The sequence below is a fragment of the Aequorivita iocasae genome, from assembly GCF_016757735.1.
In the GTDB taxonomy this organism is placed as follows: domain Bacteria; phylum Bacteroidota; class Bacteroidia; order Flavobacteriales; family Flavobacteriaceae; genus Aequorivita; species Aequorivita iocasae.
In genome coordinates, this window is record NZ_CP068439.1 from 980,119 (window position 1) to 1,037,428 (window position 57,310).

At 37.9% G+C, this 57,310-nt stretch carries 58 protein-coding genes (2 of these 58 running past the window's edge); 13 read left to right on the forward strand and 45 right to left on the reverse strand.

Annotation, left to right across the window (positions count from 1 at the left end; translation table 11 throughout):
- Window positions 1–199, reverse strand: partial view of a methionine--tRNA ligase gene (metG, locus tag JK629_RS04600; RefSeq protein WP_202337446.1) — the 5' portion only. Its footprint begins 1,877 nt before the window's first position; only the first 199 of its 2,076 coding nucleotides appear in the window; it begins with the start codon at window positions 197–199; its stop codon lies beyond the left edge, outside the window.
- Between the two features lie 85 nt (window positions 200–284).
- On the opposite strand from metG, the gene JK629_RS04605 reads away from it, so the two are divergent.
- Together JK629_RS04605 and JK629_RS04610 are read left to right on the forward strand one after the other, a co-directional pair.
- A complete protein-coding gene (locus JK629_RS04605; RefSeq protein ID WP_202337447.1) occupies window positions 285–1,187 on the forward strand; it encodes a S66 peptidase family protein in 903 nt (300 codons plus the stop codon).
- A gap of 16 nt (window positions 1,188–1,203) precedes the next feature.
- A complete protein-coding gene (locus JK629_RS04610) occupies window positions 1,204–1,566 on the forward strand; it encodes a YraN family protein (protein ID WP_202337448.1) in 363 nt (120 codons plus the stop codon).
- On the opposite strand, the gene JK629_RS04615 is transcribed toward JK629_RS04610, so the two are convergent.
- Together JK629_RS04615 and mfd are read right to left on the reverse strand one after the other, a co-directional pair.
- Window positions 1,567–2,382 carry a helix-turn-helix domain-containing protein gene (locus JK629_RS04615; protein ID WP_202337449.1) on the reverse strand — a complete coding sequence of 272 codons (816 nt, stop codon included), beginning with the start codon at window positions 2,380–2,382 and terminating at the stop codon, window positions 1,567–1,569.
- A 105-nt stretch (window positions 2,383–2,487) separates the two neighbouring features.
- Window positions 2,488–5,829 (reverse strand): transcription-repair coupling factor, encoded by a 3,342-nt coding sequence (mfd, locus tag JK629_RS04620; RefSeq protein ID WP_202337450.1) that lies wholly within the window; start codon window positions 5,827–5,829, stop codon window positions 2,488–2,490.
- Between the two features lie 102 nt (window positions 5,830–5,931).
- On the opposite strand from mfd, the gene JK629_RS04625 reads away from it, so the two are divergent.
- Window positions 5,932–7,284, forward strand: coding sequence for a dihydrolipoyl dehydrogenase family protein (locus tag JK629_RS04625; RefSeq protein WP_202337451.1), 1,353 nt, complete (start codon window positions 5,932–5,934; stop codon window positions 7,282–7,284).
- 87 nt (window positions 7,285–7,371) lie between these two features.
- Here JK629_RS04625 and JK629_RS04630 read toward each other — a convergent pair whose 3' ends face one another.
- The 5 genes from JK629_RS04630 to JK629_RS04650 are packed head-to-tail and all read right to left on the reverse strand — an operon-like array spanning window position 7,372 to window position 13,935.
- Window positions 7,372–8,172, reverse strand: coding sequence for a tryptophan-rich sensory protein (locus JK629_RS04630; protein WP_202337452.1), 801 nt, complete (start codon window positions 8,170–8,172; stop codon window positions 7,372–7,374).
- A 2-nt stretch (window positions 8,173–8,174) separates the two neighbouring features.
- Window positions 8,175–8,816, reverse strand: coding sequence for a ligase-associated DNA damage response endonuclease PdeM (gene pdeM, locus JK629_RS04635; RefSeq protein WP_202337453.1), 642 nt, complete (start codon window positions 8,814–8,816; stop codon window positions 8,175–8,177).
- Window positions 8,817–8,857: 41 nt separating this feature from the next.
- The gene (locus tag JK629_RS04640; protein WP_202337454.1) at window positions 8,858–11,320 is read right to left on the reverse strand and encodes a ligase-associated DNA damage response DEXH box helicase; all 2,463 of its coding nucleotides are present in this window, start codon (window positions 11,318–11,320) and stop codon (window positions 8,858–8,860) included.
- The gene (locus JK629_RS04645) at window positions 11,317–12,909 is read right to left on the reverse strand and encodes an ATP-dependent DNA ligase (protein WP_202337455.1); all 1,593 of its coding nucleotides are present in this window, start codon (window positions 12,907–12,909) and stop codon (window positions 11,317–11,319) included. The genes JK629_RS04640 and JK629_RS04645 overlap by 4 nt, the downstream gene beginning before the upstream one ends.
- A gap of 3 nt (window positions 12,910–12,912) precedes the next feature.
- Window positions 12,913–13,935, reverse strand: coding sequence for a ligase-associated DNA damage response exonuclease (locus JK629_RS04650; protein ID WP_202337456.1), 1,023 nt, complete (start codon window positions 13,933–13,935; stop codon window positions 12,913–12,915).
- Between the two features lie 161 nt (window positions 13,936–14,096).
- Between JK629_RS04650 and JK629_RS04655 the strand changes: the two genes are divergently transcribed.
- On the forward strand, window positions 14,097–14,525 hold the full coding sequence (locus tag JK629_RS04655; RefSeq protein ID WP_202337457.1) for a tellurite resistance TerB family protein: 429 nt from the start codon (window positions 14,097–14,099) through the stop codon (window positions 14,523–14,525).
- A gap of 46 nt (window positions 14,526–14,571) precedes the next feature.
- On the opposite strand, the gene fbp is transcribed toward JK629_RS04655, so the two are convergent.
- A complete protein-coding gene (gene fbp, locus JK629_RS04660) occupies window positions 14,572–15,579 on the reverse strand; it encodes a class 1 fructose-bisphosphatase (protein ID WP_202337991.1) in 1,008 nt (335 codons plus the stop codon).
- A gap of 89 nt (window positions 15,580–15,668) precedes the next feature.
- On the opposite strand from fbp, the gene JK629_RS04665 reads away from it, so the two are divergent.
- The 4 genes from JK629_RS04665 to JK629_RS04680 are packed head-to-tail and all read left to right on the forward strand — an operon-like array spanning window position 15,669 to window position 20,081.
- Window positions 15,669–16,139, forward strand: coding sequence for a GNAT family N-acetyltransferase (locus JK629_RS04665; protein ID WP_202337992.1), 471 nt, complete (start codon window positions 15,669–15,671; stop codon window positions 16,137–16,139).
- A 12-nt stretch (window positions 16,140–16,151) separates the two neighbouring features.
- Window positions 16,152–17,408 carry an aspartate kinase gene (locus JK629_RS04670; protein ID WP_202337458.1) on the forward strand — a complete coding sequence of 419 codons (1,257 nt, stop codon included), beginning with the start codon at window positions 16,152–16,154 and terminating at the stop codon, window positions 17,406–17,408.
- Between the two features lie 50 nt (window positions 17,409–17,458).
- A complete protein-coding gene (locus JK629_RS04675; protein WP_202337459.1) occupies window positions 17,459–19,309 on the forward strand; it encodes a GNAT family N-acyltransferase in 1,851 nt (616 codons plus the stop codon).
- A 22-nt stretch (window positions 19,310–19,331) separates the two neighbouring features.
- The gene (locus JK629_RS04680; RefSeq protein ID WP_202337460.1) at window positions 19,332–20,081 is read left to right on the forward strand and encodes a DUF5995 family protein; all 750 of its coding nucleotides are present in this window, start codon (window positions 19,332–19,334) and stop codon (window positions 20,079–20,081) included.
- A 28-nt stretch (window positions 20,082–20,109) separates the two neighbouring features.
- Here the strand turns inward: JK629_RS04680 and JK629_RS04685 are convergent, their stop codons facing one another.
- From JK629_RS04685 to porW, 17 genes are all read right to left on the reverse strand, one after another.
- On the reverse strand, window positions 20,110–20,541 hold the full coding sequence (locus JK629_RS04685; protein ID WP_202337461.1) for a hypothetical protein: 432 nt from the start codon (window positions 20,539–20,541) through the stop codon (window positions 20,110–20,112).
- A 19-nt stretch (window positions 20,542–20,560) separates the two neighbouring features.
- Window positions 20,561–20,977, reverse strand: a complete 417-nt coding sequence (locus JK629_RS04690) for a VOC family protein (RefSeq protein ID WP_202337462.1) — start codon at window positions 20,975–20,977, stop codon at window positions 20,561–20,563.
- 63 nt (window positions 20,978–21,040) lie between these two features.
- Window positions 21,041–21,367 (reverse strand): TM2 domain-containing protein, encoded by a 327-nt coding sequence (locus JK629_RS04695; RefSeq protein ID WP_202337463.1) that lies wholly within the window; start codon window positions 21,365–21,367, stop codon window positions 21,041–21,043.
- Between the two features lie 45 nt (window positions 21,368–21,412).
- On the reverse strand, window positions 21,413–21,799 hold the full coding sequence (locus JK629_RS04700; RefSeq protein ID WP_202337464.1) for a VOC family protein: 387 nt from the start codon (window positions 21,797–21,799) through the stop codon (window positions 21,413–21,415).
- 5 nt (window positions 21,800–21,804) lie between these two features.
- Window positions 21,805–22,746, reverse strand: coding sequence for a 2-hydroxyacid dehydrogenase (locus JK629_RS04705; protein WP_202337465.1), 942 nt, complete (start codon window positions 22,744–22,746; stop codon window positions 21,805–21,807).
- 3 nt (window positions 22,747–22,749) lie between these two features.
- Window positions 22,750–23,115 (reverse strand): cupin domain-containing protein, encoded by a 366-nt coding sequence (locus tag JK629_RS04710; RefSeq protein ID WP_202337466.1) that lies wholly within the window; start codon window positions 23,113–23,115, stop codon window positions 22,750–22,752.
- 2 nt (window positions 23,116–23,117) lie between these two features.
- Entirely contained in the window at window positions 23,118–23,639 is a 522-nt protein-coding gene (locus JK629_RS04715) for a hypothetical protein (RefSeq protein ID WP_202337467.1), read from the reverse strand.
- An 81-nt stretch (window positions 23,640–23,720) separates the two neighbouring features.
- The gene (gene atpG, locus JK629_RS04720; protein ID WP_202337468.1) at window positions 23,721–24,596 is read right to left on the reverse strand and encodes an ATP synthase F1 subunit gamma; all 876 of its coding nucleotides are present in this window, start codon (window positions 24,594–24,596) and stop codon (window positions 23,721–23,723) included.
- 72 nt (window positions 24,597–24,668) lie between these two features.
- Window positions 24,669–26,249: a F0F1 ATP synthase subunit alpha gene (gene atpA, locus JK629_RS04725; protein ID WP_202337469.1), complete on the reverse strand. Its 1,581-nt coding sequence runs from the start codon at window positions 26,247–26,249 to the stop codon at window positions 24,669–24,671.
- Between the two features lie 53 nt (window positions 26,250–26,302).
- Window positions 26,303–26,839, reverse strand: coding sequence for an ATP synthase F1 subunit delta (gene atpH / locus JK629_RS04730; protein ID WP_202337470.1), 537 nt, complete (start codon window positions 26,837–26,839; stop codon window positions 26,303–26,305).
- 4 nt (window positions 26,840–26,843) lie between these two features.
- Window positions 26,844–27,344 (reverse strand): F0F1 ATP synthase subunit B, encoded by a 501-nt coding sequence (locus tag JK629_RS04735; protein ID WP_202337471.1) that lies wholly within the window; start codon window positions 27,342–27,344, stop codon window positions 26,844–26,846.
- A 109-nt stretch (window positions 27,345–27,453) separates the two neighbouring features.
- Window positions 27,454–27,645, reverse strand: coding sequence for an ATP synthase F0 subunit C (atpE, locus tag JK629_RS04740; RefSeq protein ID WP_034260124.1), 192 nt, complete (start codon window positions 27,643–27,645; stop codon window positions 27,454–27,456).
- 32 nt (window positions 27,646–27,677) lie between these two features.
- On the reverse strand, window positions 27,678–28,871 hold the full coding sequence (gene atpB / locus JK629_RS04745) for a F0F1 ATP synthase subunit A (RefSeq protein ID WP_225626131.1): 1,194 nt from the start codon (window positions 28,869–28,871) through the stop codon (window positions 27,678–27,680).
- A 56-nt stretch (window positions 28,872–28,927) separates the two neighbouring features.
- A complete protein-coding gene (locus JK629_RS04750; protein ID WP_202337472.1) occupies window positions 28,928–29,317 on the reverse strand; it encodes a hypothetical protein in 390 nt (129 codons plus the stop codon).
- An 8-nt stretch (window positions 29,318–29,325) separates the two neighbouring features.
- Entirely contained in the window at window positions 29,326–29,544 is a 219-nt protein-coding gene (locus JK629_RS04755; RefSeq protein ID WP_202337473.1) for an AtpZ/AtpI family protein, read from the reverse strand.
- An 11-nt stretch (window positions 29,545–29,555) separates the two neighbouring features.
- Window positions 29,556–30,032 carry a bactofilin family protein gene (locus JK629_RS04760; protein ID WP_202337474.1) on the reverse strand — a complete coding sequence of 159 codons (477 nt, stop codon included), beginning with the start codon at window positions 30,030–30,032 and terminating at the stop codon, window positions 29,556–29,558.
- A 52-nt stretch (window positions 30,033–30,084) separates the two neighbouring features.
- Complete coding sequence (gene porW / locus JK629_RS04765; protein WP_202337475.1) at window positions 30,085–32,640, reverse strand: type IX secretion system periplasmic lipoprotein PorW/SprE; 2,556 nt, start codon at window positions 32,638–32,640, stop codon at window positions 30,085–30,087.
- A gap of 194 nt (window positions 32,641–32,834) precedes the next feature.
- Between porW and JK629_RS04770 the strand changes: the two genes are divergently transcribed.
- Window positions 32,835–33,875, forward strand: coding sequence for a ferredoxin--NADP reductase (locus JK629_RS04770; protein ID WP_202337476.1), 1,041 nt, complete (start codon window positions 32,835–32,837; stop codon window positions 33,873–33,875).
- Between the two features lie 339 nt (window positions 33,876–34,214).
- Here the strand turns inward: JK629_RS04770 and JK629_RS04775 are convergent, their stop codons facing one another.
- The 5 genes from JK629_RS04775 to JK629_RS04795 all read right to left on the reverse strand — a co-directional run bounded on the left by JK629_RS04775 (window position 34,215) and on the right by JK629_RS04795 (window position 38,546).
- Window positions 34,215–35,249: a glycosyltransferase family 9 protein gene (locus JK629_RS04775; protein ID WP_225626133.1), complete on the reverse strand. Its 1,035-nt coding sequence runs from the start codon at window positions 35,247–35,249 to the stop codon at window positions 34,215–34,217.
- 98 nt (window positions 35,250–35,347) lie between these two features.
- Complete coding sequence (locus tag JK629_RS04780; RefSeq protein WP_202337477.1) at window positions 35,348–35,956, reverse strand: DUF4254 domain-containing protein; 609 nt, start codon at window positions 35,954–35,956, stop codon at window positions 35,348–35,350.
- Window positions 35,957–35,959: 3 nt separating this feature from the next.
- Window positions 35,960–36,958 carry a DNA adenine methylase gene (locus JK629_RS04785; RefSeq protein WP_202337478.1) on the reverse strand — a complete coding sequence of 333 codons (999 nt, stop codon included), beginning with the start codon at window positions 36,956–36,958 and terminating at the stop codon, window positions 35,960–35,962.
- Window positions 36,955–37,596: a hypothetical protein gene (locus JK629_RS04790; RefSeq protein ID WP_202337479.1), complete on the reverse strand. Its 642-nt coding sequence runs from the start codon at window positions 37,594–37,596 to the stop codon at window positions 36,955–36,957. The genes JK629_RS04785 and JK629_RS04790 overlap by 4 nt, the downstream gene beginning before the upstream one ends.
- Window positions 37,593–38,546: a DUF6427 family protein gene (locus tag JK629_RS04795; RefSeq protein ID WP_202337480.1), complete on the reverse strand. Its 954-nt coding sequence runs from the start codon at window positions 38,544–38,546 to the stop codon at window positions 37,593–37,595. The genes JK629_RS04790 and JK629_RS04795 overlap by 4 nt, the downstream gene beginning before the upstream one ends.
- A 41-nt stretch (window positions 38,547–38,587) precedes the next feature.
- Between JK629_RS04795 and JK629_RS04800 the strand changes: the two genes are divergently transcribed.
- On the forward strand, window positions 38,588–38,815 hold the full coding sequence (locus JK629_RS04800) for a DUF6341 family protein (protein WP_202337481.1): 228 nt from the start codon (window positions 38,588–38,590) through the stop codon (window positions 38,813–38,815).
- Window positions 38,816–38,819: 4 nt separating this feature from the next.
- Here the strand turns inward: JK629_RS04800 and purD are convergent, their stop codons facing one another.
- Window positions 38,820–40,091: a phosphoribosylamine--glycine ligase gene (purD, locus tag JK629_RS04805; RefSeq protein WP_202337482.1), complete on the reverse strand. Its 1,272-nt coding sequence runs from the start codon at window positions 40,089–40,091 to the stop codon at window positions 38,820–38,822.
- 119 nt (window positions 40,092–40,210) lie between these two features.
- Between purD and JK629_RS04810 the strand changes: the two genes are divergently transcribed.
- From JK629_RS04810 to JK629_RS04820, 3 genes are read left to right on the forward strand one after another with little or no spacing between them, the layout of a single operon-like run.
- Window positions 40,211–41,521, forward strand: coding sequence for a phenylacetate--CoA ligase family protein (locus tag JK629_RS04810; protein ID WP_202337483.1), 1,311 nt, complete (start codon window positions 40,211–40,213; stop codon window positions 41,519–41,521).
- Window positions 41,522–41,531: 10 nt separating this feature from the next.
- The gene (gene wecB / locus JK629_RS04815; protein WP_202337484.1) at window positions 41,532–42,626 is read left to right on the forward strand and encodes a non-hydrolyzing UDP-N-acetylglucosamine 2-epimerase; all 1,095 of its coding nucleotides are present in this window, start codon (window positions 41,532–41,534) and stop codon (window positions 42,624–42,626) included.
- Complete coding sequence (locus JK629_RS04820; protein ID WP_202337485.1) at window positions 42,619–43,782, forward strand: glycosyltransferase family 4 protein; 1,164 nt, start codon at window positions 42,619–42,621, stop codon at window positions 43,780–43,782. The genes wecB and JK629_RS04820 overlap by 8 nt, the downstream gene beginning before the upstream one ends.
- Here JK629_RS04820 and JK629_RS04825 read toward each other — a convergent pair.
- The 13 genes from JK629_RS04825 to JK629_RS04885 all read right to left on the reverse strand — a co-directional run.
- A complete protein-coding gene (locus tag JK629_RS04825; protein ID WP_202337486.1) occupies window positions 43,779–45,131 on the reverse strand; it encodes an exopolysaccharide biosynthesis polyprenyl glycosylphosphotransferase in 1,353 nt (450 codons plus the stop codon). The two genes, JK629_RS04820 and JK629_RS04825, sit on opposite strands and share 4 nt — an antisense overlap.
- Window positions 45,132–45,138: 7 nt before the next feature.
- The gene (locus JK629_RS04830; protein ID WP_202337487.1) at window positions 45,139–46,128 is read right to left on the reverse strand and encodes a UDP-glucuronic acid decarboxylase family protein; all 990 of its coding nucleotides are present in this window, start codon (window positions 46,126–46,128) and stop codon (window positions 45,139–45,141) included.
- Between the two features lie 82 nt (window positions 46,129–46,210).
- Complete coding sequence (locus JK629_RS04835; RefSeq protein ID WP_202337488.1) at window positions 46,211–47,524, reverse strand: UDP-glucose dehydrogenase family protein; 1,314 nt, start codon at window positions 47,522–47,524, stop codon at window positions 46,211–46,213.
- A gap of 79 nt (window positions 47,525–47,603) precedes the next feature.
- Entirely contained in the window at window positions 47,604–48,827 is a 1,224-nt protein-coding gene (locus tag JK629_RS04840) for an O-antigen ligase family protein (protein ID WP_202337489.1), read from the reverse strand.
- A 97-nt stretch (window positions 48,828–48,924) separates the two neighbouring features.
- On the reverse strand, window positions 48,925–50,085 hold the full coding sequence (locus tag JK629_RS04845) for a glycosyltransferase (RefSeq protein WP_225626135.1): 1,161 nt from the start codon (window positions 50,083–50,085) through the stop codon (window positions 48,925–48,927).
- Between the two features lie 9 nt (window positions 50,086–50,094).
- Window positions 50,095–51,312, reverse strand: coding sequence for an O-antigen ligase family protein (locus JK629_RS04850; RefSeq protein ID WP_202337490.1), 1,218 nt, complete (start codon window positions 51,310–51,312; stop codon window positions 50,095–50,097).
- Window positions 51,305–52,039: a DUF6418 domain-containing protein gene (locus JK629_RS04855; protein ID WP_225626137.1), complete on the reverse strand. Its 735-nt coding sequence runs from the start codon at window positions 52,037–52,039 to the stop codon at window positions 51,305–51,307. Before JK629_RS04855 ends, JK629_RS04850 begins: the two co-directional genes overlap by 8 nt.
- 539 nt (window positions 52,040–52,578) lie before the next feature.
- Window positions 52,579–53,604 (reverse strand): hypothetical protein, encoded by a 1,026-nt coding sequence (locus JK629_RS04860; RefSeq protein WP_202337492.1) that lies wholly within the window; start codon window positions 53,602–53,604, stop codon window positions 52,579–52,581.
- 3 nt (window positions 53,605–53,607) lie between these two features.
- Window positions 53,608–54,840, reverse strand: a complete 1,233-nt coding sequence (locus JK629_RS04865) for an MATE family efflux transporter (RefSeq protein WP_202337493.1) — start codon at window positions 54,838–54,840, stop codon at window positions 53,608–53,610.
- Between the two features lie 68 nt (window positions 54,841–54,908).
- Entirely contained in the window at window positions 54,909–55,445 is a 537-nt protein-coding gene (locus JK629_RS04870) for a KdsC family phosphatase (RefSeq protein ID WP_225626139.1), read from the reverse strand.
- Complete coding sequence (locus tag JK629_RS04875; RefSeq protein ID WP_202337494.1) at window positions 55,429–56,478, reverse strand: N-acetylneuraminate synthase family protein; 1,050 nt, start codon at window positions 56,476–56,478, stop codon at window positions 55,429–55,431. Before JK629_RS04875 ends, JK629_RS04870 begins: the two co-directional genes overlap by 17 nt.
- On the reverse strand, window positions 56,475–57,230 hold the full coding sequence (locus tag JK629_RS04880) for a glycosyltransferase family protein (RefSeq protein ID WP_202337495.1): 756 nt from the start codon (window positions 57,228–57,230) through the stop codon (window positions 56,475–56,477). The genes JK629_RS04875 and JK629_RS04880 overlap by 4 nt, the downstream gene beginning before the upstream one ends.
- 10 nt (window positions 57,231–57,240) lie before the next feature.
- Window positions 57,241–57,310, reverse strand: partial view of a hypothetical protein gene (locus tag JK629_RS04885; RefSeq protein ID WP_202337496.1) — the end only. The gene runs 896 nt beyond the window's last position; the window shows 70 of its 966 coding nt (coding positions 897–966); the start codon falls outside the window, past its right edge; the stop codon is at window positions 57,241–57,243.

Here is a 57,310-nt window from a genome sequence, read left to right on the forward strand (position 1 = left end):
CCTTTTTCGCTTTCAACGTAATGGCAACGCCGTGTTCATCGCTTCCGCAGATAAAGGCCACATCCTTCTTTTGAAGTCGCTGAAAACGCGCATAAATATCTGCGGGCACATAAACACCCGCCAAATGGCCAATGTGAACAGGTCCATTCGTATAAGGCAATGCGGCGGTAATAGTATATCTATTCTTGTTCAGATCCATAATTTTTTTTGAAAGCCTGCCAAAATGAGGCAGGCAGGCACAAAAGTACATATAAATGTAGTAATTTGTGGTTTTAATTAGATTCATGATTACACCAAGTAAACTTCAAATTGGCGATTGCATTGGCATCGTTTCCACTGCACGGAAAATTTCAAAAGAAGAATTAAAACCTGCACTTCAATTATTGGAAAAATGGGGATTGCAATATGTTATGGGAAAAACAATTGGTGCCGAAGAAAACCAATTTGCCGGACACGACGATTTGCGTGCGGAAGATTTTCAAAAGATGATGGACGATCCCAAAATAAAAGCTATCTGGTGTGCCAAAGGAGGGTACGGCACAGTTCGGATTTTGGATAAATTGGATTTTTCAACATTAAAAAAATCCCCGAAATGGGTAATTGGCTACAGCGATGTTACCGCTCTGCATTCACACATACACAATCTCGGTATTGAGACGCTGCACGCCCAAATACTTCAAAATCTTGAAAACAAATCAGAAGAAACATCGGCTTCCATTAAAAATATTCTTTTTGGAAATCCATACAAAATAGATATTGAATCCACGGCGAAATTAAATAGGCCAGGAAAAGCCGAAGGAATATTGGTCGGCGGAAATCTTTCACTTTTGTATTCGCTCTGCGGAAGTAATTCAGCATTAAAAACGGAGGGCAAAATTCTTTTTATTGAAGATTTGGATGAATATCTGTACCACGTTGATAGAATGATGATGAATCTGAAACGAAACGGAATGCTACAAAATCTCGCAGGTTTGATTGTAGGCGGAATGACCGATATGCACGATAGCAAAATTCCCTTTGGTAAAAATGCGGAAGAGATTGTTTATGACGCGGTTTCCGAATATAATTACCCCGTGTGTTTTAATTTTCCCGCGGGCCATATTGATGATAATAGAGCATTAATTTTGGGAAGGAAAATTGAATTGGATATTTCAAAAAGGGAAATTACCTTAAGCTTTAAGCTGTAAACTTTTAACTTATAAAATGGCCACCCATAACGAACTCGGAAAAATAGGTGAAGAAATAGCCGCGCAATATTTGCTTAAAAGCGGTTATAAAATCCTTCGCCGTAATTTTTATTTCGACAAAGCTGAGATTGACATCATTGCACAAAAGGAAGAGGATACAATCGTAATGGTTGAAGTAAAAACCCGTAACAGTGCATTTTTTGGTGATCCGCAAGATTTCGTAACAAAAAACAAAATCAAACTTTTGGTAAAAGCCGCCAATGAATATATGGTTTCCAACGACTTAAATGCGGAAGTTCGTTTTGATATTATTGCCGTTCTAAAAAACCAAAAAGAGGAAAAGTTGCAGCACTTTGAGAATGCTTTTTACCATTTTTAATTATCCTTTTACATTTTCCAGCGACTCATTTTTTATAAGGTCCTCTATTTTAAAAAGGAGAATAATCTGTAGAATAGTAGCCGGAATCAAAAAAGTCAACGCCAACCAACCCATAAAAACCATGGTCAGCAATATACCACTCACAACTTGGAAGCCACCGGCGACTTCGGAAATTTTACCAAAGGGCATTTTCAAACGCATTAATCCAAATCCAAAGATAATACCGGCAATTCCATAAAAAATAGATTGGACCATTATAAAATAATCGGTATAAAATGGTTCAAAATAAAGTGAAACCATATCATAGCCATAAAATAAAATGGAGGTTCCAATCAAAAAGAAAGCCCCGATTTTCAATAAATAAATATTGAAAATTTTGCCGCTTAAAACAAAGCCCCATAAAAAATAAATGTCTGCAAGCAGTACTATAAATTTCATACTTATGTAAGCTGCCTTCGGAATAATGAGCTCCCCTTCCTGAAATCTGGCATAATCAATAGCAATTTCCACGAAGCCTGATAGGAAGTAAATGATACCGCAAATCCATGCCAGTTTTATGTAAAAAATAGAAAAGCCAATCTCTTTTAAATTGAAATTTTCAAATGGAGAAGTTTCGGGTTCCTGCAGATTTTCCAAATCTTCGCCCAAGACATTTAAAATTGTTTTTAAGGTAAACGTGCGTGGCATTACTTCGCCAGCTTCAATACGCTGAATGGTCCGCACGTTAATGTTGCATTGTTCAACAAGTTCTTCCTGCGTAAAACCTTTTTGCTTGCGGAGTTCTAAAATTTTCCGACCGAGTTCTGGTTGTTTCATTTTGTAAAAATTTATGAAGCAATAGTACGATGGCAGTAAAGATAGTGCAATATTTTCGACGGAATTTCACCCGACATTTACCCGACATTCCGCGAATTCACCGGCTTATTCAGAAAAAGGCTCCAGTACCCGAAGCGCTTTATCAATCGAAGAAATTCCTTCAAAAGTAAGCAACAATCGCAGTCCGTTTCGGGTTTGTTTTTCCTTCATCGTTACTTTTTGTGGGTGGCTTTGCACGTATTGAAGCACTTTGGTGAAAGCTGCACTTTGGTAAAAGCCACTCTGCTGGTTTGCCACAAAATAGCCCACCATTTTTTTCTGCTTCATCACAACGCGTTCCAAGCCCATGGAAATTGCAATCCATTTTATGCGAACGCTGTTCAGCAAATCCTCAGCTTGTTTTGGCATTTCCCCAAAACGGTCGAGCAATTCTTTTTCAAATTTTTGAAGTTCGATTTCGTTTTTCAGCTCGTTCAGTTTCGTGTAAAGATTGAGCCTTTCGGTAATATTGTTGACGTAATCATCCGGAAACAACAATTCAAAATCGGTATCGATGGTCATTTCCTTCACGAAATTTTTCTTCGGGCCTTCCGTTTCTTCATAAAGACTTTTAAACTCTTTATCTTTCAATTCCTCAATGGCTTCGGCAAGAATTTTTTGATAGGTTTCAAAACCGATTTCATTTATAAATCCGCTTTGTTCCCCACCCAACAAATCGCCCGCCCCGCGGATTTCCAAATCCTTCATCGCAATATTGATCCCGCTTCCCAATTCTGAAAATTGCTCCAAAGCTGTAATTCGTTTTCGGGCTTCATCCGTCATTGCTGAATATTCCGGAGTTATAAAATAACAAAAGGCCTTTTTGTTGCTTCGGCCCACACGACCGCGCATTTGATGCAAATCTGAAAGGCCGAAATTATTAGCATTGTTGATGAAAATAGTATTCGCATTTGGCACATCCAAACCGCTTTCAATAATGGTTGTGGAAACCAAAACGTCGAATTCATTATTCATAAACCGAAGCATCAAATCTTCCAGTTTTTTGCCATCCATTTGCCCGTGGCCGATACCAATTTTCGCATCTGGCACCAACCGTTGGATCATTCCGGCGACTTCTTTTATATTTTCAATTCTGTTGTGAACGAAGAAAACCTGCCCACCGCGCGAGATTTCATACTGAATGGCATCGCGAATGCTCTCTTCCCCAAAACGGATCACATGTGTTTCAACTGGATAGCGATTTGGAGGTGGAGTAGTGATTACCGAAAGATCGCGCGCGGCCATCAAACTGAACTGCAAGGTACGCGGAATAGGCGTTGCAGTGAGTGTAAGCGTATCAACATTTTCTTTGATGGTCTTCAACTTGTCTTTTACGGCTACGCCGAATTTTTGTTCCTCGTCAATAATCAAAAGTCCCAAATCTTTAAATTCAACCGTTTTATTTACCAATTGATGTGTGCCGATAACGACATCCAGCTTGCCGTTTTTCAATTCCTCCAAAACCGTTTTTCGTTCTTTTGCGGTTCTAAAACGGTTGAGATAATCAACTTTTACGGGCATTTCCGAAAGCCGTTCGGAAAAAGTTTTAAAATGCTGAAAGGCCAAAATTGTTGTCGGAACCAAAACCGCTACCTGTTTTCCATTGTCAACCGCTTTAAAAGCCGCCCGAATCGCGACTTCCGTTTTTCCAAAACCTACGTCTCCACAGACCAAACGGTCCATCGGGCGTTCGTTTTCCATATCTTTTTTTACGTCTTCGGTTGCCGTACTTTGGTCTGGGGTATCTTCGTAAATAAAGGACGATTCCAATTCGGCCTGCAAATAACTGTCCGGATCAAAAGCGAAACCTTTCAGCGTGCGGCGTTTCGCGTATAATTCAATTAAATTAAAAGCGATTTCCTTTACGCGGGTTTTGGTTTTTTGCTTCAGTTTTTTCCATGCGTCGCTGCCCAATTTGTAGATTTTGGGTTCCTTTCCATCTTTGCCGTTGTATTTTGAAATCTTGTGCAACGAGTGAATGCTGAGATACAAAATATCGCGCTCACCGTAAAAAAGCTTAATGGCTTCCTGCATTTTTCCCTCAACTTCAATTTTCTGGAGACCGCCAAATTTCCCGATTCCGTGGTCGATGTGCGTTACGTAATCGCCCACTTCCAGATTGGTAATTTCCTTTAGTGTAATTGCCTGCTTTTTGGCGTAGCCATTTTTCAGTTGAAATTTATGGTAACGCTCAAAAATTTGATGATCGGTATAACAGACAATTTTTAAGTCGTCATCAATAAAACCCTGAAACAGCGGAAATACAATGGTTTCAAACTGTTTTACATCCAAATGTGCGTCCTCAAAAATGTCGTGAAAACGCTTTGCCTGCTGTTCACTGCTACAAAAAATGTAGTTTTTATAGCCTTTTTCAGAATTGTCGTTCAAATTTTCAATAAGCAAATTGAATTGTTTGTTGAAGGAAGGCTGAGGTTTGGTATTGAAGGAAATCGAATCTGAACTCGCAATCGAAGAATTTTTTAAATGAACCGTTGTAAATCCATTTAACTGCTGTTTCAACAATTCCGAAGTGCAGAACAATTCCGAAGGTTTTGCGCGTTTTATTTCCGAATCAATTGCATTGAAAGCCTCAGTTGCCTTTTTAAAAAGGTTGTCGATGGCGCTGCTAAAAAGTTCTTCGTTTTTCAGAAAAACCACCGTTTTTGAAGCGATGTATTTCAAAAAACTCTCGCGGCTTTCGTCCACCATTTTGTTTTCCACATTTGGAATTATGGAAACTTTTTTAACCTGTTGCAAAGAAAGCTGGGTTTCCACATCAAAGGTGCGGATGCTATCCACCTCATCGCCAAAAAATTCAATTCGGTACGGTTCGTCATTACTAAAACTGAAAACGTCCAAAATACCCCCACGAACCGAAAATTCGCCCGGTTCGGTTACAAAATCAGTTCTTTTGAAACGATATTCAAATAAAACCTCATTTACAAAATCGATGGAAAGTTGGTCGTTTACGGCAATTTTCAGCGTGTTTCGCTCCAATTCCTTTCGAGTTACAACTTTTTCAAAAAGCGCTTCGGGATAGGTTACGATCAGTGCGGGTTTTTTTCTCGAATTTATTCTGTTTAAAACCTCGCTTCGCAACAAAACGTTGGCGTTATCGGTCTCTTCAATTTGGTACGGCCGCCGATAACTTCCCGGGTAGAAAAGCACATTTTGGTCACCCAACAAATTTTCGAGATCGTTTAAATGATAAGCAGCTTCTTCCTTATCATTAAAAATTAAAAGAAAAGGCAGTTCCGAAGTAGAAAAATTCTCAGAAATTACAAGCGAGAGCGAAGAGCCGACAAGACCCGAAACTTGAATTTTATTTTCGGAAGAAAAAATAGCTTCCCCCAGTTTTCGCGCTTGCGAAGACTGTGAATAAAGCGAAGTAACAAGTTTTTTGCTCATCGAGCGGCAAAGATAGTATGCATTATCAATTTACAAAGAGCAAATTCAAACTTTATCATTTTACTAACACACATAACTTAGCCCTTTCCTTATTTTCGGTTTATGGCAATAAAAGAATATGATGTTTTTGTAATAGGCACCGGCACGGCTGGGAAAAATGTGGCGTACGATTGTGCCGCCGAAGGAATGAAAGTAGCAATTGCCGACAATCGTGAATTTGGAGGAACCTGTCCAAATAGAGGCTGTGACCCAAAAAAGGTAATCTACGGAATTACGGAGGCAATACACCTTTCTGAAAATTTAAAGGGGAAGGGAATTATGTCCGTTCCGGAAATAAATTGGGCGGATTTGCAGAAATTTAAATCAACTTTTACCGATGCCGTGCCCGCTTCCACTGAAAAAAAATTGAAGGAGGCGGGGATTGATATGTTCCACCAATCTCCAAAGTTTTTGGATGAAACTACCCTTTCGGTTGAAGGAAAAACAATAAAGGCGAAGAAAATAGTTATCGCTACCGGTCATAAACCTATGGAGCTGAAAATTCCCGGCAGGGAACATTTGAAAGTGAGCGACGATTTTTTGGAATTGGAAGAACTGCCGGAAAATATTGTATTTGTGGGCGCGGGTTATATCGGGATGGAATTTGCGCATATTGCCGCGCGATGTGGCGCAAAGGTTACGGTAATTGAGTTTGAGGATCGACCCCTTGGGCCTTTTGAAGCCGATATAGTTTCTCATCTCACCAAAGCTTCGGAAGATTTGGGAATTAAATTTATCTTCAATGCAAAGGTTTCCGAAGTTGAAAAACTTCAAAAAAATTACCGAGTTTCATTTCAGAAAAATTCAAAAACCGAAACCATTACCACGCAAATGGTTTTTAACACTACCGGCCGCGTTCCATCTATCGACGAATTAGATTTGGAAAAGGGAAATGTTGCTTTTGAAAAAGGTGGAATTTCGGTGAACGAATTTCTTCAAAATACTACCAATAAAAATGTATATGCTTGTGGCGATGTTTCGGCAAGCGGGGCGCTTCCATTAACGCCAACTTCTTCACAGGAAGCGCGAATTGTCTCATTAAATATCAGAAAAGGAAATCATACAATAATGGATTTTCCGCCGGTACCTTCGGTGGTTTTTACTATTCCGCAGTTGGCATCAATTGGCTTAACTGAAGAAGAAGCAAAGAAAAAAGGCTACGATTGTGTGGTGGAATATAAAAGTGTGCCAAAATGGTTTAACGCCAAACGTATCAATGAAGAAATTTACGCGTATAAAACAATTGTGGATAAAAAGCGAAATATTGTGTTGGGCGCACATATTATTGCTCCGCAAGCGGGAGAAATGATCAATCTATTTGTGCTCGCAATGTGCGGAAAACTCACTACTGAAAACATAAAAGCCATGATTTTTGCCTACCCAACTTGGGGGAATGATATAAAAGGAATGGTCTGATTGATTTTTGATTGTTGATTGACGATTTTAGATTGCTGATTTTTTTGTCCTTTTCTCTTTTTGTCCTTCCGCCATCGGTCTTACTTCTTATGCCTTTTTGAAATATTCCCTGCATTTATTCATCGGATTTGTGTTTCTATTTTTAAATCCATGGTAGCTGCTGCTCACAAATAAAACCGCTGCAACGGCAATGGCAGAGTAGGCTACTGTTTTACTCACATCCCAATTGGCAACCGCAATAGCAGCCAAAGCCCAAACTCCCACCAAGGCAAATTCGCGCATATTTCTTCGCCATGTAACAACAAGGTTTATTATTCCTGCAATAATTATCATAGTTACTGCCCACGAAACTTCACTGTAACCCCAAGCGTCCCAATCAATACTCGTTAAATATGCCGCGACATTGGCAATACTTGCAACGGTAACCCATCCGCTGTAAAAAACAAAGGGCCAACAAAGAAAGGAAATCACCGAAATTGGCGCGTCCCATAGTTCCATCCGGTTGTTCATCACAATTTTTAAAAGTGAAAAAAGAAGAACGAAAATCGCCAAAATAGAATACTCCATAAATCCGTAAAGCCAAAATGTAATCCACATCATATTTGCAAAGCACGAAAGCACAAACCACCAGCCGGTTTTTATTATAAAATCATCATCGCGCACTTTTGTGAAAAGACTTCGGCTTTGGTAAATTATAAATCCCAAAAGCATTAAATATATCAATCCCCAAATGGAAAAAGCATATCCTGCCGGTGTAAAAAGATTTTTTGAGGATTCCGAAATTTCTCCAATGGTAGTATCATTTATTGCGCCGGTATTCGATAAATAATTCACCAAAACCATCGCAATAAACATGACAATATTGGCTATTTGTAGTGTTTTTTTCATAGTTAGTTATTTGTGGAAACGCATATAACTTCACCTTCGACAATGGCAAAAACCTCATCGTTTTTTGAAGGCTTTAAAACATGCTTCCCCGTAAAGTTACCAAAAGCAGGAAGAATTAAACCGTTAACGGATTTATAAAAACAGGCAAATCGCAAATATTGGCGGCCCACTCCCCGCATGCGAATGCCCGGATGCACATGGCCCGAAAAATTGAAAGTTCCCTTTATTTCAGAGGGATGGTGGGTTAAATGAAAGCCTTCCAATAACAATTCATCAAAAACCTTCACCCCCAAATCTTCATACAAATACTGCGGAATTATATCATGGTTGCCCGAAATAAGAATCACTTCAGCTTTTGTGTATTCCACCCATTTTTCAAAATCCTGCCATTCCTCATTAATTTTACTGTGAAAAAGATCCCCCAAAAAACAAATGGTTTTTGGTTCAAAATGATTTGAAATTTCAGTGAGTTTTTCCAGATTTTGAAATGCCGCATTGGCGGGAACGGGCGCGCCGTGCTTTCTGAAATGGGCCACCTTTCCCAAGTGCACATCGGCTATCAGCAGCATTTTTTTTTCTTCCCAAAAAATGGCTCCGCTGGGGTGAAGGGTAAATTGGTGGGAGTTTATTTGTATTTGCTTCATCTGGTTGCAAAGATAAAACAACCCAAAGACTTCAAAAATTCTTAGTTCTTCTCCAATTGCAACGTCATCCTTTTTATTCTATCCGCCAATTTTTCTGAAGAAAGCTTTGCCCGTAATCCGTCGGTAATTATCGGGAAGCTGAAGGGCGTGGCCTTTTCGCACTGTTTCCAAATAATATTTTGTGAATTGATGCGTTCCAAAGCCAACCGCAGCCGACCTTCCTCCAATTGATGCTCAAAAGTTTCGCGATAGGCTTGCAGATACAAAAGATTGTTGGGTTCGTAATCGCGGAACACGTCAAACAAAAGTTGGCTGCTGCTTTGCAAATGTTTCGTTTTGATTATTTTATTTGGATAACCTTGAAAAACCATTCCGCTAATCACCGCGATATCACGAAATTTTCGGCGGGCAAGTTCGGTGTAATTCAAACTTTTTTGAAGATCGTCGTAAAGATATTCCGCTGAAAAAAGGTTATTGTCCAAAACAGTTTGAATGTCCAAATATTGATCGCTCAACAGTTCAAAACCATAATCGTTATAAGCCAACGAAAATGAAATAGGCGACAGCAAACTGATGCGGTACGCCAACAGACTGCTCATTGCCTCGTGCACAAACCGTCCTTCGAATGGATAAAAAAGTGCGTGATAGCCCTCTCGGGTTTTGAAGGTTTCAATCAAAAATTCGTCCTCGCCGGGGACGATGCTTTCCTTTTCCTGTCTGTTAAATATATCGCTCAGCGCCTTTAATTCCGGAGTGTTTCGTTTGTGATCGGCTTCGCTCTGCATTTCTTCCCGAAGAATTTTACTCATTTGTGAAGAAAGTGGCAAACGCCCACCCAAAAAGCTGGCTACTTTTCCAGATTTTTTGGTCGATTTTCGAACCTGTGCCTGCATTTGCCGCAATCGAACCAATTCCAAAGTGCGACCTGCAAATACAAAACTATCGCCGATTTTCAATTTGCTGATAAACCATTCCTCAATGGTGCCGATAAAACCACCCGTTACATATTTTACGTGCATCATTGAGTCGCTCACAATTGTGCCGATACTCAAGCGGTGCATCATTGCAATCTGTCTGCTTTCAACCTTAAAAAGGCCTTCGGGTGTAACCTCCACTTTTTTGTATTCTTCGTAAGCTTGCAAACTTTGGCTTCCGAGAGTGATAAAATTGAGGCACCATTTCCATTGTTCCTCGGTAATTCCCTGAAAACAGAAGGTTTGTTGAATTTCGGGGAAAATGTCCTTCGGGAAAAATCCGTTGCCCACTGCGAGTGTAACCAAATACTGAATAAGCACATCGAAACTGAGCAAATACGGCATTCTATCTTCCACAACTTCTTCTTTTACGGCTCTTTTTAAAGCTGAAGCTTCCAGCAATTCCAGAGCGTGCGTGGGCAAAAAATAAATCACAGATGGTTCGCCGGGCCGGTGGTTGCTACGTCCTGCCCGTTGCAGAAATTTTGCCACGCCTTTCGGTCCACCGATTTGGATAACCGTTTCAACCGGTGCAAAATCGACCCCCAAATCCAAACTAGAAGTGGCAACAACTGCAGTCAACGATTCATTGCGGATGGCCTGCTCCACCCACAGTCGGGTGTCTTTGCCGATGCTGCCGTGGTGCATTGCTATTTCGCCAGCAAATTCTGGATGCTTCTCCAATATTTTCTGAAACCAAACCTCACATTGCCCTCGGGTATTCGTAAAAATAAGAGTGGTTTTACTGGCTTTTATTATGGGAATTATTTCTTCCAAAAGGTGCAAACCCAAATGTCCACGCCAGGGAAAGGTTTCCATTTTCTTCGGAATTATCGAACGTACTTCAATCTTTTTTTTCTGATTGGCCTTAATTAAAACGGCATTTTTTCTGAATTCCGGATCCATTCCCAACAGTACATCCTGCGCCTCTTCGAGATTTCCGATAGTGGCCGAAATACCCCAAATTCTCAAATCTTTTGAAACGGTTTTCAGTCGCGAAAGTGCCAACTCCATTTGTACGCCACGCTTGCTTCCCAAAAGTTCGTGCCATTCGTCTACCACAATAGCCGTGAGGGTTTTGAAGATTTTATCATACCCTTTTGAAGCCAATAAAAGCATCAAGCTCTCGGGGGTTGTAATCAACAAATCGGGCATTTGTCGCTTTTGTTTTGCACGTTCGCTCTGCGGGGTATCTCCGGTACGGATACCAACCGTTAAACCAGTTCCCAAATCATCGGCAAACCGTTGCGCCGCTTGGTGTATTTCAACCGAAAGTGCACGCAGGGGTGTTATCCATATTGCCTTCAGCCCTTTTTGATGTTTCGTTTTGTAATCTGGATTTTCCTTTAAATATTGAAGCACAATCGGCACCCAAAGGGCGTATGTTTTTCCGCTTCCCGTAGGTGCATTTAATAATCCATGCTTGCCATCCAAAAATGCTTTCCAGGTTTGTTTTTGAAATGGAAAAGACTTCCAATTTTTTGATTGAAACCAATCCTCTGCAATTTTAATGAGTTCCGATTGTTTCATTTTGGGATAAGCGCTTTTAAATCCGATAAGGTATTTGCTTCTTCAATCGGCTTATCTTTTCGCCAACGAAGAATCCGCGGAAAACGGGTGGCAATACCACTTTTATGGCGACTACTTTCAGCGATTCCTTCAAAGGCGATTTCAAAAACATGTTGTGGGGTTACGCTTCGCACGGGGCCAAAACGTTCCAAGGTATTTCGTTTTATCCAGGCATCTACCTGCCGGAATTCCGCATCGGTCAATCCGGAATATGCTTTTGCGAATGTGACCAATTCGCCTTCATCCCAAAGCGCAAAGGTGTAATCTGTATAAAGGTTTGCGCGTCTTCCGTGGCCACGCATCGCGTAGGTTAAAACAGCATCAATGGTGAAAGGATCGATTTTCCATTTCCACCAATCCCCTTTTTTTCTTCCTACCAAATAGGGCGAATCCTTTCGTTTCAACATTAAACCTTCGCTTCTTTTTTCACGGGAAAGATCGCGTTCGGCGGCAGCTTCTTCCCATGTTTCAAAATTCATTGTTTCGCTTAAATAGATTCCAACTTCCTCGGAATTTATTTTTTGGATCATTCCGTCCAAAATCTCTCTTCTTTCCGAAAAAGGTTTTTGCCGAATATCCTCTCCTTTCCATTCCAACAAGTCGTATGCATTAAGAATTACCGGTGTTTTTTTCAGAAGTGCTTTGGAAATATTTTTTCTTCCAATCCGGGTTTGAAGGGCATTGAAATTGCCAATTTCCCCTTTTCCAAAGGGAAGAATTTCGCCATCTATAACAGTTCCGTTGGGAATGGCTTTCAGAAAATTTTGAAACTCGGGATATTTATCGGTCACCAATTCCTCGCCGCGGGACCACACGAAAACCTCATCGTTTCTAATAATAACCTGACTTCGGATGCCGTCCCATTTATGCTCAAAACTCCAATCTGAAATCGGGCCCAAATCCTCCTGAAAATTGTCCTCAACCGCATAAGCCAAATAAAACGGATAGGGTTTGCTGAGATAATCTTCATCATTTTGCTCGAGAATCAGCTTTTTATAGGTTGTTTTTTCGGGCGTCCAATCGCCCATTAATTTGTACGCCAAAATATCTTCATCTATTCCCGTAGCTTTTGAAAGTGCGCGGGTCATCAGTTTTTGGCTTACGCCGATTCTAAAACTTCCGGTCAATATTTTGTTGAAAACAAAACGCTCAAAATAATTCAGCGGCAACCAATTGTCGTGCAGATATTTCTTTTTTTCTTCTTCGGGAAGCGTACGCAGTTCAATAATTTCTGAAACAAATTCTGCAAGGGATTTGTCGGAATGTTCTTCCGAAGTGGGCAAAATCAGCGCAATCGTTTCCGCCAAATCACCAACAATGTGATAGCTTTCCTCAAAAAGCCAAAGCGGAATACCGCTGATTTCCGTAGCCCAAAGTCGGAGAAGCGTTGTATTAACGGGACGTTTTGGCCGACGATGTGAAAGGATGGCGATGGTCCAAAGTTTATCGGCTTCATTTGCATTTTGGAAATACTCCGTTAGCGCGGCTACTTTTTCATTGGTTTTATTGGTGCTGTCGAGTTTTTTTATGAGTTGGGCAAAGTCTTTCACGGCTTAATCTTCATTTTCAATTTTCTTTTCAATTTCGGCGCTTTCTTCCTCGTATTGGGTTTTTTCGGTGCGGGCGTCGTAACCTAATTCTTCTCGTAAATATTTCGCGAAAATGTCTGTATAACCGTGTGTTGCGATTACTTTTTCGCAACCCGTGGCATCAATCGCCGAAAGCAAACCTTCCCAATCGGCGTGGTCGCTGAGTACAAATCCGCGGTCAATGGCCCTTCTTCTGCGTGCGCCTCGAAAGGTCATCCACCCGCTGGCGGAAGCGGTCACAAAAGGTACAAATCTTCTAATCCAAGTACTCCCGTGCGCACTCGGTGGCGCCACTATTATATTTCCTTTTATTTCCTCTTTGGGAGTTTCCCTGGTAATTAAAGTAGTTTCGGGCAATTCGTAAAATGGTCGCACCACTTCGGTCATATTTTCAACTGCACCGTGGGTGTATATTCTTCCGATGGAAGTATCGAGATTCTTCAGCAAACGCTGGGCTTTTCCCAAACTATAACCAAATAGAATTGATGTTCGGCCTTCACTTTTATTGGTAGCCCACCAATTATTTATATCCTTAAAAACTTCCGCTTGCGGCTCCCATTTAAAGGCCGGCAAGCCAAAAGTGCATTCCGTGATAAAAGTGTGGCATTTTACGGGTTCATAGATTTCAGCGAGACCGTCATCTTCGGTTTTGAAATCGCCCGTAAAGACCCAGACTTCACCTTTATATTCCACACGAACCTGCGACGAGGCAATAATATGGCCGGCTGGATGGAGCGAAAATTTTACTCCGTTAATGGTGAAAGATTCGTTCCATTCCTTCCCGGTAACTGCAATATCGCCCAACCGATGCTTTATAATGGGAACATTGTTATGGTGCGTTATGTACTTTTTATGCCCCCCCCGGCTATGGTCTGCGTGGCCGTGGGTAACGATGCATTTATCGACCGGACGCCAAGCGTCAATGTAAACGTTGGCCTTTTCGCAATAGATTCCTTTCTCATTAAAAGATAAAAGTGGTTCTCTCATATTTTTAAGTAGTGCTTTAAAAATACTGAAAGCTTGCATTGCTTCATTTATAATTAAGAAAAGTTTAGGGTGAACTGCTTAAAAGAGTAGTAGAAAAAACATGAACATAATACTTCGCTTTGCCCGCAATTCGTTTTATATTTGCACAATAAAATCAAATTATGTCATTTACAGATCTTTTTGAAAGTGGGGAACATTCCCGAAATTTAGGGCATTTTGCTTCTATTGCAAATATTGCTTCAGTTGATGGTGAAATTAATTCCGAAGAGGAAAAAATGTTGAAGCGTTTCGCGCGCAAGTTGGATATTGAACAAGAAGAATATGAAGCAGTGCTTAAAAATCCTTCAAAATACCCGATCAATCCACCTAATGATGCGGAAAGGCGGTTAGAGCGTATCCACGATTTGTTTGAAATGATTTTTGCCGATCATGAAATTGATGACCACGAACGTTTTTTAATTGAAAAGTACGCCATTGGCCTTGGCTATTCTGCTGAAATTGCGCAAGATTTAATTAAAAGATCAATTGCAATATACAGTGGTGGTTTAAGCCTTGAGGATTACCGTTATTTACTTAATAGAAAAGATTAATTCTTTTTTACGAACTTAGAAACCCGTGGTGAAAGCTTCGGGTTTTTTATTTTGCATTTTTCATAAATTCTTCAGCCTTTTCCACCATTTTTTTGCTTCCCGTGAAAAAGGGCACGCGTTGGTGCAGTGTTGTAGGCTGAATATCAAGAATTCTTTCAAAACCATTGCTGGCCTTACCTCCCGCCTGTTCGGCAATCATCGCCATTGGGTTGCATTCATACAATAGCCGCAGTTTTCCGTTTGGATCTTTGGACGTATTGGGATAAATATAGATGCCGCCCTTAATCATATTTCGATGAAAATCTGAAACCAACGATCCTATATAACGAGAAGTGTACGGACGGTCTTCCTCTTCCTTTTGGCAATATTTTATATAATCCTTTACGCCTTGGGGAAAATGGACGTAATTCCCTTCGTTAACCGAATAAATATTTCCGTTTTCCGGAAATTTCATATTTGGGTGGGAAAGATAATACGTACCTATCGCAGGGTTCAGTGTAAAGCCATTTACGCCGTGTCCGGTTGTATAAACAATCATGGTTGAGGTACCGTAAACAATATAACCCGCAGCTACTTGATTGCTTCCGGGCTGAAGAAAATCCTCAATGGTAACGGGTGTTCCCTCGGGTGTGATTCTTCTATAAATTGAAAAAATAGTTCCCACGGAAACGTTTACGTCAATGTTTGAGGAACCGTCCAGTGGGTCCATCAACACCACATATTTATTATCGTTTTTTTCGTTCCGTCCTTTAATAGTTATAAAGTGGTCTTCCTCCTCACTGGCAATTCCACAGACAATCTCACGGTTGGTGAGCGTATTTATAAAAACTTCATTCGCAAAAACATCTAGCTTTTGCTGGTCTTCGCCCTGTACGTTCGTATCGCCAGCGGCACCCAAAATATCTACTAAACCGGCTTTGTTTACCTTGTGATTTACAACTTTTGCTGCTAAACGGATTGAATTTATTAATCGGGAAAGTTCGCCAGAAGAGTATTTGAATTCGCTTTGGTTTTCAATTATAAACTCGCCAAGCGATTGATTTATTTTTGCCATGGGGTTGAAGATATCCTGAATTTGAAGCAAATATCGGGATTTTTAAGAAATTGAACCGATATTTGCAAGGCTAATTAATTTTTGAAATGATGAAAGTAAGAGAAGCCGTAAAAGAAGACATGCCACAAGTATTGGAACTCATAAAAGAGCTTGCTATTTTTGAGAAGGAACCCGATGCAGTTGAAATTTCAGTGGCAGATTTGGAACGCGAAGGTTTTGGCGAAAACCCGCTTTTTACTTGCTTTGTTGCAGAATTTGATGATGAAATTGTTGGCGCGGCCTTGGTATATTTCCGCTTTTCAACTTGGAAAGGCAGGACGCTCCATTTGGAAGATTTAATTGTAAAAGAAGCCCAGCGCGGCAAGGGAATAGGTGAGGCACTCTACAAACAAGTGATGCGGTTTGCTTATGATCGCGGCCTAAAACGCGTAGCATGGGATGTTTTGGATTGGAACAAAGGCGCAATACGTTTTTATGAACGAAGCGGCGCCCATATCGTGAAAGATTGGCGCGTGGTACATATGGATGAAAAGGGCCTGAAAAATTATATAAATTCATAAAATAAATTCTGGATGAAAATCTTCAAATTTGGTGGTGCGTCCACTAAAGATGCCGATAGCGTAAAAAATGTAGTTTCGGTAATTTCCCAAACGGGAGAGAAAAATTTGGTGATCGTGGTTTCCGCCATGGGCAAGACAACCAATGCTTTGGAAGAGGTAATAAAGGAGTACTTTTCGGAATCTGGCGATGTAAAAAATGCTTTACGGACTGTTTACGACTTTCATCACGAAATTTTGAACGGGCTGTTTTCTTCTACTTCACACCCTGCTTTTGTTGATTTGGACAAAACTTTTAAAGAACTGAAGCGCTTTTTGGAAACCAACAAATCCAAAAACCATGCTTTTGTTTACGACCAAGTTGTTTCCTTCGGAGAACTGATTTCTTCAAAAATAGTTTCAGCATACTTTTCCGAAAACGGAATACACACTACGTGGCTCGATGTGCGCCAGTGCATAAAAACTGATGCAAATTACCGCGATGCGAACGTTGATTGGGAGAAAACCCAAGAGAATATTTCTGAAAAAGTCAGCAAAACAGGAATTACCCTAACACAGGGTTTTTTGGGTTCGGAAACCTCGAATAACTTTACCACGACGCTTGGCAGGGAAGGTAGTGATTACACCGCGGCAATTTTTGCCTATTGTTTGAATGCTGAAAGTGTAACTATTTGGAAAGACGTGCCCGGCGTTTTAAATGCTGACCCCCGTTATTTTTCGGAAACTATGCTGCTAAATCACATTAGTTATCGAGAAGCAATTGAGCTTGCTTTTTACGGCGCCTCGGTAATTCACCCCAAAACACTTCAACCATTGCAGCAAAAGGAAATTCCGCTTTTTGTGAAATCATTTTTAAACCCAACTGCTCCCGGAACCTGCGTGGGTAAAGGCGTAACGCTCGACCCACAAACTTCATGTTTTATTCTAAAAAAGGATTTGGTGCTCATTTCACTTTCTTCATTGGACTTTTCTTTTATGATGGAAGACAACATCGGCGACGTTTTTAAATGGCTTCACAAGCACAAAATGAAGGTTGAAATGATACAGAATTCGGCCATCAGTTTTTCGGTGTGTGTGAACGACAAATTCAACAATTTGGAGGCATTGTTGGCTAAGCTTCGCGAAAAATTCAGTGTGAAATGGAACGAAAATGTAACGCTATACACCATTCGCCATTTTAACCCCACTGAAGTAAAAGCACTTGCGGAAAATAAAAATGTGCTTTTGAAGCAGGAAAGCAAGGAGACGGTGCAGTTGGTTATTAAGGAATAGTATCGTTTGCATTCGTTATATTTGTTGAACACAAACAACCAAAACATTTCATGGGATTAGTCAATGCTAAGGAAGTTGCAAAAGCAATAAACGTCGATAAATTTGGCTTTCTGGGCACGTTTATGGGCTGGTCATTGATGAAAGTTTTAAACATTACCACCCTCAACAAAATTTACGACAAAAACAAGCATCTACACGATCTAGAATTCATCAATGCGTTGATTGAAGAATTTGAAATAAAGTTTGAAATACCGGAGGAAGACCTACGAAGAATACCAAAAACAGGGGCTTTCATAACTATTTCCAACCATCCCTTGGGAGGCATAGACGGTATATTGCTACTAAAATTATTGTTAGAGCATCGTCCCGATTTCAAAATTGTCGCCAATTTTCTTTTGCACAGAATTGAACCACTGAAACCTTACGTAATGCCCGTAAATCCTTTTGAGGACAGAAAGGATGTAAAATCGAGTATCATCGGTTTTAAATCTGCGCTGAAACATTTACAGGAAGGCCATCCATTGGGAATTTTTCCCGCAGGAGAGGTTTCAACCTACCGGGACGGAAAATTATTGGTTGATAAGCCTTGGGAAGAAGCTGCAATGAAGTTGGTAAAAAAAGCCGAGGTGCCCGTGGTGCCTATCTATTTTCACGCTAAGAACAGCAAGCTTTTCTATCGCTTGGCCAAAATGAGCGATACGCTTCGCACTGCCAAGTTGCCTTCGGAATTGCTCACGCAAAAAGAACGGTTGATAAAAGTACGGATTGGCAACGCCATTTCTGTGGAAGACCAAAAAGAACACGAGTCGTTGCCCATTTTTACTGAATTTCTTCGGAAGAAAACTTATATGCTTTCCAATGCTTTTCAGAAGAAAAAGTTACTGGACAACATCCCGAAAACGCTGAAATTCCCGAAACCGCCAAAGAAGATCGCTGGACCCATTCCATTAAAAGCCATGGAAGCGGAAATAGAAAAATTGCGCGAAAACGATAAGCGACTGCTTGTAAGCAAAAATTATGAAGTGTTTTTGGCTGAGGCAAATTCAGTTCCGTACATTTTGCAGGAAATAGGGAGGCTACGCGAAATCACCTTCCGCGAAGTGGGCGAAGGCACGAACAACAGCACCGACCTGGATAAATTTGACAGCTACTACCACCACATGTTTTTGTGGGATAACGATGCACGAAAAATGGCGGGAGCTTATAGAATGGGGCTTGGTTCAGAGATTTTTCCACGTTTTGGGATAGACGGTTTCTATCTTCAAGATCTCTTTCGTTTCGAGCCCGAACTGTATGAAATGATGAGCAAATCTATCGAGATGGGTCGCGCTTTCATCATAAAGGAATACCAACTGCGCCCTATGCCGCTTTTCCTTCTTTGGAAAGGAATTGTACACACCACGCTTCGCTATCCCGAACACCGTTATTTAATTGGCGGGGTGAGTATTAGCAACAAGTTTTCGGAATTCTCCAAAAGTTTGATGATTGAGTTTATGAAATCGAATTATTACGATCCGTATGTGGCTCAGTACATCAATCCGAAAAAAGAATACAAAGTAAAATTGAAGGATGCGGACAAGGATTTTATCTTTGACGAGAGCGAGGCAGACCTCAATAAATTCGATAAAATAATTGACGAAGTGGAGCCGGGAAGCCTTCGGTTGCCGGTGCTCATAAAAAAGTACATCAAACAAAATGCTAAGGTGGTAGCTTTCAATGTTGATCCACTTTTTAACAATGCGGTGGATGGTTTAATGTACATCCGCATTGCAGATTTGCCCGAAAGTACGGTAAAGCCTGTGATGGAAGAATTTCAGGCAGAGCTTGAAAAGAAATATTCCGATAAAAATGGTGATAGTGCCGATACGGAAACTTCAAATGAAAAAGTAAATCCTGATTAATTTATTTTAAAATTTGTTCGATATGGCTGCAAAAACTATTGATGAAGTTATAGCACGGTTGGACAATATTATTGACGCCGAATGTGCCAAAAATTCCTGTATGGCATATTTCCCCATACTTTACAGAGAAGTTACTGTTCGCATAAAAGAGGGTATTCTCAACAATGAATTCGAAAACAATCCACGCATGGAAAAGCTGGATGTGCTCTTCGCGAACAGATATATTGAGGCTTACGAATGTTTAGGCAAAAATCAACCTTTTACTAAAAGTTGGAAAAAAGCCTTTGAAGTTGCAAAAAAGGGAAATTTGTTGATTATGCAGCATCTGCTTTTGGGCATCAATGCACACATCAATTTAGACCTCGGGATTGCCGTGGCTGAAACCGTTGGCGATGATGGCGAGTTGATGGATTTTGAAAATGACTTCAATAAAATCAATGAAATTCTTGGTTCAATGATTGCAAATGTGGAATCGAAGATAATTACTGTTTCGCCTTTATTTGGATTATTGGATAAATTTGGAAAAGGCCGCGAGGATAAATTGGTAAATTTCAGTATAAACGTAGCTCGCGATGGAGCCTGGCTTTTCGCCAACCAGTATCATTTTTCGCACAACAAAGACGAAGAACTAAAAACACGTGATACTATAATTGCAACGCTTGCCGACAAATTGATCCATCAAAAAAGTTGGGTTTTAAAATATTTGGTAAAAACCATTTATTTCTTTGAAAAGAAAGATGTTCCGCAGATAGTGTTGGTACTTAAGCAATAGTTGAAGTGTTTACAAAACACCCATACAATTAATCTACATTGCATTGAATTTTCGCAACCTCTGTATCTAAACCAGAGTTGGGATTATCTCCCGTTATAATAGCTTTATCGTCTTTAAGAACTATCGTTATTTCAGCTGTTTCTTCAATACCTTCTTGCATATACCGATAGGTAGCGGTGATGGTTTTATTTTCTATAGTTCCTTCCAATGTTCCATGACGTTGATCTTTTAATGCAGGTAGCCAATTGTAATTCCCCGTGACCGAATCTCCTTTTATGTGAAGATCAAGATTGAGAACATCAATATTTTCGGTACTATCTGGAAAGGAATATTCATTTCTGAAGCACAACTCCTCGGTAGCCACAGTTTCTTCATTTTCTGAAGATATTTCTTCACTTTTTGGGTTTTTGCAACTTATGCAAAGTAAAAGTGAGGCAAGGATGGCAAGGGTGATTTTCATAGCTTTATTTTTTTAAATTTTACTTTTCTGAAAAAGGATTATAGCTTCCAAAGCTCCAAATATTTCCTTCGGGATCTTTGCAGCTGTAGCCACGGCCACCGTAGTCTTCGTCTTTAATGTCCATTACTATTTCGGCACCATTTGCCTTTGCGTTTTTGTAATGTTCATCAACATTCTCGATTATAAAATAAGGTGTTTGGGTATTGTAGCCTTCAAGGTTTTTGGGAAGGTTGAGCATTTTACCGAAAGCAGTATCGGGATTGAATGGGTTTACCATTATTAAAGCCTTGCCCAATACCAGTTGTGCGTGAAATATTTTGCCGTTGTCGTCTTTATAAACACCGTGTTCCTTAAAACCGAACGCCTTTTTTAAAAATGAAACTGCAGCATTAACATCGCTGTAAATTAAATTGGGTATTGCGCCGTGTTTGCTCATTTTACTTTTTTAAAATTTAACAAAGTAAAAAAGCCCTTGAAAATATCCAAAGGCTCTTAAATTTTAAAACCATCCTTTTTTACCAACTTGATAGGTTTGATAAAATTCCTCATCACTTTTGGTTAGATAAATTATGCCTTCAATTAAACCTATTATACTGCCGATACCGCAGGTTACTACGGTTATAATTATTTGAATTATCCCTTCCTGCGTATATCCTAAAATGAATTTATGAATGCCAAATCCACCTAAAAGAATGGCAAGAATTCCTGCCAAAATCTTTTTGTTTTCTTGATTGTGTTGGGGAGAAGGTTGATTCCAACTTTCGTTAGCGGTATTTCGTGATTGCTGCTGGGTACTGTCATACCCTTGGTTTTGTTGTTCTTCCATAATATTAATTAGTTGATTTTTAACGTATTTTAAATTTATAAAAAATTATAGAAATGCACTATCAACAGGTTCCCAAAGTTCAATTTTATTTCCATCGGGATCGAGTATCCAGCCGAATTTTCCGTAATCATAGGTCTGCATTTCGCCCACAATTGTTACACCTTCTTCTTTTAAAATTTTCAGTAATTCTTCCAGGTTTTCCACACGGTAGTTAACCATAAATTCTTTTTCGCTTGGCAAAAAATAGTTGGTGTCTGCATTAAATGGGCTCCACTGCGTTGAGCATTTGTTGCCCTTTTCGTCTTTCCACCAAAAGGTGCAGCCGTAAGTATCGGTGTTCAGTCCCAAGTGGTTTTTATACCATTCCTTGGTTTTATCGGGATTTTTGGTCTTAAAAAATATGCCGCCAATGCCCGTAACTCTTTTTTTCATTTATTTTATTTTTTGAAATTATCAATTATTTTTTCGGCAATAACCGTTGCCAATTTTTCTTTGCTTTCCACCGTCCATCCGGCAATGTGCGGACTTAAAATTACATTATCCATTGCAAACAGTTCTTTGAGGGAATTGGGGAGATTGTCCGAATCAAAAAGCGTTTCAAAGGAAAGTTTTTCAAATTCCAAAACATCAAGCCCAGCTCCCAATATTTTTCCAGCTTTTAACGCCGAAACCAAATCGGCCGTTACAACACTTTTACCGCGTGCGGTATTTATGAGCCAAAAGGGCTTTGAAAACGAATTGATGAATTCTGAATTCACCATTTTATCCGTCAAAGGAGTCCAAGGCGTGTGAAGGCTTAAAACATCTATTTTTTGTTGAAGTTCTTTTAAAGATACTTGTTTCGCATTTTCATCACCAACATTTTCTTTTATGTCGAAACAAATTACTTCGCAATCAAAACCTTTTAGTTTTTTTGCGAACGCTTTGCCCATATTGCCGTAACCGATGATTCCAACGGTTTTTCCGTCCAGTTCTATCCCGCGGTTGGCTTCGCGGTTCCAAAGGCCATTTTTAACTTCCCTGTCGGCTTTATTTAAGTTGTTAAATAGCGAAAGAAGCATTCCAAGCGCATGTTCACCCACAGCGTTTCTATTGCCTTCGGGGGCAGCAATTAATTTAATTCCGAGTTGTTCTGCATAATCCATATCGATGCTTTCCAAACCGGCACCAACACGGGCTATAAATTTCAGGTTTTTTGCGGCATCGAGAAATTGTTTGTCAATGTTGAAACGGCTTCGGATTACGATTCCATCGTAATTCGAGATAATTTGCTCTATTTCAGATTTTGAAGCTTTGTAATTTTCTTGATTTGAAAACCCTGCGCCCTCAAGCATTTTCAACAATAAGGGATGGTTGCTATCGAGGTGAAGAATTTTCATATATTATATTTTTGGGTATTCGGAAACGGTTTTTTCTGAAGTTACATTGCCGGTGTGTTTTGTGGAAAGTTTTTCAAAAAGAAGCACGTGTACCTCTTCGCCATTCTGCGTTTTTGGGCAATGTTCCACACCTTTTGGAACCACGATTATTTCACCTTCGGAAACAATTTCAACATTATCGCGGAAGTGCATTTCTAAAGTTCCTTTTTGCACAAAAAATAACTCATCTTCCTCTTCGTGCTTGTGCCACACAAATTCGTCCTTCAACTTTGCCAAAAGCACTTGCATATTGTCCACAACGGCTATTTGGTGGGGGTGCCAATGTTTTTTGAATGAAGAAAATTTTTCTTCAAGATTGATAGTTTGCATAACTATTCATGTTGGTTTGGATTCGCCTGCGGATAGGGTATCATTTCCTTTTGTGAAAGGTTTTCAATTTTAAAATAATTTTTCTTTCCACCGAACCAATATTCTAGAACCGCTTGGTTTTCCTCCAACTGAAAAGGAAACGCTTTTGAAAGTGTATTTTGCGCTTCTTTCATTGGGTCTGCATCCATGACAATATCGCGCTGGGTTTCATTTTTAAGATAGCCCACAAATTGTTTTGGTTCGTTTATATTGCCTTTTGCTTCAAGAATATGGTTTCTGAAGTAGATATTTTGAATTACAACATCTGAATTTATTTCGCTGAAAATAATATGGATATTAGTTCCAGAACCACCATCTTTTATACCAGCCACCCAGTTTTGGTAATATGCTTCGGCAATCTTAAACGGAGGATTTTGTACAAATGTTTTATTATCATTCACTTCCTGTGCCCCACCACAGTTGGAAAAGCTGAGCAACAATAAAGGCATCGTCAAAAGAAATACTATGGTTTTTATTTTTTTCATAATTCCTTAAAATTACAAATATTATGCAACAAAAAAGCCTTCCGAAAAACGAAAGGCTCTTTTTAATTGATTTTTATGATATTATCCGGCCAAAGCTTCCGCACCACCAACAATTTCAAGGATTTCGTTAGTAATGGCAGCTTGACGCGCTTTGTTGTATTGAAGTTTCAATGCATCACGAAGTTCAGTAGCATTGTCGGTTGCTTTGTGCATCGCCGTCATACGTGCGCCGTGTTCACTGGCAACACTATCGCGAAGGGCTTTGAACAATTGTGTTTTCAAGCTCTTTGGAATCAAAGCCTCTACAATTTCTTCTTTTGAAGGTTCAAAAATGTAGAAGGTTTCGCTGGATTTTGCTTCCTGTCCCTCAATTTGTTTTGGAGGCAGAATTGGCAAAAACTGCTCGGTCATAACAATTTGCGTAGCAGCATTTTTGAAATTATTGTAAACCAAAATGATCTTATCATATTTTCCTTGGGAAAAAAGATCCATTAATTTTTCAGCAATTTCAGAAGTATTCTCAAAAGAAAGATCGTCAAAAATACCGTTGTTGTTTTCAAGAACAGTTCCTGTTTTTTTCAGAATATCATTCCCTTTTTTTCCAAGGGTCATAAAATCCACTTGCTTTCCAGCGTAAGTATTAGCAGCTAAATTGCGGGCTTCTTTTACAATATTACTGTTGAAAGCTCCCGCCAAACCACGGTTACTGGTTATGGCAACAACTAAAATTTTGTTCGCCTCGCGCTGATCAGAATACTTGCTGCCTGTATCGGCATCAAGTGTAGCGCTTAGGTTTTGCAAAAGTTCGGTAAGCTTTTCAGAATAGGGACGCATCGCGGTAATGGCATCCTGCGCCTTTTTCAATTTTGCAGCAGAAACCATTTTCATGGCACTGGTAATCTGCATCGTTGAACCAACGGATGATATTCTGTTTCTAATTTCCTTAAGATTCGCCATTCTTTTATAGAATTGAGTATTTAGTATTGAGTATCGAGATATATTTTCTCAATACTCAATACAGAAATCTAACTACTTTTTATATTTCGCTGAAAGATCAGCAGCAACTGTTGTCATCACATCAATTGCCTCATCAGTAAGTTTACCAGCTTTAAGATCGTTAAGCGTGTCTCTGTGCTTTACGTTCAACATTTCTAGGTAATCTCTTTCAAATTCTTTTACTTTTTCAACAGGGACGTTACGCATCAAGTTTTTGGAACCTGCGTAGATTACCGCAATTTGATCTTCCACCGTGTACGGATCGTTTTCAGACTGCTTTAATATCTCTACGTTACGCTTTCCTTTTTCAATAACGTTCAAGGTTGCAGCATCCAAATCTGAACCGAATTTTGCAAACGCTTCCAATTCACGGAAAGCAGCCTGATCAAGTTTCAAGGTACCGGCTACCTTTTTCATCGATTTAATCTGAGCGTTACCACCCACACGAGATACCGAAATACCTACGTTAATAGCTGGACGAACACCCGCGTTGAACAAATCTCCATCCAAGAAAATCTGTCCATCGGTAATCGAAATTACGTTTGTTGGAATATACGCCGAAACGTCACCCGCCTGTGTTTCAATAATAGGAAGTGCAGTCAATGAACCCCCACCTTTTACGATTCCTTTCAATGATTCCGGAAGATCGTTCATTTCCTTTGCGATATCATCATCGGCAATCACCTTAGCGGCACGCTCCAACAATCTTGAGTGAAGGAAGAAAACGTCTCCAGGGTAAGCCTCACGTCCCGGTGGACGACGAAGCAAAAGCGACACCTCACGGTATGCTACCGCTTGTTTTGAAAGATCATCATAAACAATCAATGCTGGACGACCGGTATCACGGAAATACTCACCAATTGCTGCACCTGCGAAAGGAGCATATACCTGCATAGGTGCAGGGTCAGATGCATTTGCGGCAACGATGGTGGTATAGGCCAAAGCGCCTTTTTCTTCCAATACTTGTGCAATGTTTGCAACTGTTGAAGCTTTTTGCCCAACAGCAACATATATACAATATACAGGCTGGCCTGCATCGTAAAATTCTTTTTGGTTCAAAATGGTATCGATACAAACGGTAGATTTACCAGTTTGGCGGTCACCAATAACAAGTTCACGCTGACCTCGGCCAACAGGAATCATTGCATCAATAGACTTAATACCAGTTTGAAGTGGCTCAGTTACCGGCTGACGGTAAATTACACCCGGAGCTTTACGCTCCAATGGCATTTCATAAGTTTCACCAGTGATTGGACCTTTACCATCGATAGGCTGACCCAAAGTGTTTACCACACGGCCAACAATGCCTTCACCTACTTTAAGTGAAGCAATACGCTGTGTACGTTTTACGGTTGAACCTTCTTTAATTTCTTTTGAAGGACCTAAAAGTACGATACCTACGTTGTCTTCCTCAAGGTTCAATACAATACCTTCAAGACCGCTTTCAAAAGCTACCAATTCACCGTATTGCGCGTTTGAAAGTCCGTATGCACGAACAATACCGTCACCTACGGTTAATACAGTTCCTACTTCGTCCAGGGAAGCAGTTGCTTCAAAGCCTGTAAGTTGTTGCTTTAATATTGCTGATACTTCAGCTGGTTTTACTTCTGCCATTTTATTTGTATTTATGATTTTACCCTTCGACTGCGCTCAGGATGACACAAAAATTATATTGATTTACTGAATTCTCTTTTTAAATTTCCAAATTGGTTCGCGATGCTCGCGTTATATTGAATATCGCCAACGCGAAGGATAAATCCTCCAATAATTGCTGGGTCAACTTCGTTTTTAAGCGTTACTTTTTCGCTTCCGGTCAATTGCTTTACCTTAGCCATAACCTTACTTTCCAATTCGGAAGAAAGTGGTACTGCCGTTATAACGGTTGCAACTTTTACACCTTGTTCGTCATTATAAAGATCAACATAGCTTTTTGCTACATTTCCTAATAAGGAAGTACGTTTATTGTCAACCAAAATATTGATAAGCGAATGCGTAGTTTCAGATTGCCCGCTAAAAATTTTCAGCAAAGCCTGCTTTTTGTCATTGGCCTTAATTACCGGACTTTGAAGTACGGCTTGCAACTCTCGGCTGCCTTCAATTGTGTTGTAAACAGATTGCATATCGCCAAAAACAACAGCTTCTGTGTTGTTTTCGTTTGCTTTCTGCAAGATTGCTTTTGCGTATCGTATCGCTGCTCTGCTCATTATCTTAGTTTAATTTGGCTTCGCCCAACATTTCATCTACAAGCTTTAATTGCTTGTCTTTATCAGAAAGTTCGTGTTTTACTACTTTCTCGGCAATTTCCAAAGAAAGGCTTGCCACTTGTTGTTTCAACTCTGCAATAGCTGATTTTTTTTCACTTTCAATTGCTGCTTGTGCGTGCGCAACCATTTTGTCTGCTTCGCCTTTGGCTTCTTCTTTTGCGTCGGCAATCATTTTTGCTTTGATTTCACGGGCCTCCTTCAACATTACTTCGCGTTCAGAACGGGCTTCTTGCAAAAGTTTTTCGTTGTCAGCTTGAAGGTTTTGCATTTCCAATTTTGCTTTTTCAGCAGAATCCAATGCATTTTTAATTCCTTCTTCACGCTCATTAACAGCATTCAAAATAGGTTTCCAAGCAAATTTGCGCAGCAACAAAAGCAACAGCACAAAAATGATGATTTGCCAGAAGAAAAGTCCGAATGAAAAGTCGTTAACTAATTTTTCCATATGAATGGTCGCCGTAACGGCTATTTATTTAATTTAAACTGTATGCTCAATTTTAATTTTTAACAAACGGCGGTAACCAACCGTCACAGCCGTTTGCTAGTTTTTTTGATTACCCTGCGAAAATCGCGGCGAAACCAATACCTTCAATAAGCGCCGCTGCAATAAGCATTGCTGTTTGAATTTTTCCATAAGCCTCAGGCTGACGTGCGATAGCTTCCATAGCTTTCCCACCAATCATACCGATACCGATACCGGCACCGATTACTGCTAAACCTGCTCCTACAATAGTTGGAATTGTCATAATATATATATTTAAAAATTAAACACTCTTTATTATAAATGCTGCACTTCGCCTTCGTGTGCTTCGTGCTCTGCGTGCGTTTCGCTTGCAAAACCGAAGTATAAAGCTGCCAACATTGTGAAAATATACGCTTGTAGCAATGCTACCAATAATTCAATAAGTGAAATGGCAAACGAAAGTCCGAAAGACAATGGTCCGCCGATCCAGCTTTTGAAAATAAATATCAACCCGATCAAACTCATCAATACCACGTGACCCGCTGTCATGTTTGCGTACAAACGTATAAGCAGCGCAAAAGGTTTAATGAACAATCCTAAAATTTCTATAGGAACAAGGATGATATAAATCAATATTTTTCCTGCCCATGGCATTCCATCGCCAAGTGGGTCAAAAATGTGTTTCCAGTAATCTTTGGTTCCGGTGAAAGTGGTTATCAAAAATACGATAATTGCCAAAGCAGTTGTAACTGCAATATTGCCAGTAACATTTACCCCGAGTGGGGTTAGGCCGAACATATTCAAAAACCATATAAAGAAAAATACGGTCAATAGGAACGGCATGTATTTTTTGTATTTATTCTCGCCAATGTTTGCGATAGCAATATCATCACGAATGTAAAGCACAATCGGCTCAAAGAAACGACCGATCCCACGAGGAATGCTGCCGTTTTTGGCGTAGCTTTTGGCAAGGCTGCTAAACAACCAAATCAACAAAAGCCCCGTAACCAACATCATTACAACACTTTTGGTAATGGAAAGATCTAACGGACGAACATTGGTAGGGTGGTGCGATTCATCATAATTGATGGTCCCATCGGCATCGGTTCTGTAGATTTTGCTATGGTAAAGTTTGTAGTAATTTCCGTTTGACTCAACCACGTTTTCACCATGATGAAATTCAGAAGACATAAACGTGTGAAGCCCTTCGTCCCAAAGAATTACAGGAAGTGGAAACCCGTAATGGTGGGTTTCGCCCGTCTCATCATCCGTGGATCCAAAAAAATTAAAATCGTGAGAATCCATCAAGTGATGGTTAATGAATTCCTTTATTTCCTCTTTCTTGGTTTTGCCCTCTGGAAGAATTTCTTTTGCCTCCTCCGTGTGCTCGTCTTGGGCTACGGCTGAAAAAGAACCAATAAACAATAAAACTGAAAGTAATCTAACCAATGTTTTTCTTTGCATCTCTGAACAAATAACGGTGTCCTTAAAATCGGTGCAAAAATACATTTCTTTCTTAGAAAGAAAAAACTATTTTTTGTGTTTTTTTCTTTGGAATAAATATGCTAAAAATCCTGATTATTAAGCTGTTTTGAAAGATAGGCCACTTCCAAAATTAAACAAGTAGCGTACGGAACAAAAAACGCAGCAAATTCCGAAGTGGCCATTGTTCCGTCTTCACGGTAAAAAGGATAAAAAATGAAGAAGAAAACTAAGAATTTAAAGCCACTTCCCCCCAAAAAGATAAATCCCGTATGTGAAGATTTCTTGTTAAATTTTGATTGGATGAAGATTAAAATAGTCGCTGCCAATGCATAATTGATTACATATGAAAGCACAATTCTATCGGCAAAAATTGGCAACCCCATATTTTGAAGTATAAATAGGTGTGCAGCAAAAATCACAAGTATTACCAATAAAAGAAGTGCCAAAAATTTAAGAGTAGCTTTTTTCATTAAAGAAATTAGGAATTCAATTTATTGGTTTGTTTAATTACCAAAAATAGCGAAGCGGCCACGCCCACCAGCGTGCAGATTATAAGAAAAGTTTTTCCGCCATCGGAATATTTGCCGTCCAGCCATTGGCCTAATTTCACAAAAAGATAGATGATAACGCCCATCTGGATGCCGATACCGGACAGAATGGCCCAGTGTTTTAATCCATTATCTTTTTTTTCGGCCATTGTATGAAAGTTTAATCGTCTAGATCGGTCTCTACAGTTGCTTTTTTCATGCGCTGTTGACGATCAAATGGATGTGCTTTGGAGTTTTCCGCAGGGGCGTGGTTGGAGGTTGGAGTGCTTTTAGATTTACCGTCCTGCATCACACAAGAGGCATTCATTGTGGCGCCTGGCTCAACAGCCAGTTTGCCAACCGTTACATCGCCTTCAATGATTGCTGTTGCCCTTAAAGAAAGGGTTCCGGATACTTGGAGATTGCCTTCAAATCTGCCTTCAATATCAGCATTCTCACAGGTAAGCGTTCCTATAATAACGCCCGTTTTTCCCAAAACAACTTTTGAAGGGGTTTTTACGTTACCTTCCACCGTACCGTCAATTCTAAAAAATCCTGTAGAGGAAACATCACCTTTTAATTTGGTCCCTTCGTTGATCCTATTTTGGGCAGAACCCGGTTCTGCAGCGATTCGTTTTTCTTTTTTGTCTGAAAACATAGCAGTTGGTTTAAAAGGTTACTATTCTGTTGTTCGGTTTGCTAGTAGGTGTTTATTTAGTTACATCTTGCTGTAAATAATCGTCCAGGTTTTTATGGATTTGGATGATTTTATAATTTGGAGATGAAATTTCAAAAAATGGATGTTTTATTTTAAACTCTTTTCTTTCTTTTAAAACCTCACCCAAACCGCGTGCGCCCATTTTAGTGTTCAGCCCGTGGACAATTACCAGTGTAGTTTGTGGATCGTAATAATCTATGGAAGTTACCATATTTGTGTACCGGAAATCATTTATGGCCTTATCCAGCTTTTCTTTTAATTTTTGTGCTTCTTCTCTTTCTTCAGTGTTGAATTTATAAACCAATTTCCAACTATCGCTTCCTTCTTCGGGCACAAAATCCTTTATTGCAAGCAACGGCAATGTGTTGCTGTAAATAAGCTGTGCCTGTTTGCCCTCATCGGTACTTGGATAGTTAAGTGAAACAAAGTTCAAAGCTTTTTTATAAGCTTCGAAACCCTGTTGGCGGCCAATGGCGGTAGCTTTCAGCAATTCAAATTTTGGAACGATATCGTTGCCGTTATATACCATCATGTATTCATCTGCTTTTTGAATAACTTCGGCATATTTTGAGGCTTCAAATTCTTTGTATAGTTGTTTGTATTTAAATTCAGGGCTGGATTCATCGGTTGGCAATTGTGAGTTGGGATTGCGAAGAATTTCAGCATAGCGAGTGTCGGCATGGTTGGTCAATACATCATTCTTGTATTTATCGGCAGATGAAGGATTTTCTAAGATTTCATAAATCTTCACCAAATTGTATTTTGCGGGTACTACCAATCGTTCTTCGGGATTGTAGGTAAGCAGTTTTTCTAGTCTATTTGCCGCAAGCTTGTATTCCTTGAATTTTTCTTTGTAAATCAGTCCCAATTGATAGTAAGCAAAGTTTCTGTCTTTTGCCAAGCTGTCAAGTATTTTTTGATCAGTTGGAATTTGTGCAATATAGGTTTGAGGTTTATAGAGTTCGTTTTCGGCTATAGGTGCAACGTCGGCTACTTCTTCATCATTATCAATCAAAGAACTTCTTTTGCTCGAGAGTCTCCAGTTGTCCTCTAGATTTCTGTCTCCCCATACTTTTCTGAATTCGCCTTTTCCATAAGCTACCGTGGAAGTATTATAAAAGTAAAATGTGCTTCCTTTATTGGGGCCTGCGGCTGTTTTTCCTTTTTCGTAGAATTCTTTATTGACAATTTTTTGTTCAACTTTAACTGCTTCCAAAGAATCTCTTACCGCCTGTTCCTTCAGCCGTGTTGTATAATCAGTGAAGAAGGCTAGCTGTTCGGCCTCGCTCATTTGTGAAAGTTTCAGGATGCTGTCGTTTGTTGTGGCTATGTCTTCATACTTGATAACATCATCTAGGTTTTCACGCTTTTTGGTAATACGCCTCCAATGGCGGCTTTTCGCCTCAAGAAAAGTAAGCGTACTGTCATAATAAGCTCCTGCAGTTTTATATTTTGCATTGTCAAAGTTGATTTCTGCAAGGGTTTGATAGTTTACAGCCTGAAGAATCCTATCTTGTCTAAAAGCTTTAATAGATTTGTTGTAATATTTTACAGCGGTGTTAATACTGTCACTGTTGCGGTAATAATCACCAAACTGGTTGTAGATTTTATCCAAGAAGGGACGGTTTTCGCGATTTTTTTCAAGGTCTTGCAACAGTTCCAAGAATGCTATTCGGTCGCCTTTTTCGTAGTCAAAGTTTTTCCCTTTTTCCAGATATGCATTGATCATATAAGCCCGAGACGTTTTGCGGTTCATTGCAATAACCTCATCAAAGGCAATATTTGCGCTGTCTTTTTCACCCAAACGGTTGTAAATCTGACCTTTTATAAAAGTATATCTTCCTTTTAACTCTTTGTCATTTACATTTTCAGTTGCCATTTTAATGTATTCCAACGCTGGCTGCAAAGAATCAAGATTGATAAACGCCTGTGCCATCATTGCTGCGCCATCGGCAATTTCTTCTTCTTTCAATTCAGCCTGCTCAAACATTTTTTTGAGGTTTTCAATAGCGTATTCCTCATTTTTCAGCCGAATGTTTGTCTTTGCTTTCCACACCTTCGCAAGATTAATATTATTGCTGGTTGGATAGCGATCCAAAATAAAATTGAAAGCATCCAGTGCAGGAATAAAACGCCCGTCGTAGTAACGTGCTTTTCCTAATAGCATATAGGCTTCGTCAATCTGCGGGTTGTATTCCTTGCCGTCAATGTACATGGAATGCTTCTGGATAGCCTTTGCGGCTTTTTCCTCAGCACGGTTAAAACCTCCGGCCCCTTCGCCTTTAGCGGCACCTGGGGCTTTTACTTCTGCTTCGCGCTCCTCTATTTCAATTCTTTCCACGGGAAGTATTTCCCAAAAATTGTCACGAAATCCATACGCCAATTGCTCTTTGGCATCGGCAAAAGCCATGTCGCCATTGTACAGTGTGTTATATTCGGTGGTTACCGCATGAACGTTACGGTTAAGGAATGTATTTTTTTTGCGAGAACAAGCTGCCAAAAAAATAACAGCGAGAAAAAATAGCGTAATTTTATATGTGCCCTTCAAAATGCTTTCGGTTTATATAATATTCAAACTTAAAAGGTTCTATTTTAGTATGTAGAATCACTAAAGAGCGGTAAAAATACATTTCTTTTTAATATCTGCTTAGGGAAACGCCTAAAAAATGCTTCATATTAAGGGCGCTGAAGCTTTGTTTCCTTGATTTCCTTTGTACTTTTGCAAAAAAAAAATTCAGAATTATGAGCGAATTTCACGCGCTTACCGTTTCCGAAGTAAAAAGAGAAACACCAAACGCCGTTTCCATTACTTTTAGCGTACCAGAAAATCTTAAGAAAACCTTCGCCTTTAAGGCCGGGCAATACATTACCATAAAACATGAAAAGGATGGAAAACAGCTACGCCGGGCGTATTCCTTATGTTCTTCACCAAAAAGTGGCATCCTAAAAGTTGCTGTTAAAAAGGTAGATAAAGGAAGTTTTTCAATCTATGCAAATACAAAATTGCAAGCGGGCGATACCCTGCAAGTAATGCCTCCCACGGGGAAATTCATTTTAGAGCCAAACTTAAAAAACTATGTGGCTTTTGCTGCCGGAAGTGGTATAACGCCAATACTTTCTTTGATTAAATGTACTTTGGAAGAAATGCCGCAGAGTACTTTTCTATTGGTTTTTGGCAATAGAAATCAGGAAGAAACAATGTTTTACAATGAAATTTTAGAGCTTCAGAGACAATTTCCAAATCGTTTTACAGCTGAATTTGTTTTCAGCAGGAAGGAAGAAGAAAATGCTAAATTTGGAAGAATTGATCGCTCTATTGTAAACTTTTTTCTGAAGAATAAATATAAAAATACTACATACGAATCCTTTTACCTATGCGGACCGGAGGAAATGATCGATGAAGTTTCGGCAACGCTGAAGCATAATGGTATTAATTCAAAACAAATTCACCACGAGCTTTTTTCCACCGCCGAAAAAGGACTTTTGGTCGAAAAACACGACGGTAACACAAGCATTATCGTTATGCTGGATGACGAAGAGGAGATCTTTGAAATGCCACAGACTAAATCCATTCTTGAAGCAGCGTTGGACGAAGGTTTGGATCCTCCATATTCTTGCCAAGGCGGAATTTGCAGTACCTGCATTGCCCGTTTAAAAGAAGGAAAAGCCGAAATGCGCAAAAACCAAATTTTAACCGAATCTGAAATTGCGGATGGATTGATACTTACCTGCCAAGCGCATCCCACTTCACCAAAAGTAGTTGTGGATTACGACGATGTGTAGGGCTTAAAAAGTGAGCGTAACCGGTATAATAGACCCTATGAATGTAGGTGTCTGTTCTATATTGAAGATTATTACCGACGATATCATTTGGTAACTATGGAGTATCTATAAAGCATGGTCGGCATGAGGTCGGCATGAGGTCGGCATGAGGTCGGCATGAGGTCGGCATGAGGTCGGCATGAGTCCGAAGGAATATGTTTTTTTGTAATTTATATTTCCTATGGAGGAAAAATAATATAGCTACCCACTAACTGGATAAGAGGTTGACATTTATGCAAATATACAATATTTCTATGCTATTGTCAAGCTTACAATTAAATTGAATCTTTATATTTCGAATTACATTAAAACCTGATTTATTTTTTTTAACACTATTGCTGGAGAAATCGTCTTCATTACTTCCTCATAACCGGTTGGAAACTTGTTGCCGTAAATAGAAGTTGGAATTAATGGATATTTTTCTCTGTCAGCCATTAATTGATTTTTTTCTGGCTGATTAAAAGGTACAAATCCCGCAAATGGGTGCGTCACGCCCCACAATGTAACTACCGGGACACCGTACATAGCCGCTAAATGCCCGTTACCGCTATCCATGGAAAGCATTAAGTCTAGGTTTGAAATTAAAGCAAGTTCTTCTTCAAAAGTAAGTTTTCCGGCAACGTTGGTAACGTTTGCGAAAGGGTTTTCGAGCTTTTTAAGAAGTTCAATTTCTTTCTTTCCGCCGCCGAAAAGAAAGATTCGGTATTTGTCAGATTCATCCAATTTGCGGATTACCTCAGCCATTAAACTTAAAGGATACATTTTGCTTTGGTGGGCAGCAAAAGGAGCGATGCCGATTATTTTTTTCGGCTCAACGCCTATAAGCCCATTAAGTTTTGGACCCAACCTTTTTTGTGGTGGGGGGGTAAATTGTTTTAAATCAATAGTAAAACCGAGCTTTTCAAAAACATCGGCGTAGCGCTGGTGTGTGCTTTTTAATTGAGAAATATTTTCGCCTTTGGCAGCTATCAATGCTTTCTTCTCAGCTCTGCCTTTATCAATAGTGGCCGTTTTAATTCCTTTAAACTTTAAATATTTCGTAATTATTTTGGAACGGATTACATTGTGAAGATCTGCTACGGCATCAATTCCCAAATCTTTGGCTTCGTTAGCCAGTTTAACCAAGCCGAAACCTCTGTGTTCCCCATACACATCAGCTTCCAAAAAATCTAGATTGGGGATTTCTTCAAAAAAAGGTTTAAAAAAGGGTCGGGAAAGTACAGTGATTTTTACGTTTGGATAGGTTTGCGCCAAAACGCTAAGTACGGGCACGGTCATAGCTACATCGCCCATTGCGGAGAGGCGGATTACCAATATGTGGGTGGGTTTTTCCATATTTTTTTGTCAAAAACCCTTTCGGCTGCCCTTCGGATTCGTTCAGGACGGGCTGCTCAGGGGGACAACCCTTCGACTGCGCTCAGGGTGACAAAATATTATTTTTTACCGCGAAGCACTGGATTTAGCTCGTCGTCGTTGTACATTTTCATCTGCTTATAAACTTTCATATACTTTCTCCCGTGGGCAATATCGTCCAGCAATTGATTAATGGCGGTGCTTAAATCTACACGTTGTTCCAGCAAAATATTCAACTTTGCTTTGCAAGCCATCAAATGTTCCTGGGAAGCATCTATACGAGTAGCTTCCTCGTTCATATGATATACTTTTAAAGCTAAAATGGAAAGTCTATCAATTCCCCACGCAGGACTTTCGGTGTTGATGGTCGCGTTATCCTTCACCTTTACGTGTTTAAATTTTTCGAGGAAATAACTGTCAATATATTCCACCATATCGGTACGATCCTGATTGGAAGCGTCTATTTGGCGCTTCAATTTTAAGGCTGCAACGGGATCAATATTCGGGTCGCGGATTATGTCTTCATAATGCCATTGCACCGTGTCTATCCAGCATTTTCGGTATAACAAGTGTTCAATCAATTGGCTGTCCTTATCGTATGGATTGCTGAAAGGTTGGTCCACGGTGTTTATCTCGTGGTACTTATTTATGACTTCTGCGAAGATTTTGTTGGCTTTGTCGCTAAACATAATTTATTGTTTTTCTAAAATGTGTAAATATTCAAAAGTTTCGGAGGCTTTATGATTTCGATTTTCGGTTTTATCTGCTTTGAAACGTTGGTATTTTTTGGTTTTCAACGTATATTTTCCGAAGCGTTCCATCACCGTTTGCACTTCCTTTTGGCCCATCAATCCTTCGTTGTTGTAACTCAGAAAAATGTATGGAAACTCAGCATTTTCAATCAATTCCTCAAAACTTTTAAGGACTTCCCCGGTCCTGCACCAGTCACTTTTATAATAATCGCGCAGGCCCGTTTTTCCCTTAGGCACAAAGGTATCATATTTTGCGATAGTATTCAGCAAATGATAGTTGGCGCCATATTGGCGCGCGTTGTACGGCGGATCCAGATAGAGAATATCGCCTTTAATTTTCTTTATAAGCTCATTGCTGTCCTGCTGAAATACTTGATGCGAATTTTCGGATTGTTGAAAAATAGCAGGCTTTATGACAAGTTTTTTTGATGCTGAAGTTTTTATGTGCTTTAAATATGCGCCATAAACCGAAGCAGTGTTGGCAACCTTATCAGCGCTTTCCAAAAGGGAGGTTAGAAGAAAGAAATATTGTTCTTCCGAAATTTGGGAGGCTTTTTTCCAAACTTCAATCTGAAGCCGAACTGCATCAATCTTTTGCCCATTTTCTGCAGTAAAATAATTTCTTCCAGCTTTACCATTTTCAGAATAGTTCTCAAAAATGAAGCCTTTTTTCCCTTTTAGATTATTCAATTCAATTATAAATTCATCATAATCAAAGAGGGTTTGGTTACCAATGTAATTTCTGTTCAGCACAAAACTGTAATACTCTACATCATTTGCTATAACTTGTTTTACGTGTGGTTTGAAGTTTCGGCCCACAATGCCCGTTCCCGCAAAAAGATCGCAGAAAGTTTTGTTTGATAGCTCTTTTCCGCAGACGTCGCTAACCGTTTCAAAAATAAAGCTGGAGAGTTTGTGTTTGGAGCCTATATAGTTCATTTGGAAACCCAGATAATATCACTCAATGTTTGTTGTCCATCAGCAAAAGTAAATGAATGTAACTGTTCCCGCCGAAAAGATGCCGCATATTTTTGAATAGACTTTTTAAGAAGGGAAATTTCAGCCTTCAATTTCCAGTGTTCGCCATTTTCAGCATAAACAACTATGAAGAGTCGGTTTTTGAAGTGATGCCGCTTTTGGGTGCTTTGGTTTTTGTAAAGCCACTCAATCAGGTCGCTTTTGTGGGTTTGGGCATATGCAAAGGTTTTGTTGAATTGCTTCGGAAAAACCGAGGTTTTATGGTCAAAAGGAATTCCGAAGAGATAAAAGTCCTTTTCGGAATCTTTTGTTTCAGCTACGGGTTCAATGCCGTCAATCTCAGTAAAAATCTGTTCCACGGCCTGGGCGCTCCAGAAATTGTACCATCGGTTGGCGGCGTATTGAAAAAATTGCTGTTTGTCAAAATCATGCATTTCTACCACAATCGCAATTTTACGAATAAGTGTGTCCCAACTTGAGGTTTGGTAAATAAAATTTGTATAATTATCCCAAGCATCGTTCTGCTTTCGGTACCATTTATAGGAATATTGGTGCCTGCGCTTTAACTCATTTTCAATATTTTCGAGGATTAAAGTCATAACAAAAGAAAAATGAAAGGCAATACCACTACTACCCAAAGCATAATTTCCTTAAACCAAAATTCAGCAGCATCTTTTTCGCGGTAATTTTTCTCCCCTGAGCTTTCAATATAATTGGCGCTAATAATAGCAACCGGCGCCAATATAAAAAGCAGCTCGGCACCTGTTTTTTCGGGTGCTCCCAATGCTATGAAAAAGGTGGTTATACTAACATACAACAATAAAAGATGACTGGGCTTTTCTTTTAAAGGAAGTTTTGAAATTTTCAAAATTCGATAAATTGCAGTCCAAATGTAAAAAGCTAAAAGAATGGTTACAGGAACCAAAATTGAGGCCGAGTTATAAACTGAAAACTCAAAACTTGTGTCCTTTTTCCAACTTAAAAACCATAAAAAAGTATCATTCACAAGCAATTGATACGCAGTATTTATAACAATAACCGCCAAAAAGCCTGTAAAAGGAATGAGCATTTGTTTGTAGTTTGAATTGGGTTTTTGCAATATTGCAATCCAAAGAGGGATGAATAATAGTAAGCTCCAAAAATGGAAGAGTGAGGCCACGCTAATCCAAAAGCTTGCATCGAGTATTTTTTTTTCTGAATTCTTATCGCTCCGCAAACTCATTATTCTTCGCAGTGCCAATAGAAGAAAAACATTTGCCAACAGGATTTGGTGTTGCAGAAAAATAATTGGCAGCATTACAAGAAAACATGTAAAAAAAAGAATTGCAAAAGTATTGTTTTTGGTAAGCTGGTTTTTTCTAATAATAAAATCCAACAGCAACATAGTCAGCACACTGACAATTATAAAAAGTGAATGGATTAGCAATAAGGAAGGCGTAATAAAAACTTCACTTTGTGAAATTGCTCCCAGTAAATAACCTGCAACAATGAAAACAGCGAGAATTAAATAGTTTATCGGGTTAGATTTTCCAAAAAAGCTTGTTAACATACGGGCTATTTTTATATTTTTGCCATCTAAAGATTAAAGATATGACTTGGAAAGGTTTTTGGGAAGGAATAGCTTCCCTTTTTGAAGATTTTCTTTTTATCCCTTACGATGCCTTGATGAAGCTTGAGCTAGATAGCTGGTGGCTTGCAAACATTGTTTCATGGATATTTTTGCTTATAGGTGCTGTTGCCTTTATTTATTGGTTGGGCAAGCTCAAGGATTTCAACGAAAACACTGAGAGCACTTATACTTTTGACGAAAATCCTTGATTTTCTAAAGGTCAAAACCTATATCACTACGATACTGCATCCTGTCAAAAGATAGTTTTTCTATATTTTGGTAGGATTTTTTTAGCGCCTTTCTGAAATCATCATCCAACGAAGTTATTGCCAAAACACGTCCGCCATTGGTAAGAGTTTTATCGTTTTCAAGCTTTGTGCCCGCGTGAAATACAATGGAGCCTTCCACACTTTCCAAACCTGAAATTTCCTTTCCTTTTTCGTAATCTTCTGGATAGCCTCCGGAAACCAGCATTACGGTAGTTGCGGCCCGACCGTCAATTTCAATGTTGAAATTGCCCAAGTTTTGATGGTAGGTAGCTTCCAATAAATCAACTAAATCGGTTTTAATGCGCGGCAAAACAACCTCGGTTTCGGGATCGCCCATCCGCACATTGTATTCTATCACGTAGGGTTCGTTATCCACTTTTATCAAACCTATAAAAACAAAGCCTTTATAATCTATTTTTTCTTCGGAAAGACCGTCCACGGTTGGTTTCACGATTCGGTCCTCAATTTTTTTCATCAAAATATCATCTGCAAATGGTACAGGGGAAATGGCGCCCATACCACCCGTATTTAAACCGGTGTCACCTTCGCCTATTCGTTTGTAATCTTTTGCTGTGGGAAGAATTTTGTAGTTTTTACCGTCAGTAAGCACAAAAACGCTGAGCTCAATTCCGTCCAAAAATTCCTCAATAACCACTTTGGAACTCGCTTCCCCAAACTTGCTGTGGGTAAGCATGTTTTCGAGTTCTTGTTTGGCTTCGTTTAAATCCTTCAAAATCAAAACACCCTTGCCGGCAGCCAATCCATCAGCTTTTAAGACATAGGGCGGTTTCAATTTTTCCAAAAAAGCTTTTCCAGCTTCCAAGGATTTCGCTGTAAAACTCTCATATGCAGCCGTAGGGATGTTGTGCTGCATCATAAATTCCTTTGCGCGTTGTTTGCTGCCTTCCAGCAAAGCGCCACGTTTAGAAGGGCCTATGAGCATTGTATTTTTCAGTTCCGAGGTTTCGGCAAAATAATCGGCAATGCCGTGTACCAATGGATCTTCGGGGCCAACAATCACCATTTCAATATTATTTTCGAGAACGCATTTTTTCACCGCTTCAAAATCGGTTACCTTTAGTTCCACATTTGTCGCAATGGATGCAGTTCCGGCATTTCCGGGTGCTACAAAAAGTTCTTCACAACGTTTGCTTTCTGCTATTTTGTATGCAAAAGTATGTTCGCGGCCACCGGAACCAAGGATAAAAATGTTCATTTTTGAAATGTTTTGTTTCGGTGTCAAAAATAATTGTTTGTACCTTGAACCGCTAATTTATTTGAAGCGAATTTAGGTTAGTAAAATTTTAGGTTTCAATTTAAATTGAAAAACATCTTTTGAGACTATTCGATATTTCCCTTTTTCTTAAACGTTTCCCTATTAAAAGGGCAAAGGAAGAATTGCTTGAAATCTCTGAAATAAAGGAAGCGGATTACGAAGCATTCCTGAATTCGAAAAAGGCTGAAATCGTCAATTATCATTTAAAAAACAACTCATTTTATCGGAATAAAGTGAAGGATGGTTTTTCAACTTGGGAATCGCTGCCTATTTTGAAAAAAGTAGATTACCAAATTCCTTTGAAAGAAAGACTTTCAAAAGGGTTTTCCGAAAAAAATAGTTACACAAACAAAACCTCGGGCTCCAGCGGCAATCCCATTCGTTTTGCAAAAGATAAATACAGCCACGCCATTACCTGGGCTTACCACATGGAACGCTTTGGGTGGTACGGCATAAATTTCAACAGCTCGTTGCAGGCGCGGTATTATGGAATTCCTTTGGATACTGTTGAAAACAAGACCGTTCGACTGAAGGATTTTCTGGCCAAGCGATATCGGTTTTCAATAAACGACCTTTCAGAAAAAGCACTCGATGAAATGTTGAAGGTTTATAAACAAAAACCTTTTGAGTATATAAACGGCTACACTAGCAGTATTGTGCTTTTTGCGAAATATTTGAGGGAAAAAAATATCGTTTTAAAAAATATTTGTCCTACGCTTAAGGTGTGCATCGTTACATCCGAAATGCTTTTTGAGGCTGATAAAATTCTGCTTGAAAACCGATTGGGCGTTCCTATTGTGAATGAATATGGCTGTTCGGAAGCCGGAGTAATTGCCTTTACCAACCCTCACGGCGAATGGGAAGTGGATTCCAAAACACTTTTTATTGAGATTTTGGATGAAAACGACCAGCCAGTTCCATTGGGCGAAGAAGGTCGAATTGTGATAACTTCGCTGCACAACAAAGCGCATCCATTTATTCGTTATGAAATTGGTGATTATGGTGCATTGAGTGAAGAAAGTACTTTTAAAAAACCAATTCTAAAAAAACTTACCGGAAGAACAAATGATTTTGCGACACTTCCCAGTGGAAAGAAAGCTGCTGGAATGACTTTTTATGTGATTACCAAAAAGATAATGGAAGAGAGCGGAAACATACAGGAATTTAAAGTGATTCAAACAAAGATTGATACTTTTGAAATAAACTATGTAAGCAAAGAAGAATTAACGGAAGAAAAAAAGCAATCTATAACAGAAACAATTGAACAATTTTTAGAGCCTGGATTGACATTTAACTTCCACAGAAAAGCACAGCTGGATAGATCTGCAAGCGGAAAGTTGAAGCAGTTTGTTTCGTTGGTTGAAAATTAAAATATTATCTATGAAAATTACTATTGTTGCAGGTGCGAGACCTAATTTTATGAAAATCTCTCCAATAATTCGTGCAATAGAAAAACTTCAAACTCCCAAAAGTCAAATAAGTTACCGGTTAATTCATACAGGGCAACATTATGATGCCAATTTAAGTGATACTTTTTTTGAGGAACTCCAAATACCCCAACCAAATAAAAATTTAAACATAAAAAGCGGTTCACAGGCAGAGCAAACAGCCGGTATTATGATAGCTTTTGAGGAAGAATTAATAGAAAACAGACCTGATTTTGTACTAGTCGTGGGAGATGTAACCTCAACAATGGCTTGCGCAATCACCGCTAAAAAAGCAAGTATTTCATTAATTCATGTGGAGGCCGGAATACGAAGCGGAGACTTGACTATGCCAGAAGAAATAAATAGAATGGTAACCGATAGCATTACCGATTATTTTTTTACTACATCGGACATTGCAACCCAAAATCTAATCAAAGCTGGGCATTCCAAAGAAAACGTTTTTTTTGTGGGTAATGTGATGATTGACACGCTTCTGCAAAATTTAAATCGTATAAAAAAACCAGCATTTTGGGATGATTTCGATTTAGCACCCAACCAATATTATTTATTGACAATCCATCGACCTTCTAATGTAGACGAAGTCAACTCATTCATAGAATTATTAATGGAAATTTCAGCACATGTTGAAGAGATGCCCATTGTCTTTCCTGTGCACCCCCGAACCCAACAAATTTTGCTTGAAACCAAAAAAGACTTTCCAAATTTTCATTTTGTTGAACCCCAGGGTTATCTAAGTTTTATATACTTATTGAAAAATTCCAAAGCGATTCTCACTGATTCTGGTGGCATTACCGAAGAAGCCTCAATATTGGATGTGCCATGTATAACCTTTAGATCTACAACGGAGCGTCCCGAAACCTGTGATCTCGGTACCAATGTGCTGGTAGGAAATGATAAGAAAAAAATTTCGGAGGCATTTCAAAAACTAAAAAACAATCAATGGGAAAAGGTTAAAAATATCCCTCTCTGGGATGGAAAAGCTTCTGAGCGAATTGTTGAGCAATTACTGAGAATTAATTATGGATAAGGAGATTCTGATAATAACTAACTACTTTCCCCCAGAAAAAGGCGCGGCATCCAACCGCATTTACGGCGTAGCAGAAGGTTTGGGAGATGCAGGATTTAATGTAAAAGTAGTGTGCCCATTCCCCAATTACCCCACAGGAAAAGTTTTTAAAGATTTTAGAGGAAGCATTTCCACCACAGAGAAAACTTCCTTTGGAAAAATAAAAAGATTATGGATTTGGCCCAGCAATTCTGCAAATAAATTTGTGAGGTTGCTGTCCATGCTATCTTTTTCATTTAGTATGGTTTTATTTTTTCTTTTTTCAAAAACTCCAAAAAAGCTTTTTATTCAATACTCCCCAATTTTTGTTGGGTTTACAGCGGTATTACTTGGCCGATTGTTCTCAAAGAAAATTATTTTGAATGTTTCAGATCTCTGGCCGCTTGCAGGTTTGGAAATGGGGCTTTTCCATAAGGGGAGCTACTATTCCTTTCTTTTGAAAATGGAAAAATTTTGTTATCGAAATTCTGATTTAATAATTGGGCAGTCCGAAGAAATTATTGAACACATATTAGTATTTAACCAAAAAAAGAAAACTTTTCTATACCGAAATATTCCAAATTTCGATGCTCCCCACATCAAAAAAATACAATCTTCTAGCGAAATAAAACTTGTATATGGCGGTTTATTGGGCGTTGCACAAGGTATTTTCGAACTCTGCCAAAAAATTTCGTTTCCAAAAAATATAAGTCTACACATTTATGGTGCAGGTCCTGAATCGGAGAAAATTAAAAAGGTGGAGAAAAGAAATATATATTTTTACGGCGAATTGAAAAGAGATGAATTGCATATTGAGCTGCAAAAATATGACATTGCATTTATTACATTGAAAAAAAGAATTTATGGATCTGTTCCCTCAAAAATATTTGAGTTTACTCGTTTGGGAATTCCCGTGCTTTATTTTGCAGGTGGAGAAGGAGGAGAAATTGTAGAAAAGAATTCCTTAGGATGGGTTGTACCGGTAAATGATTTTAAGGCGCTACAAGAGTTTATAAATACCTTATCTGAAGATAACTTAAAACAGTTTCCGAGAAAAATGATTCAGAAAAATTCTGTTTCAGCTTTTAATTTTCATAAACAATTTGAGGAATTCACCGCTATTATAGAGCGAATTTAATACGCCTTTTCTTCACCTCTAAGGGCATTATAGATAGTTTGGAATACAATTTTAATATCAAGGAAGAGACTCCAATTTTCGAGATAAAAGATATCGTATTTTACCCTATTGATAATATGGTTATCGTCTTCAACCTCACCTCTAAAACCGCTAACCTGTGCCAAGCCCGTAATACCTGGTTTGATAAAATGGCGCACCATAAATTTATCAATGCGTTCTGCATACATATGCGTATGACTTACCATATGCGGTCTTGGGCCTACAACGGACATTTCACCTTTTAGCACATTGATAAACTGTGGCAGTTCATCAATACTCGTTTTTCTAATTATTTTTCCTACCCGCGTTACGCGTTCATCGCCTTTTCTTATTTGTTCCAAATGTGCCATGGGGTTAGGCTTCATGGATCGGAATTTATAGCAATAAAATTCTTTATAATCAAGTCCGTTACGTTTTTGCTTAAAAAACACTGGCCCCTTTGATTCTAACTTTATTAATAGGCCCAGCAAAGGTGTGAGCCAGGACAATAAGCCTATTATTACCAATAATGAAAGTAAAATATCAAAGCTCCGTTTTAAGAATTTATTGAAAGGTTCGTCAATGGGAATTTTCCTCATAGATAGAATTGGAAGCACTCCGTAATAGGTGAAGTCAAGTTTTTTAGTGTAAATTTCTTTATTGTCCGGCAGAAATTTTAAAATCTTGAGATTGTTGTCCACAAAATCCATTAGTTTAAGAAGATCCTTGTTTCCAATTTCCGCAACAGAGGAGTAAACTTCATCTATTTCTTCTTTCATAATATAATCCATGCATTCCTCTATACTAACCTTGTTAGGCCCCTTTATATCAAAAGTTTTGTACAGTTTATAACCATATACCGGATTGGTTAAGAAAAACTTGCGTAATTGATCTGTTTTTTGATTTAATCCAATAATTACAACTTTACGCATATTACCCCCCAAGTGTAGCCGATATCTTTTTAGAAGAAAATAAACTCCAAATTTTATAATAGTAATGCACAGCATTACCAAAAGGAAATACTTTAGAATTATTGAAGCAGATGTTGTCAATTCGTTATAAAACCCAAAAAATGAAAAAACAATCAATAAAAAAATAAGGCCCTGCTTGCCTATAAGCGACATGATTTTTGATAGATGAGTAAAGCGATATATTTCATAAAAACCTGAACTTAAAGAAAGTACCAGCCAAGCAATTGTTACAAATACAACGTAGTTAAAAAAGGGAAAGGGTTGGTTAAAAAATTCAAAAGCAAAAAAATGGATAAAGAACAGATCTATTCCATATGAAATAGGTCTAAGTAATCCTGAATATCTTCCGCTTCTAAACATTTAATTATTACCTGTTGTTATGCTTTGAAAAGTCTTTATGTTCGCTTTTAAAAAGTTCTTCTTTTGAAAGATTTTTAAAATATTGAAATGCTTTTTTCATGCCTTCCTCTCTTGATATTTTAGGCTCCCACCCCAAGATCTCCCTAGCTTTGGAAATATCAGGCTCACGTTGCATTGGATCATCCTGAGGTAGCGGCTTAAACACAATTTTTTGTTCGGTTCCAGTCAGTTTTACAATTTCCTTTGCAAAATCTAGAATGGTTATTTCCTCAGGATTTCCAATATTGACAGGAAATGGATAATCGCTCATCAATAAGCGGTAAAGCCCTTCCACTTCATCATCTACATAGCAGAAGGAACGCGTTTGCATACCATCTCCAAAAACAGTTAAATCCTCACCTCGTAAAGCTTGGCCTATAAAAGCAGGAATTACACGGCCATCGTTAAGGCGCATACGTGGTCCGTAGGTATTAAAAATTCGAGCAATTCGAGTTTCCAATCCATGAAATCTATGATAGGCCATGGTTATAGATTCCTGAAAACGCTTTGCTTCATCATAAACCCCACGGGGGCCTATGGTGTTTACGTTTCCGAAATATTCTTCCGTCTGCGGATGTATCTGCGGGTCACCATAAACTTCAGATGTTGAAGCAATAAGAATTCGTGCCTTTTTCTCCCTTGCCAATCCAAGAAGATTGTGAGTTCCCAATGAACCTACCTTTAAAGTTTGGATGGGTATTTTTAAATAATCTATTGGGCTTGCTGGAGAAGCAAAATGAAGAATATAATCTACTTTTCCTGGAACGTGTACAAATTTGGTAACATCATGGTGGTAAAACTCAAAAGCTTCCAGTTTAAAAAGATGTGCAATATTTTTTAGATCACCAGTAATAAGGTTATCCATCCCGATAACGTGAAAATCTTCGGCAATAAATTTATCGCAGAGGTGCGAGCCTAAAAATCCAGCAGCTCCGGTTATTAGGACACGTTTTTTCATCTGTATAAAATATTTGAGAAATAGGAAGATGGAATGCCTAAGGCTGCACCTTCTTTCAATTTATAATTTGCTATTGGGCATTTCATAAATTTACGGTCTTTCTACCTACAGAAACATAGGTAAACCCTTCTGTTTCCATATCATTTACGTTATATAAATTTCTACCATCAAAAACAACCGGATTTTTCAACAATTGTTTTAATCTACCATAATCAGGAGTTCTGAATATGCTCCATTCGGTGCAAATTAAAAGTGCATCGGCATTGTCCAACGCTGCATACATAGATTCGCAATAATTTAATTTATCTCCAAAGCGTTTTTCAATATTTGGTATCGCCTCGGGGTCAAAAACTTTAAGCTTTGCTCCTTTATCCAGTAAAGCATCCATCATATCAATAGATGGGGCTTCACGAATGTCATCTGTCTCTGGTTTGAAGGCCAGCCCCCAAATGGCAATCGTTTTCCCTTTTAAATCATTTTTGAAATAGTTCTCGATTTTAGGAAGCAAAATCGTTTTTTGGGATGAATTGATTTCAATTACAGAACTTAAAATTTTGAAATCATAATTTTCGTCTTTTCCTGCCTTTTGAAGCGCTTTTACATCTTTTGGGAAGCAAGAACCCCCATAGCCAATTCCTGGGAAAAGGAAACGCTTGCCAATACGGCTATCGGTACCCATTCCGGCACGTACCATATCTACATCGGCACCAACTTTTTCGCAATAGTTGGCTATTTCGTTCATAAAGGTAATCTTGGTTGCCAAAAATGAATTTGCTGCATACTTTGTAAGCTCTGCAGATTTTTCGTCCATGACGATTATTGGGTTTCCAGAGCGTACAAAGGGATTGTAGAGCTTTTTCATTAATGCCGTAGCTCTTTCACTACTCGAGCCTACGACAATGCGTTCAGGTTTAAGAAAATCATCTACTGCGAAGCCTTCGCGCAGGAACTCTGGGTTTGAAACCACATCAAATTCACAAGAGGCATTTTTAGCGATTACTTTGTGAACTTTTTCTGCGGTGCCGACCGGTACGGTACTTTTATCAACGATGACTTTATATTCCTTTATTTTCTTACCTATCTCTTCAGAAACGTTCAAAACATACGAAAGATCTGCAGAACCGTCTTCATCTTCCGGAGTTGGGAGCGCTAAAAAAATAATATCGCCATGCGCTAAACCTTCATCTAGTGAAGTAGTAAACTTTAAACGGTTTGCCTTGATGTTTCTTTCAAACAGTACGTCAAGGTGTGGCTCATAAATAGGTACAATGCCATTGCGCATTTTTTCTACTTTGCTTTCGTCTATGTCTACACAAATTACTTCATTCCCTGTTTCTGCCAAACAGGTTCCCGTTACAAGGCCTACATAACCAGTTCCTATTACTGAAATTTTCATTTATCTTTATTCTATCTTTTAAAAACTGAAAAGGTTCCTAAATATTTTTAAAGCGCAAAAGTACAATTTGCAATTCTTTTTATAAGTTTTTTATGCTGTTGTTTTCTGATGTTTTGCCACTTGTAATTAGCACAATTAATATAAAACCTACATAATAGGCTCCCATCTGCCGATGAAATACATTTTCAACAAAACAATACATTATAAGAATTGCCAGCATTGCCGTTGGCAAAAACTGTTTCCTGTTTGCGATAAAACTTGTGATTATAAAGGTTAGGAAAATTAATAGCGCTATAAAGCCCGCGCTTAAATAAAAGTCAAAAAATTGATTATGGGTATTGTATCTTTCCGAAACAAATTTATCTCTTTTGGCTTCGTTGGTCAGTTGCGAGGCGTAACAGGAAACAAGTTCGTCTTTTGTTTTATCAAAGCCTAAACCCGTCAGCATAAAACTTTCTTCGTGAATAATGTTTTGGGCACATTGCCAGACTATCGAGCGTAATTCATACGTCAATGAATTTTCAATAAATGCCGGTGGACTTTTATGTGTTTCTGTCTGGTTGTGCTGAAAGCCTTTTTCAGATTTAAGAAGAAAAAATAATCCTAAAACCGCTGTAATAGTAAATGCTGCAATAGCAACCTTCCATATTCTGCGGTGGCCGTAAAATTGTTTTATTGACACCAAGACCAAAAGACATATGAGCGCTATCTTTGAGTTTATAAGGACGATGAAGAGCAAGTTCACAAAAATATTGACCAAATAATAATTATTGTTGGGGTGGTATTTCTTTTTAATTTCCTGAAAGGAAATTAAAATACTGAAAGTGCTCAGAAGGCCCAAGTACAACCTATCTATCAATAGCGATTCCACTACTTGAGGAGAATCGCCCAAAGAAAAACTTCCGGTAGCATCAGTGATTAAAACAAAATTATATATTGAAAAAATAATTGCTGCCAGCGAGGAAAATATTATTGCGCTATTGATCTTTTTTACATCGGCTACTGGAATGTAAAGAATGACAAGGCCTACGGCAATCATCACTTTTTTTATGATATTAAAATCCTCTGGGAATCTTCCGCTAAAAAACGAGTCTATAAAGAGATAGGCGAGAAGACCTACAAATAGTATAACTGGAAGTGATTTTAATTTTTTAAAATCTTCCTTTTTTACAATAAACGGAAAAGCAACCATCAAAATCGCCAAAAGAATATTAGGGAGCGCCCTAATATAATTATCAAAAGGAATGATGAGATAAAGCAGCAAAAATGCATAGGGGTATATGGCTGACAGCAGTATCCTCATTATTATAAGTTCTGATTTCTAAATATTAGGGGAAGATAAAAAACTATCCATTAATAAACTTATCCCTTCGCTATTTAGTTTTTAAAAAATCGATAAGTTAAGATTTTTTCTCCGCTTCAGTTTTATATATGCTTTCCAGGTTGTGAATTGTATTTTCAATGTTGAAGTGCTCATTGAAAAGTTTTAGTGAGTTTGCTTCAAATTGTTGACGCCTATTTTCATCCTCCAACAATTCTAAAATTGCATTTGAAAACTCATTAGTGTTATCTTCTTTAATAATTAATCCATTTTGATTATTGACAATCAAATCTCGGTTACCATCAACGTCGGTTACTATACATGCCTTTCTTAAAGCCATTGCTTCTATTACTGAGTAAGGCAACCCTTCGTAACGTGCTGAGGAAATATACAATCTTGATTTCAGTATAATATGAAAAACATCTTTTCTCTCGGTCCATTCCAATAGAGTTATGTTTTTTTCTAAATTATAAGCAGATATCTTCGCCTTAACACTTTCTAAATTGGGAGAATGAAATCCTACTCCCATTAGTACAAGATGCACATTTGGCTTTTCTAAAGTAACCCGTTTTATTACCTCCACCATAAATTCTATATTTTTTTGATAAGAGGGCCTGCCGACTGAACAAATGTATTCATCGGGCCATGTTTGTGGAATCGACAGCTCTTTAATATCAGATATTTCGTTGATGCAATTATTAAACACTATCACTTTTTTAGGAGAATAGTGAACATCTACTATAGCTCGATTTTTTTCTGATTCGGAAGTGGCTAGGATTTTATTGTTAAACTTTGAAAAAAGTCTTTCAATGCTTAAAAAAAAACTTCTTTTTATTTTATTAGAAGTACTTAGGTAAGAGAAGGCATGGGGCGTGTAAAACACAGAAGTGTTTGTGGCTACACCAACCAGCCTTCCAATGATGCCAGCTTTGGCACTGTGTGCATGTATTAAATCGGGCTTTTCATTTTTTACAATGGAAATTGTCTGAAATATTGCTTTAGTATCTTTCCAAGGATGAAGATTCCGATCAATAGCTATTTTATATTCTTTTAATGGTTTGTTCTCTTTATTTAAAAAAACTTTATTTGTGTCAGTAAAGCCATGTATAATTACAATATCAAACAAATTAGGGTTTAAATTTGCTAAAACTAATCGTAGCCACACATCAACGCCGCCCACAGAATGGCTAATAAATAATATTTTAGGTTTTTTACCCATGTTTGTATTTTGAGTTTGCATTTTTTTTCATTAGAGATTATCCTCTTTGATTAATACGCCTTTTTGGTATTGCCAGTAACTGAGCAAACAAACAAAAATACAATAGTAAAATAACCCTTGTTGGATTTCCAGATAGCTTTCCGTTATCATAGATCCTGCCATTACCAAAATAATTAAATTCATTACTCTGTTGCTTTGTTTAACACCATTATATAAGAGTATCCCGAAAACACCAAGAATTGCGAAAAAACCTAAAAAACCCAACTGTACAGTTGAAGACAAAAATTGATTATGGGCATTATACCTGGGAATGGAATAGCCTCTTGTTTTATAAATATTGGCAAGTTCCTCTCTTTCAGCACCTGCTCCGTATCCCAAGATTGGTCGGTTTTGAATTAATTCAATTGAAGCACTCCACATTTTCTCTCGTAAGAATATATTGTGATATTTCTCACCTGTTTCTGAAACTCTATCTTTTGTCCCTAAGCCAATTTTATCAAGAGTATCGTAAAACTTATCATTTACATAACGGCTGTTTTCTATTAAGAAAAAACATAATAAAACTGTAAATATCCCCACCATAGCAGACTTTATGGAAAACAAAACTTTCCAGTTAAGTATGAAATAATATGCGAAAATCAATAAGTAAATAAATAATCCAAGCCTTACGCCAAATAAAACAATAACTATAAGAAAAAGGAATGCGCAAAAAAGTTTAAAATATTTTTTAAATGATCCAAATAATACTAGTACCAAACCAGTATTTAAGAACATGGCATCTTCAGGAATATATTTATGATACATCGATGCCTGTACGAAGTTGTACCAATGGCTTATTTCATAATCAACGATATAATGGTAAATTAATTTTCCCAAAGAAAACAAACAGAAAAACATAAGTGAAATAATGAATGTTTTTTTAGCTAGTTTTATTAAACCTAGAGAAGGATTTACAATAAAAAATGCAATTGGCATAAGAACAAAAACAATGATTCTTCCAAGTTTTGTAACTGTCTCATCAAATTGTGTGCTGTATGTTAAACTTAGAATCGCCATAAGGAAATACAAAAACAATATAAGTATGGCCTTTTGAGTTTTCAATCGTGAAAAAAAACCTTTTTGGTTTTTGAAAAATAATCCTGTTAAAATTGTAATTACAAGTACTACAGGGGAAAGAAAATCTAAAAATGGCAAAACAGCAAACATGCTTAAAAAGCTGTAGTCGGCAATCAGTTCTTTCTTATTCATATATTAAATTTCTTTTTTTTCTGAAATAAATATATATACCATATAAAAGCATAAAGAAAATCGCGAAGTACATTTTATAAAAATACCCCATTACAAATGCATATATAATCCAATTAAATAACTGGTAGGCAATTATTGAAAGTACATAGGCATGCCCTACCATTAACTCTTTTAAAACCCATCCCATGAGCGCAAGAAAAATAATAACCAAAAAAGTATGTAAGACCAAAGAAAGAGAAAGAGGAAAGATTTCGAATAAAATACCCGGATAAGCATTGGTAAAATTATATCCTCCTTCAGCATTGGCAGCTAGAACATCTTTTTTGTTTTTTGCAAATTCTTCCATCATAATTGGCATTCCATAAAGCAGGTCTGCCGGGTTGAAAGATTTAGGAGCTTCATTACCTATCAAATACCGTTCAGTAGCTCCCCAAAACAAATGCCCTTGCAAGCCAAATATTCTATAAACTATCGCTTCATTAGGATTATAAATCTTAATGTCTGCAAATGGATTAGTCTCTTCATATTTATTATAAGTAATCGTGTACATAATTGCGGTAAGAACACCTACGACAATGAACAATGGTAATAAGGCCCGTTTTATATAAACTTTTAGATTGTTTCTATAATAAAAAACCAAAGGCAATAAAAAAGAATAGGAGCCCTGTAGAATTGGTGAAAATTTTTGGCCAATCATAAAATTATAACCAAAAAAAACAAACAGCATAAATACAGAAAATTTCTTGAATTTTGGGAACATCAAGCCGATGGCAAAGGGAACAAACATAGCTGTGTTTCCAAAAAGACTATTCAAAAATGGAAAACGAGAAGTGGACCAATAGGTAAAGCGTGTTACGGAAGAGTCCAAAATAGGTAATGGCGACAATACCGCATTAATTAGAAGTAGAATAAGCGGTACAATTATCATTGCCATTACTATAAGTAGCTCCACATTTTTCCCCTTATAATTAAATTGGAACACCGGCAACCTTGTTTTATTGAATGTTTTAAAAGCCATGGCAATGATTGAGAATGTGAAAATAAAGTAGAGCACGCAAACTATCGTTGCGCCTGTGAAAAAACTAAACCTTCCCTGCTCGTTAATGAATATTCCCTGCTCAATATAGATAAGTGATGGAATTACACTAAACGCCTGAAAAAATACAAGCCCATATAAAAAGGACAATAAGAAACTTTTTTTTACATAATAATACGTAAAGAACACAAACAGGAACGCAAACAACAAGTTGATAAAAAGGCCCATAGTTATAACTTGTCTTTATTTAAAAATTGAAATTCTAAGTTCTTAAAAAGTGGGACCAGTTCATCATTTTTTAAAGGATTTACAAAAAAAGACACGTTTTTCTTTTCTTGATCTTCAATTTTAGAATATATATTAATAAGCGTGCTAGAATCAAACCCTGCAATATATTGAGAATGTAATCTTTCAAAATATAAGTTTTCTGAGGTTTGTTCCGTAAGTAAAAAAACCACTTCTTTATCTGAAAAAATAGCTTTAAAAAATGCTTCAGACAATTGTTTTCCGTTACGATGGGGTTTATAGTAAATGGTTTTTATCTTTTTATAAAAAGACTGTTTTTTTAATTGTTCCAAAAATTGTTTTAGCGCATTTTCAAAAAAATTCTGGCCAAGTAGTGTGCCGTAAGATTCTTGTCCAATTATATAAAGTGAATTGGTGTAATTTGGTAAAGATATTTTCTCTAAAGGGAGTTGTTTTGCGTTTTTCTTTATATAAGCGTGTGTTGGAAGCGTTAAAAACTGAGAAATTACATGATCATATTCAGCTCCAGAGGAATGACCTTGGTATTTTTTAAATGGAATGCCGTGAGTTTGGGAAATTATTTGTTTTAATAGAAATTTTAATCTTGAAATATTTTTTAGGGAATGGTCATAATAATTCAAGGTGCCATCCTCTACAATAACTGCCTTTAGGTTTTTGCCAAAGCTCAAAAAAAGATAATTTGTTAAAACATCTTCTATATAACAAACGTATAAAGTAATGGGGCCATTTTTTAAAGAAGATATATGGCTCAACATCTCTTTGTAGGAACGTATTTTAGAATTTATGGCTGCTACTTGGCTAAATGCGGAATCTGCATTGTTATTAAAAGATTGCTCTGCCATTATAACCCTATCCCATTTTAAGGAATTATAAATTAAACCTGATCCCGCTATAAGAATTCGCTCACCTTCCACTACCAAATTGTTTTCAATAAGGTTTTCAAAATTTTGAACATGGTGCTGCCCAAGGGCCACAAATAAATTCTTCATTTTTTATATCTTCTTTTTTACAGCGCGTTTCCTTAATGCAAATATTATAATTCCTGTGATTAAAAATGCTATTCCGGCACCTATAATCCCAAACAAATAACTGAACATAAAGGTGGATACCACATTAATCACACTGGAAATTAATACAATTTGCAATAATTTTTTTTCTTGGTGCTTAATATATAAATAAGAATGGTATATGAGTGACACGTTCATTAAAAACGTTGCTGCATTCAATAATATTATTAACGGCCAAAATTGTGCAAAGGAAGCTTTTCCTTGCCACAAAAGAATTGGGTATATTAAAACGATCACAGCTAAAAATGCAAATCCAGAATGACGTATTAGCAAGTTTTTGAACCGGAGTAGTTTTGCATCAAACGTATCATTGGTAGAGCTCTCTATTAAATCTGGCAACTCATATGAAACTACGACGGTGCTTATGTAAATTCCTATCACCATGGAAATATTTGAATAAAATGAAAAGATACCGGCTGAAGCTTCGTCCAAGACTCCTTCCACTATGTATCGGTTTGAATACTCTATTACTTTTAGTGCGAGGGTTGCCATATAAAAAATTAAACTTACCCGTAATCCATTTCTTAGCCAGTCTTTGTTAATTTGAATTGTTGAAATATGCCTTCGTATTGATTGACTGAACCAAAGTGCGGTAACAAATAGTATGGCCAAATTGAAAAAAAGCCAAGTATAAAGTATATATTCTAATGAGATGGCTTTTTTTAAAACAATTATTTGAAATAACACCCAAATTGTCCAACCAGCCACCCTTAAGAATAAAAACCAATTCGCGACCAAAACTTTTTTAAAAGCCAATAGCAAGCGATATATTTCTTGATTTAAATGTTCTGAAATAGAAATAAAAATTATGAGTGTAGCGTATTTGGAAAGATAATCTACTTGATCAAAAATCAAATGTCCTATAAGGATAAAAAACAAATAGATAAACAGATAAAAAACAAAGGATGTCGCAACCTTTGATGCTCTATCATTTGGTTTAAGCAATATATCACGAATCGCATAATTGTAAAAATCAAAGCCCAATACAAATATGGCAATGGTAACTGTAGTTGATAATAGTGAGTAAACACCATAAACCGATTCGGTAAAGTATTTTGATAAATATGTAAATATCAAAAACTTCGAGCCCATGGCGGACATCCTAAGGAAAAGGGAACCAGCTTTATTTAATGGCAATTTTGAAAAAGTCGCTTGCATTAAATATTACTTTTTAGTGTTTTACGTCCGCTTTCCTTAATTTTTTGGCAAGAGTAATTTCAAAAAAATTATTGTGGCACTTTTTTTAAGTTCTGGTAAAGCAAAATTGTTTCTTCCATTTTATTATTTTCTATCAAAATGAATTCAACAAATTCTCTAAATACCCCTTCTCCGCCTTTCTTCTGAATAACGATATCAGCCAATTTTTTGATATATGTGGGAGCAGATATTGGAGCCCCTGAAAAACCAACATTTTTTAAGAGTTCAATATCGTTAAGATCGTCACCTAAATAAGCAACATCACCCATTGAAATATTTAATTGTTTACAAAGCGATGAAACAATTTCCAATTTTTTTTGAGCGCCTTGGTAAAGAAAATCTACTTTAAGTTTTTTAGCTCTATTTTCAACAATTTTAGTAGTCTCTCCGGTAATAATACCAACTGGAATATTATTTAATTTACAAAATAATACTCCCGCACTATCGTAGGTATGAAACTTTTTTAATTCGTTCCCAGTTTGATCGTAATACATACCGCCATCGGTCCATACACCATCAATATCTGTAAGTACAAGTTTGGGAAGTTTATCAATTTTTTTCAACATTCTCGGGATATATTATTTCATTTTTTGGAATAGCGTTTATTACTCTAGCCCCTATAATAATTTCTTTATCAATCCATTTTATTCCATCTCCAGGGCTAAGCAGATGAATGTCTTCTGGCTTTATTATTTCCCCTACATTTAAATCTCTCTTTGAAGCTATGGATCTTTCAAGTTTTACACGTGCAGCTTGAACGCTCGGTTCTATGAAAAAATCTTCTTCACCCATCCAGCGTTCTGCAATGCGTATATCCCTAACCATTCTCATAACACCTTCAGGGCCCAAGGAGCCTGCTTGATCGGTTCCTTTCATACTACGGTCTATGGTAACATGCTTCTCGATTATCTCTGCTCCCATCCCTACGGCAACCACTGGTGCGGATATTCCTATCGTATGGTCAGAGAAACCTATTCTATAATTTGGATAATGCTTTTTTAAATATTTAATAGTGTTTAGATTTAAATGGTCTGGATGGGTTGGATATTCGGAAACACAATGGAGTATAGAAATGTCAGTGTGCTTTTTCGTTATAATATTTAAAGCTTCATCTAGCTCTTTTTTACTGGCCATTCCAGTAGAAAGTATGATAGGAATTTTTGTTTCAGAAATTGTTTCAAGCAATGGAATATTGGTAAGGTCTCTACTTGCGACTTTTAAAAAATCGGGTTCAAAATATCGAAGTAAAGAGGTGCAGCCCGGCGAACATAAGGTTTCCACAAAATCCAAGCCTAGAGATTTCGCATGTTTATAAACCTCAAAGTGCTCTTCATCTGAAAGTTCCAAGACTGCTCTGTGCTCTCCATAAGTTTTTCCAAATGAATTAGGAGAGTTATATAAACCTGACATTTGACTTGCAGAGAGCTCTTCGTTTAAATCACGCTTTGTCAACTTTACAGCATTCATTGGCTTTAAGTCTAGGCCGAAGAGATTTTCTTTTACAGGTTTTGTAACTAATTCTGTAATAAGCTTAGCAATATCCACAGAGCCATTATGGTTTTGGCCTATTTCGCCAATTATATAGGTTTCTTTTTTCATTTAATATTTTTTAATGTTTCCGCTTTCATGATTGTTAGCCATTGCGGATTTTCTTTTACTGTTTTTGAAATCTCAATAGCAGAAAATTCTATGTTTTTTGATTTTAGCACATCATAAATTTCTTTTAACAGCTCAAAATCGGATTTTGTATCTACCGTTAGCCTTAACTCTGAAACATCTTCAATGCTTTGATTTATTTTTTCAAAATGGATATTAAATATATTTGGATGGGTATAAATATAATTTGTTACGTGTTCTTGATAAATAGAATCATCAGTTAAAGAAGCTATTTTTTTAAGTGTACCCAGTGTTACCATCTCTGTCCAAAAGCCAAAGCCGGTTTTTATTGTAGGTGTATAATTATTGGTAGAATAGCACCAATAATCATATTTGTTTTTAAAATTATTTATTTGATCCTCCACTGCGTTTAGATCAACAAATGGATTATCAGCACAAAGTCTAATAATATTATCAATTTTGAAGTGTTCCGCAGTTTCAATAAACCGATTTAAAACATTTTCTTCACTTCCAGTATAATAGCTAAAACCATATTTCTTAGCAATTTCAATCAATTGGTTGTCTGACTTATTTTGAGTCGTGGCAAGAATTATAGGAATCGAAATATTACTTTCTTTTAGCCGATGCAAAATAATTTCAAATATTCCTTTATTCTCATAAAAAGGCAAAAGCATCTTGTTGGGTAATCTGGTAGACCCTGTTCTTGCTTGAATTACTATCCCCGATTTTGTCATTAGCCGTGTACTATTCTTGAGCGATACGCTTTAATCCCAAATAAACAAATCTTAAAAAAAAGATAAATGAAAATAAAAGG

What these genes read in the sequence shown, in the direction of transcription:
- JK629_RS04605 (WP_202337447.1), top strand. Translation starts at nt 285, where the DNA reads ATGATTACACCAAGTAAACTTCAAATTGGCGATTGCATTGGCATCGTT.
- JK629_RS04610 (WP_202337448.1), top strand. Translation starts at nt 1,204, where the DNA reads ATGGCCACCCATAACGAACTCGGAAAAATAGGTGAAGAAATAGCCGCG.
- JK629_RS04615 (WP_202337449.1), bottom strand. Translation starts at nt 2,382, where the DNA reads ATGAAACAACCAGAACTCGGTCGGAAAATTTTAGAACTCCGCAAGCAA.
- mfd (WP_202337450.1), bottom strand. Translation starts at nt 5,829, where the DNA reads ATGAGCAAAAAACTTGTTACTTCGCTTTATTCACAGTCTTCGCAAGCG.
- JK629_RS04625 (WP_202337451.1), top strand. Translation starts at nt 5,932, where the DNA reads ATGGCAATAAAAGAATATGATGTTTTTGTAATAGGCACCGGCACGGCT.
- JK629_RS04630 (WP_202337452.1), bottom strand. Translation starts at nt 8,172, where the DNA reads ATGAAAAAAACACTACAAATAGCCAATATTGTCATGTTTATTGCGATG.
- pdeM (WP_202337453.1), bottom strand. Translation starts at nt 8,816, where the DNA reads ATGAAGCAAATACAAATAAACTCCCACCAATTTACCCTTCACCCCAGC.
- JK629_RS04640 (WP_202337454.1), bottom strand. Translation starts at nt 11,320, where the DNA reads ATGAAACAATCGGAACTCATTAAAATTGCAGAGGATTGGTTTCAATCA.
- JK629_RS04650 (WP_202337456.1), bottom strand. Translation starts at nt 13,935, where the DNA reads ATGAGAGAACCACTTTTATCTTTTAATGAGAAAGGAATCTATTGCGAA.
- JK629_RS04655 (WP_202337457.1), top strand. Translation starts at nt 14,097, where the DNA reads ATGTCATTTACAGATCTTTTTGAAAGTGGGGAACATTCCCGAAATTTA.
- fbp (WP_202337991.1), bottom strand. Translation starts at nt 15,579, where the DNA reads ATGGCAAAAATAAATCAATCGCTTGGCGAGTTTATAATTGAAAACCAA.
- JK629_RS04665 (WP_202337992.1), top strand. Translation starts at nt 15,669, where the DNA reads ATGAAAGTAAGAGAAGCCGTAAAAGAAGACATGCCACAAGTATTGGAA.
- JK629_RS04670 (WP_202337458.1), top strand. Translation starts at nt 16,152, where the DNA reads ATGAAAATCTTCAAATTTGGTGGTGCGTCCACTAAAGATGCCGATAGC.
- JK629_RS04675 (WP_202337459.1), top strand. Translation starts at nt 17,459, where the DNA reads ATGGGATTAGTCAATGCTAAGGAAGTTGCAAAAGCAATAAACGTCGAT.
- JK629_RS04680 (WP_202337460.1), top strand. Translation starts at nt 19,332, where the DNA reads ATGGCTGCAAAAACTATTGATGAAGTTATAGCACGGTTGGACAATATT.
- JK629_RS04685 (WP_202337461.1), bottom strand. Translation starts at nt 20,541, where the DNA reads ATGAAAATCACCCTTGCCATCCTTGCCTCACTTTTACTTTGCATAAGT.
- JK629_RS04690 (WP_202337462.1), bottom strand. Translation starts at nt 20,977, where the DNA reads ATGAGCAAACACGGCGCAATACCCAATTTAATTTACAGCGATGTTAAT.
- JK629_RS04695 (WP_202337463.1), bottom strand. Translation starts at nt 21,367, where the DNA reads ATGGAAGAACAACAAAACCAAGGGTATGACAGTACCCAGCAGCAATCA.
- JK629_RS04700 (WP_202337464.1), bottom strand. Translation starts at nt 21,799, where the DNA reads ATGAAAAAAAGAGTTACGGGCATTGGCGGCATATTTTTTAAGACCAAA.
- JK629_RS04705 (WP_202337465.1), bottom strand. Translation starts at nt 22,746, where the DNA reads ATGAAAATTCTTCACCTCGATAGCAACCATCCCTTATTGTTGAAAATG.
- JK629_RS04710 (WP_202337466.1), bottom strand. Translation starts at nt 23,115, where the DNA reads ATGCAAACTATCAATCTTGAAGAAAAATTTTCTTCATTCAAAAAACAT.
- JK629_RS04715 (WP_202337467.1), bottom strand. Translation starts at nt 23,639, where the DNA reads ATGAAAAAAATAAAAACCATAGTATTTCTTTTGACGATGCCTTTATTG.
- atpG (WP_202337468.1), bottom strand. Translation starts at nt 24,596, where the DNA reads ATGGCGAATCTTAAGGAAATTAGAAACAGAATATCATCCGTTGGTTCA.
- atpA (WP_202337469.1), bottom strand. Translation starts at nt 26,249, where the DNA reads ATGGCAGAAGTAAAACCAGCTGAAGTATCAGCAATATTAAAGCAACAA.
- atpH (WP_202337470.1), bottom strand. Translation starts at nt 26,839, where the DNA reads ATGAGCAGAGCAGCGATACGATACGCAAAAGCAATCTTGCAGAAAGCA.
- JK629_RS04735 (WP_202337471.1), bottom strand. Translation starts at nt 27,344, where the DNA reads ATGGAAAAATTAGTTAACGACTTTTCATTCGGACTTTTCTTCTGGCAA.
- atpE (WP_034260124.1), bottom strand. Translation starts at nt 27,645, where the DNA reads ATGACAATTCCAACTATTGTAGGAGCAGGTTTAGCAGTAATCGGTGCC.
- atpB (WP_225626131.1), bottom strand. Translation starts at nt 28,871, where the DNA reads ATGTATTTTTGCACCGATTTTAAGGACACCGTTATTTGTTCAGAGATG.
- JK629_RS04750 (WP_202337472.1), bottom strand. Translation starts at nt 29,317, where the DNA reads ATGAAAAAAGCTACTCTTAAATTTTTGGCACTTCTTTTATTGGTAATA.
- JK629_RS04755 (WP_202337473.1), bottom strand. Translation starts at nt 29,544, where the DNA reads ATGGCCGAAAAAAAAGATAATGGATTAAAACACTGGGCCATTCTGTCC.
- JK629_RS04760 (WP_202337474.1), bottom strand. Translation starts at nt 30,032, where the DNA reads ATGTTTTCAGACAAAAAAGAAAAACGAATCGCTGCAGAACCGGGTTCT.
- JK629_RS04770 (WP_202337476.1), top strand. Translation starts at nt 32,835, where the DNA reads ATGAGCGAATTTCACGCGCTTACCGTTTCCGAAGTAAAAAGAGAAACA.
- JK629_RS04775 (WP_225626133.1), bottom strand. Translation starts at nt 35,249, where the DNA reads ATGGAAAAACCCACCCACATATTGGTAATCCGCCTCTCCGCAATGGGC.
- JK629_RS04780 (WP_202337477.1), bottom strand. Translation starts at nt 35,956, where the DNA reads ATGTTTAGCGACAAAGCCAACAAAATCTTCGCAGAAGTCATAAATAAG.
- JK629_RS04785 (WP_202337478.1), bottom strand. Translation starts at nt 36,958, where the DNA reads ATGAACTATATAGGCTCCAAACACAAACTCTCCAGCTTTATTTTTGAA.
- JK629_RS04790 (WP_202337479.1), bottom strand. Translation starts at nt 37,596, where the DNA reads ATGACTTTAATCCTCGAAAATATTGAAAATGAGTTAAAGCGCAGGCAC.
- JK629_RS04795 (WP_202337480.1), bottom strand. Translation starts at nt 38,546, where the DNA reads ATGTTAACAAGCTTTTTTGGAAAATCTAACCCGATAAACTATTTAATT.
- JK629_RS04800 (WP_202337481.1), top strand. Translation starts at nt 38,588, where the DNA reads ATGACTTGGAAAGGTTTTTGGGAAGGAATAGCTTCCCTTTTTGAAGAT.
- purD (WP_202337482.1), bottom strand. Translation starts at nt 40,091, where the DNA reads ATGAACATTTTTATCCTTGGTTCCGGTGGCCGCGAACATACTTTTGCA.
- wecB (WP_202337484.1), top strand. Translation starts at nt 41,532, where the DNA reads ATGAAAATTACTATTGTTGCAGGTGCGAGACCTAATTTTATGAAAATC.
- JK629_RS04820 (WP_202337485.1), top strand. Translation starts at nt 42,619, where the DNA reads ATGGATAAGGAGATTCTGATAATAACTAACTACTTTCCCCCAGAAAAA.
- JK629_RS04825 (WP_202337486.1), bottom strand. Translation starts at nt 45,131, where the DNA reads ATGTTTAGAAGCGGAAGATATTCAGGATTACTTAGACCTATTTCATAT.
- JK629_RS04830 (WP_202337487.1), bottom strand. Translation starts at nt 46,128, where the DNA reads ATGAAAAAACGTGTCCTAATAACCGGAGCTGCTGGATTTTTAGGCTCG.
- JK629_RS04835 (WP_202337488.1), bottom strand. Translation starts at nt 47,524, where the DNA reads ATGAAAATTTCAGTAATAGGAACTGGTTATGTAGGCCTTGTAACGGGA.
- JK629_RS04840 (WP_202337489.1), bottom strand. Translation starts at nt 48,827, where the DNA reads ATGAGGATACTGCTGTCAGCCATATACCCCTATGCATTTTTGCTGCTT.
- JK629_RS04845 (WP_225626135.1), bottom strand. Translation starts at nt 50,085, where the DNA reads ATGCAAACTCAAAATACAAACATGGGTAAAAAACCTAAAATATTATTT.
- JK629_RS04850 (WP_202337490.1), bottom strand. Translation starts at nt 51,312, where the DNA reads ATGAATAAGAAAGAACTGATTGCCGACTACAGCTTTTTAAGCATGTTT.
- JK629_RS04855 (WP_225626137.1), bottom strand. Translation starts at nt 52,039, where the DNA reads ATGCTGTTTGTTTTTTTTGGTTATAATTTTATGATTGGCCAAAAATTT.
- JK629_RS04860 (WP_202337492.1), bottom strand. Translation starts at nt 53,604, where the DNA reads ATGAAGAATTTATTTGTGGCCCTTGGGCAGCACCATGTTCAAAATTTT.
- JK629_RS04865 (WP_202337493.1), bottom strand. Translation starts at nt 54,840, where the DNA reads ATGCAAGCGACTTTTTCAAAATTGCCATTAAATAAAGCTGGTTCCCTT.
- JK629_RS04870 (WP_225626139.1), bottom strand. Translation starts at nt 55,445, where the DNA reads ATGTTGAAAAAAATTGATAAACTTCCCAAACTTGTACTTACAGATATT.
- JK629_RS04875 (WP_202337494.1), bottom strand. Translation starts at nt 56,478, where the DNA reads ATGAAAAAAGAAACCTATATAATTGGCGAAATAGGCCAAAACCATAAT.
- JK629_RS04880 (WP_202337495.1), bottom strand. Translation starts at nt 57,230, where the DNA reads ATGACAAAATCGGGGATAGTAATTCAAGCAAGAACAGGGTCTACCAGA.